This window comes from Streptomyces sp. NPDC005496, assembly GCF_042872045.1.
In the GTDB taxonomy this organism is placed as follows: domain Bacteria; phylum Actinomycetota; class Actinomycetes; order Streptomycetales; family Streptomycetaceae; genus Streptomyces.
On the sequence record NZ_JBIAJQ010000001.1, the window covers coordinates 654,348 to 710,763 of the forward strand.

The following is a 56,416-nucleotide window of genomic DNA, read 5'->3' on the forward strand; positions in this document are numbered from 1 at the left end:
GGGGACATCACGGGCGGCGGACGCCTCCGGAGCGGCGCAGGCGGCGTACGGCCGCGAGCGGTGCCGTGCCCCGCAGGGGCGGACGCGGCCCGGGTTCCGGTGCCGGGGCCGCCGCCGCGCGCGCGGACTCCGCCTGCCAGAGCCGCATCTCGTGGTCGCGCGGGCCGTGCAGCAGCCCCGGCTCGGTGCCGAACATCCGCACCGGGTGCGAGGCGTCCCAGGCGGGCCAGCCCGGGTCGCCGTCCACCGCGAAGCGCACCCACGCCGCGTGCATCACGTCGGCGAGCTCCTGCGGCGCGCCGGGTCCCGCCAGTTTCGCCGACTCGGGCACGTCGGCGGTGTCGAAGACGAAGCCCAGCTCCAGGGCGTGGCAGGCGCCGAGCCCCGGCACGTTGGACGGCCAGGCGAACTCGTAGACGTAGGCGGGCGCGTGGCCGGTGCGGGCGTCGGCGAGCCGGTGCAGGGGCACCCGCAGCAGGTGGTCGGTGACCAGCTGGCCGACCAGTTCGGCGGTGCCCGCGTCGGGGTGGGCGGCGCGGTAGCCGCGGGGCACCTCGGGTCCGCAGTGGCAGCGGGCCATCGCGCCGGCCAGGGCCACCGGGCCGAGCCGGTCGATGCGTTCGAGCAGTCCGGTGGGCGCGAGCCACAGCCGGTACTCCTCACTGGTCCAGCCGAGCAGCAGGCCGATGTCCGGGGCGGCTCCGTCGAGCAGCGCGGCCAGTGGGTCGCGCGGCACCAGGTCGCCGTCGACGACGATGCCGAAGGCCGGTCCGCCGAGGACCGGGCTGGCGCGCCGGCCGACCTCGGCCTGCACCTCGGCCAGCAGGGTCCGGTCGACGGCGGCGAAGGCGGTGGCGGTCGCCGGGATCTTCAGCCGCGCCGCCATCCGGCGCACCAGGCGGCGCACCTTCTCCCGGTCCGTGGCCTCCGGGGGCCCGCTCTGCAGGACCGCCCGCCGGAAGAGGCCGGCGGCGCGCGGACTGGCGAGCAGCGCGCCGATGCTGATGGCGCCCGCGGACTCGCCGAACAGCGTGACCCGGTCCGGATCGCCGCCGAAGCCGGTGACGGCGTCGCGCACCCACTCCAAGGCGGCGAGCTGGTCCCGCAGCCCCAGGTTCGGCGGCGCGTCCGGGAAGAGGCCGTAACCCTCCACTCCCAGGCGGTAGTTGAGGGAGACGAAGACGACGCCGTCGCGGGCGAAGGCGCTGCCGTCGTACACGGGGACGGCGGACGAGCCCCGGGTGAGGGCGCCGCCGTGGATCCACACCATGACCGGGAGCCGGGCCGCCGGGTCGGGGTCCGGGGTCCACACGTTCAGGTTCAGGCAGTCGTCGCCGGGGATCACCGGGTCGGACAGCAGCCGGGCGAACGCCTCGGAGTACGCCGGTTTCGGCGGGGTCGGCCCGAACGCGCCCGCGTCACGCACGCCGTCCCACGGCTCGGGCGGGACGGGGGGACGGAAGCGGTGCGGGCCGAACGGGGGTGCGGCGAAGGGGATGCCGCGGAAGACGGCGGCGCCCTTCTCGTACCGGCCGCGCACGGCTCCGTACGGGGTGGTGACCACCGGGTCCTCGGACTTGCCGGCCGTACGTCCCATACATCCCTCTCCTCACCGTGGTGCGGGGCTGCGGTTTCACCGCATCACATCACCCGGCGCCCCCGCAGCCCGGACGTGCCGGGACCGGACTCCAGCGTGTCCCTCCCCGGTTGCGCGCCGGTGGGGTCCGGGTCGCGAGCGCGGCGGCCGCGAGGAAGCCTCGCCGCTCGTCGGGGCGGACGGCGGGCACGGCCGGTGTGGTTCCCGTCCGGCGCACCCGGTCGCGGGGCCGGTGGAGGACGCCGGGGCATTGAACGGAACGCGCCGAACAGCCGTACGGAGTAGCGGCGGGCGCGGGAGTCCCGGCCGCCGACTGGTCCGCGGTGCCGTCAGCGGCTCTGCACGGAAGGAACACCGGGTTGTCCCGTTTCACGCGTTCACGGCGGTCTCCGCACCCGGACGGGGCGACCGGGCGGGAGCAGCCGCTCACTGACGACACCGCCACCGAGACCGACGCCGCCTCCTCCGACCCGGCCGCGGCCCCGCCGGGCGCCGACCACCGGGACCCCGGTGACTCCGGTGACTCCGGTGACTCCGGTGACTCCGAGGAGCCGAGCGCGGGCGGGCGGGACGGCGGTCCTCGGAGTGGCCGGGTCGCCGGGGGCGTCCGGCGGCTCCGGGCGGCGCGGGGCGTCGGCCGGGCCGTCGACGTGCTGGCGTTCCTGCTCGTCGCCGCTGCGCTCGTGCTGCCGAACAGGCTCGCCGACCTCCGTCCCGCCGGGTTCGCGCGCCTTCCCGTCGAGGCGATCCTCGGTGCCGCCGTGCTGATCGTCCTGCCGCGCCGGCCGCGGACCGTCGTGGCCGCGGTGGCGGGGCTGGGCCTCGGCGCGCTCACCGTGCTGAACCTCCTCGACCTCGGCTTCGAGGAGTTCCTGGGCCGGGGCTTCAACCTCGTCCTCGACTGGACGCTCCTCGGCGACGCCCACGCGTACCTGAAGGACTCGGCGGGGCCTACGGGCGCGACCGCGGCCCTGGTCGCGGCGGTGGTCCTCGTCCTCGCCGTGCTGGTCCTCACCGCGCACGCGGTGGTGCGGCTCGCCGGGGTCCTGGCCCGGCACGGCTCCGCAACGACGCGCTCGACGCTGGCCCTCGGCACGGCCTGGGTGCTGTGCACCGCGACCGGTGTCCAGGTCGCGGGCGTGCCCGTCGCCGCCGAGCACACCGCCGCGAGCGTCCAGGACCGGGTGCAGCGGGTACGGGCGACCCTGCGGGACGAGGCCGCATTCGCGAAGGTGGCCCGGCAGGACGCCTTCGGCGACACCCCGCCGGACCGGCTGCTGACCGGTCTGCGCGGCAAGGACGTGATGATCACGTTCATCGAGAGCTACGGCCGCAGCGCGATCGACGACCCGGCCACGGCGCCGGGAGTGGACGCGACGCTCGCCGCCGCGACCGAGCGGCTGGACAGGGCCGGGTATGCCGCGAAGAGCGGGTGGCTCACCTCGGCGACGTACGGCGGCAGCAGCTGGCTGGGCCACTCCACGTTCCTGACGGGCCTGTGGATCGACAGCCAGCAGCGCTACCGCACCGTCACCGCGGGCGACCACCTCACCCTCACCGGCGCCTTCCGGAAGACGGGGGCCTGGCGGACGGTCGGGATCATGCCGGGCGTGCAGAAGGCCTGGCCGGAGGCGAAGTTCTACGGTCTCGACCACGTCTACGACTCACGGGACCTCGGCTACCGGGGCCCGAAGTTCAGCTGGTCGACCATGCCGGACCAGTACACCCTCACCGCCTTCGAGCGCCTCGAACACGGCCGGAAGCACGACAAGCCCCTGATGTCGGAGATCATCCTGACCTCCAGCCACCAGCCCTGGGCCCCCATCCCGAAGACGATCCCCCAGGACCGGGTGGGCGACGGCTCGGTCTACGAGGACATCCAGCGGGCCGGCAGGAAGCCGGCGGACGTCTTCTACGACTCGGCCGAGGTGAAGCGCGAGTACGGCAAATCCGTCCAGTACTCGGTGAACAGCCTCGTCGACCACCTGGCCCGGTACGGCGGCAAGGACACCGTCCTCGTCTTCCTGGGCGACCACCAGCCCATGGCCCGGGTCAGCGGCGCCGACGCGAGCCGGGACGTGCCGTGCACGATCGTCGCCCACGACCCCGAGGTGCTGAAGAAGATCGCCGACTGGGGCTGGACGGACGGACTGCGGCCCGCGCACGACGCCCCGGTCTGGAAGATGAGCTCGTTCCGCGACCGCTTCCTCACCGCGTACGGTTCGACCCCGTCATCCTGAGACGCCGGCCGCCCAGCCGATGCCGCCGAGCAGATGGGCGCGGAAGGCGGGGTCCGCGTAGGCCTGCGAGGCGTGTCCGAGCGCGGTGTAGAAGACCCGGCCCGCGCCCTGCTCCCGGCACCACGCCAGCGGGTGGTCCGCCCCCATCCCGCCGCCCTCGTAGGACGTCTCGTCGGCGCGGACCAGGACGCGCGCCGAACTCCGGGGATTCGCGCGGAAGTCGTACCACTCGTCCGTGAACTCCCAGACGGGCGGCAGGTGTCCGGTCGCCGGATGCCCGTGGTCCTCCACCACGGCCCGGCCCGGCTGGTACGCGGGGTGCCGGTCGAACCACGTGCCGAGCAGCTCGCCGTAGTAGGGCCAGCCGTACTCGGTACAGGCCGCCGCGTGCACGCCCGCGAACCCGCCGCCCGACTCGACGTGGGTCCGCAGCCCCTCGCGCCCCCGGGGAGTCAGCACCTCCCCGCTCGTCGACAGGAAGACGACCGCCGCGTACGCGTCCAGCGGCCCCTCGAAGTCGGCGGGGTCCTCGGTCGCGTCCACGCCGAAGCCGTGCGCACGGCCGAGTTCGCGCATGGCGGCGACGGCGTCCGGGATGGAGTCGTGCCGGTAGTCGGTGGTGCGGGTGTACACGAGAACGCGGAAGGCCATGCCCCGACCCTATTTCCCCGCCCTCGCGAGCGGTCGCCCCGGAAATGATGTGCGTGCGGCGGCCGGCGCTGTCAGGCTGCGCCGATGAACCGTGAACAGTTGTCCGAGATCGCTCACGCCGGTCACCCCATCAAGGCACCCCTGGACGACGGCTCGGTGCGCGAGCTGCTGGAGCACGGGATCGCCCGGCCGGACGCGCGCGTGCTCGACCTCGGCTGCGGTGGCGGCGAGTGGCTGCTGCGCGCCCTGGGCACCGGGCCCCTGCTGCGGGCCGAGGGCGTCGACATCTCGCGGGACGCGCTGGCACGGGCCGAGGAGTCCGCGGACCGTCTCGGCGTCGGGTCGCGCCTGACCCTGCATCACCAGTCGGCCGCCGACTTCACCTCCCCGCACCCCTTCGACCTGGTGCTCAGCGTCGGGGCGACGCACGCCTTCGGAGGCCTGCTGCCCACGCTCGCGGCGGCGCGCCGCCACCTGGCGCCCGGCGGACGCGTGCTGGTCGGTGACGGGTTCTGGGAGAGCGAGCCCTCCCCGGAGGCCGTCGAGATGCTCGGCGAGCTGACCGACCTGGCCACCACCGTGGAGCGGGTGACCGCCGACGGGTGGACGCCCGTCCACGGCCACATCAGCACCCGGGGGGAGCTCGACGCCTACGAGTGGGCGTGCTGGGGGTCGATGGCCGCGTGGGCCCTGGACCGGCCCGATCACCCGGACAGCGCCGAGGTGCTCTCGACGTCCGCCGTACGCCGCTCGGAGTGGCTGACGTCCTACCGGGACAGCTTCGGCTTCGTCTGCCTGGTCCTGCGCCCGACCCCCGCCTGACGGACAGCGACCGGGCCGGCGCCGGCCCGGATCCGCTCCCCCGACCACTCCGGGGGCCAGGTAGCGATCGAACGCCGGCGGTGGCGTACGCGCGCTCCGGCACTCGGCCCGGTGCCGGGAGCGTCGTCGTGCGGCAGGCACCGGGCGCGCGTCCCCGTACGGCCGCGTCGTCGTGCGACCGGGTCGCCCGCCCGTACCCTCGCCCGACGGCGTACCCGCCGAACCCCCTGGGCCCGGCCGCGCGTTCCTCGCCCGACGGCGTACCAGGTCGGGGCCTCTCAGCCCGAGGTCCCCACCTCGTTGTTCGGGGCCCCGTCGCCCTCGGAGGGCAGGTCGCCCCGCTCGACGGGTTCCGTGGCCGCGCCGGACCGTTCGGGCGGCAGCGCGGCAGCCAGCTCGGCGTCGTCGGGGCGGTGCACGGCCTTCGCGGCGGCCCGCAGGACCCGGCGGTCCACGGCGGCGACGTCCGCGGTCACCTTCACCACGATCCCCTTGCCGGCCAGTGCGTACTCGTGCTGCGCGGGCCCCTTGCGGTACCAGGCGGCTCCGTCGCGCGCGCAGGTGACCGGCTCGTCCGCGACGTCGCCGACCGGCTGCCGCGCGCAGTCGGCGGCGGTCACGGTGCCCCGGTCGACGGACAGGCGGATCTGCGCCCCGGTCTTCTCGGACCAGTAGACGGCGGAGAACCCGTCGTCGCCGTACACACCGACCGACTGCCGGGCGAGCGTGAAGCCGGGGACCTCGGTGACCCGGACGAGTTCGGGTGCGCTGCCCGTCGACCGTACCCGGGCGTCCAGTTCGGCCCGGTCGTAGGCGGCGGACGTCGAGGGCCGCGTGCCGGGTCCCGCCTTCTCGGTGCCGCAGCCGGCGAGCAGGGCGGGCAGCAGCGGCAGCGCGGGCAGCAGCAGGCGCGCGGTTCGGGTCATGCGCCCATCCTGCCGCACAGGTGTTCCCCCGCGGGGCAGGTCACGGAGGCGTCCGATTCCTTCAAGACCGGCCGCCGCCCGTCCGCCTACGGTGATCGCATGACTCCACGTTTCGATGTGATCGGCGTCGCCGTCTCCGACATGGCGGCCGCACTCGCCTTCTACCGCCGGCTCGGGCTCGTCTTCCCCGACGGCTCCGAGAGCCTGCCGCACACCGAGGCCGAACTCCCCGGCGGCCTGCGGCTGGCGCTCGACACCGAGGAGACCATCCGCTCCTTCCACGCCGGATGGCGGCCGCCCGCCGGGGGCGGCGGCCGGGTCTCCCTCGCCTTCCTGTGCGACAGCCCGGCGGAGGTCGACTCCCTCTACCAGGAGCTGGTCGACGCGGGCCACCACGGCGAACTGAAGCCTTGGGACGCCTTCTGGGGCATGCGCTACGCCGTCGTCCACGACCCCGACGGCAACGGGGTGGACCTCTTCGCCCACCTCCCCGCCACGGAGTGAGCCCGCGAGACCCCCGCGGGGCGACGACGCACAAGGCCGTACGGGAGCTAAGGGGCGCCGGCCAGCAGCTCGCTCAGCGGCATGCCCGCCAACTCGCGTACGTCCCGAGCCAGATGGGCCTGGTCGGCGAAACCGGACCGGGCCGCCGTCTCCGCGAACGGCACGCCGTCGCGGGCGAGCGCGAGCGCCCGCTGAAGCCGCAGCACCCGGGCCAGCGTCTTGGGCCCGTACCCGAAGGCGGCCAGCGAACGGCGGTGCAACTGGCGGGCGCCGAGACCGAGTCCGTCCGCCGCCGCGGCGACCGAGCGCCCCGCCCGCAGGGCCGCCACGACCTCCCGGACGCGCGGGTCGGGCGGCCCGGCTCCGGCCGCCCGCTCCAGGGCGACCTCTTCCAGCGCGGTCACCGGGTCGGCGGCGGCGTCGATCCGGCCGGTGAGGCGCCGCACCTCGACGGCGGGCCACAGGTCGGCCAACTCCACCCGCCGGTCCCTGAGTTCGTGCGCGGGGACGCCCAGGTAGGCGGGCGCCGTACCGGGGAAGAACCGCACGCCCGCCCAGCGGCCCGCCGCGCCCTCGGGGACGTACGCGCGGGTGTCGGGTCCGGCGACCAGCAGCCGCCCCCCGTTCCACAGCAGGTCCATGCAGCCGTCGGGCAGCACGGGCCGCGCCGCGTCGCCGGTCCCGCCGTGCGACCAGACGACGGCGCCCGCCAGCCGGGACGCCCGCTCCTCGTACACCCGGCCAGGCTACGCCGCCCCGGTCCGGTGCTCCTGGGGACTGACGCCGTAGACCCGCTTGAAGGCGCTGGACAGGGCGAACGCGCTGCCGTACCCGACCTGGCGGGCGATAGCGCCGATCGTCTCCCCGCCGTCGCGCAGCAGGTCGGCGGCGAGGGCGAGACGCCAGCCGGTCAGGTACGTCATCGGGGGCTCGCCGACGAGGTCGCTGAAGCGCCGGGCCAGCGCGGCGCGCGACACCCCGGCCTCGGCGGCGAGCGAGGCCACCGTCCAGGGGTGGGCCGGGTCGTCCTGGACCAGCCGCAGCACCCGGCCCACGACCGGGTCGGCGAGCGCCCGGTACCAGGCGGGTGTCCCGGCGTCCGGGCGGGAGAACCAGGCGCGCAGGGCGGCGATGACGAGCAGGTCGAGGAGCCGGTCGAGGACGACCTCCTGGCCGGGTCCGTCGCGCACGATCTCCGCGGCGAGGATCGGGGTCAGGGGGCACTCCCAGACGTCGGAGGTGAGCGACAGCAGCGGCGGCAGGGCGTCCAGCAGCCGTCCGCTGATCTCGCCCCGCATCATGTAGGTGCCGATCAGCAGCACGGTCGAGCCGTCCGCCCGGTCTCCCCAGCTGCGCACCCCGAGATCCCATTGCCCGCGCAGGGAGCGCCCGTCGGGGTAGGTGCAGACGCCGCCCGGCAGGATCACGGCCTGCGGCGGGGTGTCCGGGTCGTCGGCGCAGACGTACGGGTCGGGTCCGCGCGCGATGGCGAGGTCGCCGGCCCGCAGCACCACCCCTTCTCCCCCGTCCGGCACGACCCTGGCCTCGCCGCGGACCACGAGCACGACCGTGAGCGGGGCGCCGTCCTCGACGCGCACGCACCAGGGCGGGTCGAAGCTCGCCCGGATCATGAAGGCGCCACGCGCGCGTGGACCGTCGAGCAGGCCTGCGAGAGCGTCCATGGCGTCAGCGTAGAGGGCGCGGAAGCCGCCGTGGACGTCCGCTTATGGGGACGAGCCGCTCGGCCATGGTCCCCTTCCCGGTCCGGCGGTTGACTGACGGCATGACGGAGAACAGGGCACGGGCGAAGGACATGACGGTGCTGGTCACCGGGGCCTCGGGGCGTACCGGCCGCCGGGTCGCGGAGGCGGCGCGGGCCGCGGGCCTCGGGGTGCGGGAGGCGTCGCGGGCGCACGGCTTCGACTGGGACGACCGGTCGACGTGGGCCGGGGCGCTACGGGGCGCGGACGCGGCCTATCTCGTCCACCCCTCGGACGTGGGCGCCCCGTCGGCGGCGGAGACGATCGGCGCGTTCGCCCGGGAGGCGGTCGGGCTCGGGGTACGGCGGCTGGTGCTGCTGTCCTCACGGGGCGAGGAGCGGGCGCTGCCGACCGAGGAGGCGGTGAGGGAGTCGGGCGCCGCGTGGACGATCGTCCGGGCGGCGTGGTTCGCGCAGAACTTCAGCGAGGGGCCGCTCGTGGAGGAGCTGCGGCACGGCGGGCTGGTGTTCCCGGCGGGCGAGGTGCGGGAGCCGTTCGTGGACGTGCGGGACATCGCGGAGGTGGTGGTGACCGCGCTGACGGCGGGCGAGCGGTACGCGGGCCGGGAGATCGCCGTTTCGGGGCCGCGGCTGCTGGGCTTCGGCGAGGCGGTGGCGGAGATCGCGGCGTCGACGGGCGGCGAGCTGACGTACACGCCGGTCACGGCGCGCGCCTACGGTGAGCGGCTCGCGGGGTTCGGGGTGCCGCCGGAGGAGGCCGAGTTCCTCGTCGAGCTGTTCGGGAGTCTGCTGGACGGCCGCAACGCCCAGCTGTCGGACGGGGTCCGGGAGGTGCTGGGCCGCGAGCCGCGGGACTTCGCGGACTTCGCGCGGGAGGCCGCGGCGGCGGGCGTCTGGAAGACCTGACCGCGGCGGGCGCGCTCGCCTCCGGCGGCGGCGCGGCTCCGCACCTCCCGCCGGGGGCTCACTCCTCGGGGGGTGTCTCGTCCTCGTGCTTGTGCGGGTGGTGGTGCGTGTTCCTGACGTGCGCCCGCAGCCGCGAGGTCACGTCCTCCGGGGGCAGGAAGCGGGACCAGCGCTCGGGGAACTCGGAGGGCATGTCCGGGTCGTCCGGGTCCGGGTCGGCGTCGCCGTGGCGGGCCGCGGACGCGCGGGCGACGTACTCCGCGGCCTGGGCCTCGCGCAGGCGCTCGTTGGCGGCGCGGGCGGCGGCCGTGGCTGCTGCGGGCCAGACCCGGTCGATGGCGGCGTTGACGGCGGCGCCCACGAGCACCGCGAAGGCGGACACGCCGATCCACAGCAGAACGGCGACGGGCGCGGCGAGCGAACCGTAGATCGTGGGGCCCTCGACCGTGTTCGTCAGATAGATGCGGAGCAGGAAACTGCCCAGCACCCACATGGCGAGGGCCACCAGGGCGCCCGGCACGTCCTCGATCCAGGGCGAGCGGACCGGCACGGACACGTGGTAGAGCGTCGTCAGGAAGACGATGGACAGCACGATGACGACGGGCCAGTACAGGATCTGCACGACGGTCGTCGACCAGGGCACGATCTGCACCACGGCATCGGGGCCCGCGACCATCAGCGGCAGCGCGATCGAGCCGATCAGCAGCGCCACGATGAACAGCAGGAACGACATCACGCGGGTTGCCACGATGCCGCGGGTGCCGTCGAGGCCGTACATGACGGTGATGGTGTCGATGAAGACGTTCACCGCGCGGGAGCCCGACCACAGGGCGAACAGGAAGCCGAGGGAGATGACGTCGGGCCGGCCGCCCTTCATCACGTCGTCGAGGATCGGCTGGGCGATCTGGGTGACACCCTTGTCGGAGAGGACTGTGCGGGACGCCTCCAACAGGTTGTTCTCCAGGCCGGCGATGCTGTCGGCGCCGGTCCAGTCGTCCACGTAGCCGAGCAGTCCGATCATGCTCAGCAGCAGCGGCGGCACGGACAGCAGCGTGAAGAACGCCGCCTCCGCCGCCAGTCCCAGGATCCGGTACTCCATGCACGAGTTGACGGTGTCCTTGAGCAGCAGCCAGGCGGTCCTGCGCTTCGACACGTTCCGGTACAGCGCCTTGGCGCGGTGAAGACGGCCGGAGGGTGGCCGTTCAGGTGTTTCTTTTGCCTGGTGCACGTCCTTACCGTATCCGTATGGCAGCCACCACCCACACCGTGACCAACCAGGCTCCGCCCCTGGTCGGATATGACGTCTTTGCCGCCGACCGGGCCCTCGTGGAGGGGGTCGAACGGCACCTCGATCCGAGCCTCCTCGACGAGGCGCGGGAGGAGCTCTCGGGCCTCGGGCGCTCGTCCGGTTCCGCGCAGGTACTGGAGTGGGGTGCGCTGGCCAACGAGCATCCGCCCAAGCTGCGCACCCACGACCGCTACGGCAACCGCGTCGACGAGGTCGAGTTCCATCCGTCCTGGCACCGGCTCCTCGGCAAGGGCGTGTCGGCCGGTCTGACCGCGGCCTGGTCCCGTCCCGGCGGGCACGTCCGGCGCGCGGCCGGGTTCATGATCTGGACGCAGGTCGAGGCGGGCAACGGCTGCCCGCTGTCGATGACCCACGCCGCGGTGCCCGCGCTGCGCACGGACCCGGCGCTCGCCGCCGAATGGGAGCCGCGGCTGACGTCCACCGTCTACGACCAGGGGCTGCGCCCCGCCGACCAGAAGGCCGGCGTCCTCTTCGGGATGGGGATGACGGAGAAGCAGGGCGGCAGCGACGTCCGCGCCAACACGACGGCCGCCCGGCCGCTCGCCGAGGACGGGACGTACGAGCTGACCGGCCACAAGTGGTTCTGCTCGGCGCCGATGTCCGACGGCTTCCTGGTGCTGGCCCAGGCCCCCGGCGGTCTGACCTGCTTCCTCGTCCCGCGCGTGCTCCAGGACGGCACGCGCAACGTGTTCCGCATCCAGCGGCTCAAGGACAAGCTGGGCAACCGGTCGAACGCGTCGAGCGAGGTCGAGTTCGACGGGACCTGGGCGCGCCGGGTCGGGGACGAGGGCCGCGGGGTGCGCACGATCATCGAGATGGTCGCCGCCACCCGGCTGGACTGCGTGCTGGGCTCGGCGTCGCTGATGCGGCAGGCCGTGGCGCAGGCCGTGCACCACTCGGCCCACCGCGAGGCGTTCGGCGGCGCCCTGATCGACAAGCCGCTGATGCGCAACGTCCTGGCGGACCTGGCACTGGAGTCCGAGGCGGCGACCACGCTGGCGCTGCGGCTGGCCGCGGCCTACGACGACGGCGGGGACCAGGAGCGGGCGTTCCTGCGGCTCGCGGTGCCGGCCGCGAAGTACTGGGTGACCAAGCGGTGTACGCCGGTTGCGGTCGAGGCGCTGGAGTGCCTGGGCGGGAACGGCTACGTCGAGGAGTCCGGGATGCCCCGGCTGCTGCGCGAGTCGCCGCTGAACTCGATCTGGGAGGGCGCGGGCAACGTGCAGGCGCTGGACGTGCTGCGCGCCCTCCAGCGGGAGCCCGGCGCGCTGGACGCCTTCCTGCGCGAGGTGGGGCAGGCCCGAGGCGCCGACCACCGGCTGGACGGCGCGATCAAGAACCTGCTGACGGAGCTCGCCGATCTGGAGGGGGTCGAGGCCCGCGCCCGCCGGGTCGTGGAGCGCATCGCCCTGGTGCTCCAGGGATCGCTGCTGGTCAGGTACGCGCCGCCGGAGGTCGCCGACGCGTTCTGCGCCTCGCGGCTGGGCGGCGACTGGGGTTCGGCGTTCGGCACGCTGCCGCACAGCCTGGACCTGGCCTCGGTGGTGGAGCGGGCGCGGCCGGTGAGCTGACCGCCCGTCCGTACGCCGGGGGCGGCTCCCCCGGGGTGCGGTACGAGGGGCGGGGGTGGTGCTGCGCCGACACGGCACCACCCCCGCTCCGCGGGCCCCGTTGGAGGAGCACGGCGCCGCACGGGCGGCGCCGCTCAAGTTTCGGACACGGTACGACGGTTCGCCAGAGTTGCAGGGGGTTGCAACCGGGGGTTGCTTGTGGGCGGATCGTGTCCCTCCGGGGCGGCTGGGCTGCACTATGAGAGCGGCAGCCGGCGCGGCTCCGCCCCTGGTCGAAAAGGGGTTCGGAAGCCGGCTGCCGCAAGGCTCATGCAGGAGGATCCGGTGGCGCACTCGACGATGGACATGACACGGCTCGCCGCCCGGGACGCAGCGCGGGCGGCACGTGTACTCAGCGAGGTGCACAGTGCCGCTCTGTCGGGGCAACGCGCGCGGGTGGCGCCCCGACGGGTCATCGAGGAGTCCTGGGAGCGGATGCTGCGCAGCGGCGTCGATCCCGACCACGACTTCCGGGCCGGGCTGCTCAGCAGGGAGGAGATCGAGCACCGGCGGCAGAACTCGCCGCTGCGGCACGTGCTGCCGGTCCTGCGCGAGGGTCTGCTCTCGGTCGCGGACACGGCGCACCACATCATGGTCGTCGCGGACGCGGAGGGCCGGGTGCTGTGGCGGGAGGGCAGTCCGTCGGTGCTGCGCAAGGCCGACGGGCACGGCTTCGAGGTGGGCGCCGACTGGCGCGAGGACGTCGTCGGTACGAACGGCGTGGGCACCCCGCTGGTCACCCGTGCCCCCGTACAGGTGTTCTCCGCCGAGCACTTCGTGCGTACCCATCACTCGTGGACGTGCACCGGCGCCCCGATCACCGATCCGCGCGACGGCCGCCTGGTCGGCGCGGTGGACGTGAGCGGGCCGCTGGAGACGATGCATCCGGCCACACTCGCGCTGGTCGACGCGGTGGCCAAGCTGGCCCAGGCGCGGCTGCGGGAGCTGCACCAGAGCTCGCTGGAGCGGCTGCGCGCGGTGGCGGCGCCGATGCTGGCGCGGCTCGACGGACGTGCCGTGGTGGTGGACCGGGACGGCTGGACGGCGGCGGTGACCGGGATGCCGTACACGAGCCGGGTGGCGCTGCCCGCCTCGCTCGGCGGGGACGGCCCCCGCCGGCTGCCGGCGCTCGGCCTGTGCGCGATGGAGTCCCTGCCGGGCGGCTGGCTGATCCGGGTCGAGGACGAGCCGGTGCCGCGCGAGGCCACCCGGATCGTGCTCGACCTCGCGCACCCGCGCCGCCGGAGGGTGACGGTGTCGGGTGACGCGGGCTCCTGGACGCACGAGCTGAGCCCTCGTCACGCGGAGCTGCTGTACCTCCTGGCGCTGCACCCGGCCGGCAGCAGCGCCGCCGGGCTGGCCGACGACATGTTCGGCGACCCGGCCCGCACGGTGACGGTACGTGCCGAGATGTCCCGCGTCAGGAGGTATCTCGGGGCGTTCCTGGAACACCAGCCGTATCGTTTTTGCGACGTCGCCGGGGTCGAACTCCTCCTCCCGGAGGACCCGCTCGACCTGCTGCCCCACTCGACCGCTCCGGCGATCGTCGAGGCGCGTACGGCCCGGCAGCGCTGAGAGTCCGGGCGGGTACGGCGGCCGCAGGACGCGCGGCCGCCGTGCCTTCGCGCTCAGACCCCCGGGATCTCCCGGGCCTGGAAGGCGGCCCGCACCGCGGCCGCGGCCGAGCTGCCGTACATCTTCCGCGCCGTGGCGACCGTGGTCAGCGCCGCGTCGTGGAAGCTGGTGTCCGGGGCGAACCCGAACTGCGCGTTCACGATGATCCGGTCGGCCGTCCGGGCGCCGAGGGCCTTGCGGATGTCGAGGAGGGCCCGGGACCAGATCTCCCCGTCCGCGTGGACCTCGCCCACCTTGTCGCCGTACACCTTGTCGCCGTCGATCCGGCGCAGGCAGTGCGGCGCCGCGGAGGTGTACGAGACCGAGTCCCAGTCGGCGACGCAGGCGAGGCCGGCCCGGCGGGGCCAGCCGTACCGGGCGTCCGCGTGCTCGCCGACGGCCACCGCGAGGTAGTCGCCGAAGGCCTCGCCGATGGAGCCGGCCTCCTCCGACGCGCCGAAGCCGGGGACCTGGGCGTTGTGCACGGCGTGACCGTACTCGTGCACGATCACCTCGCCGTCCTCCGCGTCGTCGACGCCGCCCTTGCCGAAGCGGATCTCGGCCTTCTTGTCGGTGAAGAAGGAGTTGTCGGCGCCCCATTGGTTGATGCGGACCGGCTGGGCGCGGTCGTTGGCTCCGGGGAACTCGCTGCCGAAGCCGAGGCTCTGCAGGTACTCCTGGGCCTCGTTGACCCAGAAGTACGCCATCACCTGTTCGAACTGGTCGTCCTTGCGGGTGTACGAGCCGACGTCGGCGATCCTCGCCGAAGTGCCGGTGTCCGAGCGGACGTAGGCCCACCGGCCGGACAGGCCGCCGGACGCGTCGAGGTTGCGCAGCGCGGCCCGGGCGTACGCGGAGGATGGCACCGCGGACGCCGAGTCCTTGGCGTCGGCGAGCGTCTGGTCACCGGACGACTGGACCGGGTTGACCATGAAGACACGGGCCTCGGGATCGGCCGACGCCGAGGCCGGGGCCGAGGCGAGGGCCGTGACGCTGGTGAGGGCCAGCGCGGCCGTGGTGGCGGCGAGCAGGCCGCGGGGTGTGCGGCGGGAGAGCCGGCGATTCATGCACATCCTCCGGGTCAGGAGTGGGTGCGGGGGGTGGCGTCGCGCTGCGGATCTTCTCGTATTCCCCCGTCTTTGACCAGGCTCGGTGCTCTCTGCCGTAGCATCCCTCTCACGGGCCACCCCGCACGCCCCTCGCTCAATGTCTGGACCATGAGGGGCAGTTGGCCTTCCCGGGAGGATGCATGAAGCAGCGCGGCAGGCACCGTCGAAAGAGAAGGGGCCAGGCGCTGCGCGCCACCCTGGCCGGGACCGCGCTCGCCCTGACCGCCGCGGCCACACTGATCAGCACCTCGCAGGCCACCGGCGGCGACGATCCGGGCGCGCTCACCCCGCTCACCTCGTCCGCCGAGATAGGCAAGCTCCAGCTGCACGAGAACCTGGTCTCCGAGAAGACTCTGGACACCCTCACCGCGAACATGGGCGGCAACGTCGGCGTCCACGGCGTGCTGCAGAGCGCCAACCACCCGATGCGCGACAGGGATCAGTGCGCCGGCACCGAGACCGGCGCCCTGCCCGTGGAGCCCGAGGCCTCCCGCGCGTACTGCTGGGACAGCGGGGACGCCACGACCCAGAAGTGGCTGCCGCAGTCGGTGACCACCTCCGGTGACGCGGACGACGACGGCAGGTGGGGCGAGGACCGCGTCATTCTGGCCGGCTGGACGCACAACGACCACAAGGCGGGCGAGCTGCCCGAGGACACCGGGCTGGCCCGGATCGCCTTCATCGACGCGAACGACCCGGACGACCTCAAGTACCGCTGGGTGCTGCTGGTCGCTCCGCTGAGCGGCGGCGCGGACTTCGGAGCCGTCCGCTCCCACCTCGGCGGCATGGTCTGGTACCAGGACAAGCTGATCGTCACCGCGAAGAACGGCGCCGAGCACGACAACGCCCTGTTCGTCTTCGACATGCGCCGCATCCTCCGGGCGAGCGTCGACAGCAGCGCGATCGGCAAGGTGAGCGGCGGCTACTCGGCCAAGGGCTACCAGTACGTGCTGCCGGCCATCGGCTCGTACAACCTGACGGGCGGCGCCTGCACCGCGAGCCACAACGACGCGGTCCCCTGTCTCGCCTCCGTCTCGCTGGACCGCACCTCCACCCCGGACAGCCTGGTCGCCAACGAGTGGTTCAGCTCCGGCGGCACCCAGCCGGCCCGCCTGTGGCGCTACCACTACAGCACCGCGAGCGACCGCACCGGCCTGCTGGGCACCGGCGCGGGCGGCCTGGTGGACGCCGACGAGGCCTACGAGACCAAGGCGGTCGGGGTGCAGGGCGCGCTCTCCCACCGGGCGGACGGCGCGAGCACACCGGACTGGTACCTGGGTCAGGCGCCGGGCAGCCGCGGTACCCACGGCACCCTGTGGCGGCAGAACACGAGCGGGGCCGCCGCGGCCCGCTGCACCGCCGACCAGTCGCACGCCTGCTGGGGCCAGCACACGGAGTCGCTGTCCTACTGGACGGAGACCGGTGAGCTGTGGACGCTCACCGAGTGGGCGGCGAACAAGGACAACGCCTGGGAGCCGACCGCCATCCCGGAACGCGTGCTGTACGCCGTCCCCCTGTCGTCGGTGAACGGCTCCCTGGACTAGCGGACGGGGTCGTCCGTCGTCGCTGAACGGCTCCCTGGACCAGCGGCCGGGCTCGCCGGTGAGCGGCTCTCTCGACCGGGGGACGGCGGGCCTCGTACCGGGTGGCGGGTGCCGTCCGGGGTCCCGTGCCGGCTTTTGGAGGCGGGGGGCGCTCCATGGTTCCCTGGCCGGCATGAGCAACGTCACCGTGACCACCTGGTCCCTGGAGCAGACGGCCCCCGCCGACCTGCTGCCCGCGGCCGCGCCCGGCGCCGACGTGAGCATCGTCCGCTCCGAGGTGCCCTCACCCGAGTTCAGCCGCTTCCTGTACGCCTCCGTCGGCGGGGACATCCGCTGGACCGACCGGCTCGGCTGGACGTACGCGCGGTGGCGGGAGTTCCTGGACCGGCCGGGCGTGGAGACCTGGGTCGCCTACGACCGCGGGACGCCCGCCGGATACGTGGAGCTGGACCCGCAGGACGACGGGGTCGTGGAGATCGCCTACTTCGGGCTGATCCCCGCCTTCCGGGGCCGCCGGATCGGCGGCCACCTGCTCTCGTACGGGACCGCCCGTGCCTGGGACCTGGCGCGGCGCTGGCCGGGGCGCGCCGAGACCAAGCGGGTCTGGCTGCACACCTGCAGCAAGGACGGCGAGCACGCCATGGACAACTATCTGAAGCGCGGCTTCACGCTCTTCGACACCAAGGTGGAGGAGGAGCCGGAGGTGCCCGCGCCCGGACCCTGGCCCGGGGCGCGGGTGGAGTGACCTGCCGGAACCCGGGGCCACGGCCTCCCGTCGCGGGGGCGCGGAGGCCCCGGATGTGATCGACGACACCCTTGTCTCGCGATTCGGGACAAGGGTGTCCACATGACGGACGATGGTGGACTCCCCCGAGACCCCCGTGACACGCTTCCGTCATGTCTGGAACTGGGATTGCCTTGGTGAGTCGGCGACACGTCGATCTCTGCCGCATGTCCAGCGCCATCTGTCCGGCGAGCTGATCAGTCCAGCGCTGCCGAGATCTCCCCTTGTGTGACCTTTGCGCAATGACGCGCCCATACTTCGGTATGTGCCCATATGTGCAGGTCAGAGCCGCTCTCCTGCCTGTCCCGTAGTCCCGAAGGACGTATCAGCCATGGCCGCCACCCCGCAGAATCCCGCCGCGCCCCGCCGCAAGGTGAGCCGTCACCGCGGCGAGGGTCAGTGGGCCGTGGGTCACTTCACCCCGCTCAACGGCAACGAACAGTTCAAGAAGGACGACGACGGTCTCAATGTGCGGACACGCATTGAGACGATCTACTCCAAGCGCGGCTTCGACTCGATCGACCCCAACGACCTGCGCGGGCGCATGCGCTGGTGGGGGCTCTACACCCAGCGCAAGCCCGGGATCGACGGCGGCAAGACCGCGATCCTGGAGCCCGAGGAGCTGGACGACAAGTACTTCATGCTGCGCGTGCGCATCGACGGCGGCCGGCTGACCACCGCTCAGCTCCGCGTGATCGGCGAGATCTCGCAGGAGTTCGCGCGCGGCACCGCCGACATCACCGACCGGCAGAACATCCAGCTCCACTGGGTCCGCATCGAGGACGTGCCCGAGATCTGGAACCGCCTGGAGGCCGTCGGCCTGTCGACCACCGAGGCCTGCGGTGACACGCCCCGCACGATCCTCGGCTCGCCGGTCGCCGGCATCGCGGAGGACGAGATCATCGACGGCACCCCGGCCGTCGAGGAGATCCACCGCCGCTTCATCGGCGACAAGGCGTTCTCCAACCTGCCGCGCAAGTTCAAGACCGCGATCTCCGGCTCGCCGCTGCTGGACGTGGCCCACGAGATCAACGACGTCGCCTTCGTCGGGGTGGAACACCCCGAGCACGGACCCGGCTTCGACCTCTGGGTCGGCGGCGGCCTCTCCACCAACCCGAAGATCGGCCAGCGCCTCGGCGCCTGGGTCCCGCTGGACGAGGTCGCGGACGCCTGGGAGGGCGTCATCTCGATCTTCCGCGACTACGGCTACCGGCGGCTGCGCAACCGCGCCCGGCTGAAGTTCCTGCTCGCCGACTGGGGCGTCGAGAAGTTCCGCCAGGTCCTTGAGGACGAGTACCTGAAGCGCAAGCTCGTCGACGGCCCGGCGCCCGCCGAGCCGGTCGCCCGCTGGCGCGACCACATCGGCGTGCACCGGCAGCGGGACGGCCGCCACTACGTCGGCTTCGCGCCGAGGGTCGGCCGCGTGGACGGCGCCACCCTCACGAAGATCGCCGAACTGGCCGAGGCCCACGGCTCGGGCCGCCTGCGCACCACCGTCGAGCAGAAGATGATCGTGCTCGACGTCGAGCAGGACCAGCTCGACTCGCTCACGGCGGGCCTCGAGGCCCTCGACCTCACCGTCCGGCCCTCCGCCTTCCGGCGCGGCACGATGGCCTGCACCGGCATCGAGTACTGCAAGCTCGCCATCGTCGAGACCAAGGCACGCGGCGCCGCCCTGATCGACGAACTGGAGCGCCGCATCCCCGAGTTCGACGAGCCGATCACCATCAACCTCAACGGCTGCCCGAACGCCTGCGCCCGCATCCAGGTCGCCGACATCGGCCTCAAGGGCCAGCTGGTCCTCGACGAGCACGGCGAGCAGGTCGAGGGCTACCAGGTGCACCTCGGCGGCGCGCTCGGACTGGAGGCCGGCTTCGGCCGCAAGGTCCGCGGCCTGAAGGTCACCTCGGACGAACTGCCCGACTACGTCGAGCGGGTCCTCAAGCGCTTCCAGGCGGAGCGCGAGGACGGCGAGCGGTTCGCCACCTGGGCGGCCCGCGCCTCCGAGGAGGCCCTGTCGTGAACCGGACCGGAGACCACCGGAAGGACGGCGCATGAGCGAGCGTGCGGCGCCCTTCTACTGCCCCTACTGCGGTGACGAGGACCTGCGGCCCGGCGAGCAAGGCCACGGGGCGTGGGAATGCGGGGCCTGCAATCGAGCCTTCCAGCTGAAGTTCCTCGGGCTGCTGTCCCGGGGCTTCCAGCACAACGACGTTGGAGGGGACGGGATATGACGACGCTTCAGGACGATCGCACGGCCGAGGACCTCAAGAGCCTCGCCGAGCGGGCGGGACGCGACCTGGAGGACGCGTCCGCGCTGGACATCCTCCGGTGGGCCGCGGACACCTTCGGCACGAAGTTCTGCGTGACCTCCTCCATGGAGGACGCCGTGGTAGCGCACCTCGCCTCCCGCGCCCGCCCCGGGGTCGACGTCGTGTTCCTCGACACCGGCTACCACTTCCCCGAGACCATCGGCACCCGGGACGCGGTCGAGGCCGTGATGGACGTCAACGTCATCACGCTCACCCCGCGGCAGACGGTCGCCGAACAGGACGCCGAGTACGGCCCGAAGCTGCACGACCGCGACCCGGACCTGTGCTGCAAGCTGCGCAAGGTGCAGCCGCTTGAGCAGGGCCTGGCGGCGTACGACGCGTGGGCGACCGGACTGCGCCGCGACGAGTCCCCGACCCGCGCGGACACCCCGGTCGTCGGCTGGGACGAGAAGCGCCGCAAGGTCAAGGTCTCGCCGATCGCCCGCTGGACACAGGACGACGTGGACGCCTACGTCGCCGAGCACGGAGTCCTCACCAACCCCCTGCTGACGGACGGCTACCCGTCCGTGGGCTGCGCGCCCTGCACCCGCCGGGTGCTGGAGGGCGAGGACGCGCGCGCCGGCCGCTGGGCGGGCCGCAACAAGACCGAGTGCGGGCTGCACGGATGACCACGACCACGCCCGACTCCCGGGAAACGCAGGAGAAGCAAGTGACGACCGGAGCCACCGTCTGGCTCACGGGTCTGCCGAGTGCCGGCAAGACCACCATCGCGAACGAGCTGGCCGTGCGTCTTCGCACGGAGGGACACCGCGTCGAGGTCCTCGACGGCGACGAGATCCGCGAGTTCCTCTCGTCGGGCCTCGGCTTCTCGCGCGAGGACCGCGACACGAACGTGCGGCGCATCGGCTTCCTGGCCGACCTGCTCGCCCGCAACGGCGTCAAGGCGCTGGTGCCGGTGATCGCGCCGTTCGCCGACAGCCGCGAGGCGGTCCGCGAGCGCCACCGGGCGAGCGGCGCCCCGTACCTGGAGGTGCACGTGGCGACCCCGGTCGAGGTGTGCTCCGTACGCGACGTGAAGGGGCTGTACGCCAAGCAGGCGGCGGGCGAGATATCCGGGCTCACCGGGGTCGACGACCCCTACGAGGAGCCCGCCTCGCCCGACCTGCGCATCGAGTCCCACACCCAGACCGTGCAGGAGTCCGCGGCGGCGCTGTACTCGCTGCTCACCGAAAGGGGTCTCGCATGACGACCGCAGCCACTGTCTCCGAGGAGACGGACAGCCCGTACGCGCTGTCGCACCTGGACGCGCTGGAGTCCGAGGCCGTCCACATCTTCCGCGAGGTGGCGGGTGAGTTCGAGCGGCCGGTGATCCTCTTCTCCGGCGGCAAGGACTCCATCGTCATGCTGCACCTGGCCCTGAAGGCCTTCGCCCCCGCGCCCGTGCCGTTCTCCCTCCTGCACGTGGACACCGGCCACAACTTCCCCGAGGTGCTGGACTACCGCGACCGCACCGTGGCCCGCCACGGCCTGCGCCTGCACGTCGCCTCCGTGCAGGACTACATCGACGCGGGCAAGCTCCGTGAGCGGCCCGACGGCACCCGCAACCCGCTGCAGACCGTCCCGCTCACCGAGAAGATCCAGGCCGAGCGCTTCGACGCCGTCTTCGGCGGCGGACGCCGCGACGAGGAGAAGGCCCGCGCCAAGGAGCGCGTCTTCTCCCTGCGCGACGAGTTCTCCCAGTGGGACCCGAGGCGCCAGCGCCCCGAACTGTGGCAGCTCTACAACGGCCGCCACGCGCCCGGCGAGCACGTCCGCGTCTTCCCCCTCAGCAACTGGACCGAGCTCGACGTCTGGCAGTACATCGCCCGCGAGGGCATCGAACTGCCCGGCATCTACTTCGCCCACGAGCGCGAGGTGTTCCAGCGGGCCGGCATGTGGCTGACCCCCGGCGAGTGGGGCGGGCCCAAGGAAGGCGAGACGGTCGAGAAGCGCCTCGTGCGCTACCGCACCGTCGGCGACATGTCCTGCACCGGTGCCGTCGACTCCGACGCCACCGACCTGGACGCCGTCATCGCCGAGATCGCCGCCTCCCGGCTCACCGAACGCGGCGCCACCCGAGCCGACGACAAGATGTCCGAGGCCGCCATGGAAGACCGCAAGCGCGAGGGGTACTTCTAGAGATGTCCAGCACCACCGAGCCCGCCCAGCCGCTGTCGGTCGAGCAGTTGTCGGCGACGACCCTGCTGCGCTTCGCCACCGCCGGTTCCGTCGACGACGGCAAGTCCACCCTGGTCGGGCGCCTGCTGCACGACTCCAAGTCGGTCCTCACCGACCAGCTCGAAGCCGTCGAGCGGGTCTCCGCGAGCCGCGGCCAGGACACCCCCGACCTCGCCCTGCTCACCGACGGCCTGCGCGCCGAGCGCGAGCAGGGCATCACGATCGACGTCGCCTACCGTTACTTCGCCACGGCCCGCCGCCGCTTCATCCTCGCGGACACCCCGGGCCACGTGCAGTACACCCGCAACATGGTCACCGGCGCCTCCACCGCCGACCTCGCCGTCGTCCTCGTCGACGCCCGCAACGGCGTCATCGAGCAGACCCGCCGGCACGCCGCCGTCGCCGCGCTGCTGCGCGTGCCCCACGTGGTCCTCGCCGTGAACAAGATGGACCTGGTCGCGTACCGGGAGTCCGTCTTCGCCGCGATCGCCGAGGAGTTCACGGCATACGCGTCCGAGCTGGGCGTCCCCGAGATCACCGCGATCCCGATCTCGGCGCTCGCCGGGGACAACGTGGTGGAACCGTCGGCGAACATGGACTGGTACGGCGGCCCCACGGTCCTGGAGCACCTGGAGACCGTGCCGGTCACCCACGACCTGGCGCACTGCCACGCCCGGCTGCCCGTGCAGTACGTGATCCGGCCGCAGACCGCCGAGCACCCCGACTACCGGGGCTACGCGGGGCAGATCGCGGCCGGCACCTTCCGCGTCGGCGAGAGCGTGACCGTGCTGCCGTCGGGCCGCACGACGCGGCTCGCCGGGATCGACGTGCTGGGCACGCCGGTCGACGTCGCCTGGACCCCGCAGTCGGTGACCCTCCTGCTGGAGGACGACATCGACATCTCGCGCGGCGACCTGATCGTGCCGAGCAAGGACGCGCCGCCGACCACCCAGGACGTCGAGGCGACCGTCTGCCACGTCGCCGACGAACCGCTCACCGTCGGCCACCGCGTGCTGCTCAAGCACGGCACCCGCACGGTCAAGGCGATCGTCAAGGACATCCCGTCGCGGCTGACGCTGGACGACCTCTCGCTGCACCCGCACCCGGGCCGACTGGTCGCCAACGACATCGGCCGCGTCAAGATCCGTACCGCTGAGCCGCTGCCGCTGGACTCGTACGCCGACTCGCGCCGCACCGGTTCCTTCATCCTGATCGACCCCGCCGACGGCACCACCCTCACCGCGGGCATGGTCGGCGAGTCCTTCGCCGCGCCCGAGCCGGTCAGGGACGAGACGGACGACGACGGGTGGGACTTCTGACATGACGTCCACCGATTTCTTCTCCACGTTCGCGAAGGAGGGCGGCCGCGTCGGCAGCGGCGCCCTCGGCAGCGGGCAGGGCGGGGTCGCGCGATGTGCGCGATGACGTACGCGCACTGCCTGCGCGCCCCGTCCCCCCACCTGCCGTCCCAGCTGAGACGAAGACCTGCCGACCTCCCGGCCACGACCTGAGAACGTGACCGCCGGGCCAACGAGAGGAACACCTCCCGTGCCTGCCAACCGCTCCACCGTCCTGCGACGCACCTTCGCGGCCGTCGCCGCCCTTCCGCTCCTGACCCTGGCCGCCTGCGGTTACGGCTCGGACTCCGACGACAAGGACACCGCGAAGGTCGCCGCCGGCGCCGAGAAGATCGAGGGTCTCGACACCGTCAAGATCGGCTACTTCGGCAACCTGACCCACGCCACCGCGCTGGTGGGCCGTCAGCAGGGCCTCTTCCAGAAGGAACTGGGCGCCACGAAGGCCGAGTACGCCACCTTCAACGCGGGCCCGTCCGAGATCGAGGCGCTGAACTCCGGCTCGATCGACATCGGCTGGATCGGCCCCTCCCCGGCGATCAACGGCTACAGCAAGTCCGACGGCAAGAGCCTGCGCATCATCGGCGGTTCGGCCTCCGGCGGCGTGAAGCTCGTGGTGAACCCGAAGAAGATCAAGTCCCTGAAGGACGTCAAGGGCAAGAAGATCGCCACCCCGCAGCTGGGCAACACCCAGGACGTGGCGTTCCTCAACTGGATCGCGGAGCAGGGCTGGAAGGTCGACGCGGAGAGCGGCAAGGGCGACGTCTCCGTGATCCGCACGGACAACAAGATCACTCCGGACGCCTACAAGTCCGGCTCCATCGACGGCGCCTGGGTGCCGGAGCCGACGGCGTCCAAGCTGGTCGCCGAGGGCGGCAAGGTGCTGCTCGACGAGGCCGACCTGTGGCCCGACAAGAAGTTCGTGATCACGAACATCATCGTGTCGCAGAAGTTCCTCAAGGCGCACCCGAAGGTGGTCGAGGCCGTCCTGACGGGCGCGGTGAAGACCAACAAGTGGATCGGCGCCAACCCGGACGAGGCGAAGAAGGCGGCGAACGCCCGGCTCAAGGAGGACTCCGGCAAGGAGCTCCCGGCCGACGTCCTCGACCCGGCGTGGAAGTCCATCCAGATCACCAACGACCCGCTGGCGGCCACCCTCGACACCGAGGCGGCCCACGCGGTCAAGGCCGGTCTGCTGGAGGCGCCCGACCTCAAGGGCATCTACGACCTCACGCTGCTGAACAAGGTCCTGAAGGCGGAGGGCGAGAGCACCGTCGACGACGCCGGTCTCGGCGTCAAGTAGATCCGCATCCGACACTGATCAGTTCCCAGGAGGTGACGACCATGGCAACCGCTCTCGTCAAGGCCGCCGACGCCGGTACGTCGGTGGAGCAGGCCGTGCGGATCGAGCACGTCTCGAAGTCCTTCGCAGGACCCGCCGGACAGCAGCTCGTCCTCGACGACATCTCGCTCGATGTCGCACCGGGCGAGTTCGTCACCCTCCTGGGGGCCTCGGGCTGCGGCAAGTCCACTCTGCTCAACCTGGTGGCGGGGCTCGACGCCCCGTCCGCCGGCAGCATCACGACGGCGGGGCGGCCCGCCCTGATGTTCCAGGAGCACGCGCTGTTCCCCTGGCTGACCGCCGGCAAGAACATCGAACTCGCCCTGAAACTCAGGGGGATCGCGAAGGCCGACCGCCGCGGCAGGGCGGAGGAGCTGCTGGAGCTCGTCCGGCTGAAGGGCGCGTACGGCAAGCGGGTGCACGAGCTGTCCGGCGGCATGCGGCAGCGTGTCGCGCTGGCCCGCGCGCTCGCCCAGGACAGCCCGCTGCTGCTGATGGACGAGCCGTTCGCCGCGCTCGACGCCATCACGCGGGACGTGCTGCACGACGAACTGACCCGCATCTGGAGCGAGACGAACGTCTCCGTGCTGTTCGTGACGCACAACGTGCGCGAGGCCGTCCGGCTCGCCGAGCGGGTCGTCCTGCTGTCCTCCCGCCCGGGGCGCGTCGCGCACGAATGGACGGTCGGCATTCCGCAGCCGCGCCGCATCGAGGACTCCGCCGTGGCGGAGCTGTCCGTCGAGATCACCGAACAACTGCGTGGGGAGATCCGCCGCCATGGCCAGCACTGAGACCAAGGCCGGCCCGGACGCCGGGAACCACGGCGACCTCGCCGGACTGGAAGCGGGCCTCGACGCACTGGAGACGGTCCAGACCGGGCGTACGCCCCTGCGGCAGACCCTCGTGCAGAAGGTGCTGCCGCCGCTCATCGCCATCGCGCTGGTGCTGGTGGTGTGGCAGGCGCTCATCTCGTTCAAGGTCGTCGACGACCCGACCAAGCTGCCCTCGCCCGGCGACGTGTGGGCCGAGGTCGAGGACGCCTGGCTCGAGGGCAAGCTGCTCGGCTACATCTGGACGAGCGTCTCGCGGGGCCTGCTCGGCTTCCTGATGGCGCTGGCCATCGGCACTCCGCTGGGCCTGCTGGTGGCGCGCGTGCGGTTCGTGCGCGCGGCCATCGGCCCGGTCCTGTCGGGCCTGCAGTCGCTGCCGTCGGTGGCGTGGGTGCCGCCCGCGGTGATCTGGCTGGGGCTGGAGCCGTCGATGATGTACGCGGTGATCCTGCTCGGCGCCGTCCCCTCCATCGCCAACGGCCTGGTGTCGGGCGTCGACCAGGTGCCCCCGCTGTACCTGCGGGCGGGACGGACCCTGGGCGCCAAGGGACTGCTGCACACCTGGCACATCGTCATGCCGGCGGCGCTGCCCGGCTACCTGGCGGGCCTGAAGCAGGGCTGGGCGTTCTCCTGGCGCTCGCTGATGGCCGCGGAGATCATCGCCTCCTCGCCCGAACTGGGCGTGGGTCTCGGCCAGTTGCTGGAGAACGGCCGCACGGTCAGCTCCATGTCCATGGTCTTCCTCGCCATCCTCCTCATCCTGATCGTCGGTATCGCCATCGACCTGCTGATCTTCAGTCCGCTGGAGCGGTGGGTGCTGCGCAGCCGCGGTCTCCTCGTGAAGAGCTGATCCACCATGCCCGTAGCCGCCCGCCCCGTCCTGCTGGTCGTCGCCCACGGCAGCCGTGATCCACGGCATGCCGCGACGGTGCACGCCCTGGTGCGGCGGCTGCGGGCGGCGCGGCCCGGGCTGCGGGTGGAGACGGGCTTCCTCGACTTCACCGTCCCGTCCGTCCACGGGGTGCTGGAGTCCCTGGCGGCGGAGGGCGTACGGGACGTGGTGGCGCTGCCGCTGCTGCTGACCCGCGCCTTCCACGCCAAGGCGGACATCCCGGCGGTGCTGCGGGACGCGCCGGCCCGGCTGCGCATCCGCCAGGCCGAGGTGCTCGGCCCGTCGCCGCTGCTGACGCGGGCGCTCGAACGGCGGCTGTACGAGGCGGGCCTCGGGCCCGCCGACAAGTCCTCGACCGGGGTCGTCCTGGCCTCGGCGGGGTCGACGGACCCGGAGGCGATCGCAGTGATCGCTGACATCGCGCGGGAGTGGCGGCGCACCGGTTGGTGCGCTGTGCGGCCTGCGTTCGCCTCCGCGTCCCTTCCGCGCACGCAGGACGCCGTGCGCGAACTGCGGGCGCTCGGGTGCGCCCGGGTGGCGGTGGCGCCGTACGTCCTCGCCCCCGGCTTCCTGCCCGACCGGATCGCGCGGGGCGCCGCCGAGGCGGACGTCCTGGCCGAGGTGCTCGGCACGGCGCCGGAGGTGGTACGGGTCCTGCTGGACAGGTACGACGAGGCACGGCGCCCGGCCCTGGCGGCGCTCGGCGCGTAGCCCCGCGACGGCGCGCGCCGCGGGGCTCCGGGCGGTTACGGCGTGGACCCGGCCTAGGGCCTGTCGTTTGGATCAGGTCGGCCGTGACAGACGGTTCGTCCCGGCCGACCCGAGCGGGGTCTGGTGCGTGCAGCTGCAAGGCGGAGGAGGGAGTCGAAGCGGAGCTTCGGCGACCGACGACGACGCCGCAGATGTGCGTGTCAGACCCCGCGACACCGGCCTGATCCAAACGACAGGCCCTAAGTCGTATCCACGAAGTCCCGTCTGTTCCGCGACGCCTGGCACGCACTCTCGCCGCACCGGGCGAAGCCCCGAGTACGTCCAGTACGAGGGACTCCGCCCGGCACTCCCCCAGCCTCCGGCCGGGGGGATCCCCAGAGCACGCACCAGACGCCGCGGAACCCGCCCTCCGGGCGGACGACGGGACTTCGCGGACACGACCTGGCGCCCTCCCCCACGCAGGCGCACTCGCCGGATGCCGCGGGCTCACAGTCGGGTCACGCCGGCGGTCTCAGCCGTCGGTCACGCCCTGTCGCGGGTCCCGCCCGCTCGCGGCCAGCGCGCGGTCGAAGACGGGTGCGCCGTCGGGCACGGCGACCGGGTCGGCGAAGCCGTCGTAGCGGCGGTAGAGCTCGCCGTGCTTCTCGACCACGTCCAGGACGAGTCGGGCCGCGCCCTCCGAGACGTGGAACTCCTGGCCCGTGGAGACGGCCACGTCCCAGCCGTGGACCGCCATCTCCTTCACGATCATCTGCGCCACGTCGGCGGCCGGCATCGACGCCGAACCGAGGTCGACCTCCCCCTCCCACACCGCGGGGTCGTCCCAGGCGGCCACGGCGCGGTCGAGTTGCCCGGCGTACGCCTCGGCCCAGCCGGGGTCCGCCGTGAAGTCGCGGCCGGTCAGCTCGTCGGGCAGCGGCGTGCGCAACGCCCGGTGCTCCAGCCCGTGCGAGGTGTAGAGCACCCAGTGGTTCACCAGGGTGCGGACGTCCCAGCCGGCGCAGTGGGTGGGCCGGTCGAGCGGTGCCGTCGCGGCGCCGCGGGCCACCCGGGCGGCCTCGGTGGCGCACTCCCTCATGTACGGATGCGTGTTCTTGTGTGCGTCGGTCATGCGCCCCACGCTAGGAGCCGCGCCCGTGCCGCTTCTTGAAGAAACGCGACAGCCTCAGACGCCGTACGGGGACGGCTCGCCGCCCGCGGCGAGGACCGCCTGCTCGGCCAGGCGCACGAGTTCCGGCACCGGCATCGACCCCGGCTCCCTGCGTTCGCGCGCGAAGGTGTTCGCGAGCCGCTGGAGCAGGTCGTTCAGCGGGGTCGGCACCCCGTGCAGCCGGCCCAGGAGGGCGATCTCGCCGTTCAGGTAGTCCGCCTCGACGGTGCCGGTGCCACGGCTGAGGGACTGCCAGGAGGAGCCGCCGCCACGCGGTGCGTCGGCGAGGGGCCGCAGGCTGATCTTGTCGGCGCGTGCAGCGCGCTGTTCCTCGTCCCCCCCTGTACGCGATGCCCGCCGCCGCGAGGACCGCCTCCCCCTCGGCGCGCACCCGGCCCCGGAGTTCCTGGGCCGCCTCGCCGGTGATCTCCCCGGTCAGCGCCTCGACGGCGTTGGCGAGGTTGGCGAGCAGCTTGGCGTACTGCCAGCGCGTCACGTCCGGCACGACCGGCACCTCGAACCGGCTCCGCTCCAGGTCGGCGGCGATCCGGTGGGCGGTGTCGTCCGTGCCGTGCGGGTAGCGGCCGAGGTGCAGGATGCCGGTGAGCGGGGCGCCGGCTGCGGAGACGGCGCCCGGCTCCAGGAAGGTGGCGGGCAGCCAGACGCAGACGCCGTACACCCGCCGGAACGTGCGCAGCGCCTGCCGCTGGCCCTCGACGCCGTTCTGGGCGCACACCAGCGGCAGCCGTTCGGCGGCCGTCCCGCCGCCCGCCACGGGTGCCGGGCCCCACGCGCGGAGGGCCGCCGGCCCGTCCTGCGTCTTGACGGCGAGGACCAGCACGTCGTCCGCGCGCAACTCGCCGAGGGTGCCGGGGCCGTCGGCCACCGGCAGCCGGTGGACGTAGGTCCCGTCCGGCGTGGTGAGCCGCAGTCCGTCCGCGCGCAGTGCCTCGTGATGGGCGCCCCGCGCGACCAGCACCACGTCGTGTCCCGCTCCGGCCAGCCGCCCGCCGACGGCTCCGCCGACCGCTCCCGCCCCGATGATGATGTAGCGCATGGGACGAGCCTCGCACGGGGTGAGCGTCCGCCGCGCCGACCGCGGCAGGAAGCGGTCACGGACCGGGGCTCGACCTTGCCCCTGGGGCAGGCCCGATGGTCCCGGCATGGACCCCTACCTGACGCAGAGCGTCTACAGCGATCCCGGCGACCTCGACCTCTCAGCGCTGCCTCACGACGCCGCCCAACTTGCGCTCTCGGTACGCAATGTGATGATCCATCGGGGAGAGGGCGAGCTCTTCGGTCATGCCGTCGACGGATCGCGGCTGCGCGAGGACGCGGAGTCCCGGCGGGTGGCGACCATGCTGCGTCTCCTGCGGGAGCGCTCGGACCTGCCGCTCACCGAACGGCGGGAGCCCGCCGAGCGGTTCGTCGGGACCTGCCGCGACTTCTCGCTGCTGCTGTGTTCGCTGCTCCGGGCGACCGGGACCCCGGCCCGGGCCCGCTGCGGCTTCGCCGACTACTTCACCGCCGGCTGGTACGAGGACCACTGGGTCACCGAGTACCGCCTGCCGGACGGCGGTTGGCGTCTGGTGGACGCGCAGATCGCGTACGGCCCCTACGACGTGTCCTTCGATCCGCTGGACGTACCGCGGGACCGGTTCGTCGTGGCCGGGCGGGCCTGGCGGGAGTGCCGGGCCGGACGGGCGGATCCCCGCTCCTTCGGCCTCAGCTGGGCCGAGGGCCTGAGGGGCCTGTGGTTCGTCCGCGGCAACGTGCTCCGCGACCTGGCGGCGCTGAACGGCGTCGAGGTGCTGCCGTGGGACTGCTGGGGCCCGGAGATCCTCGACGACGCGGCCCTCACGGAGAGCGAACTCTCGTCGGTGGACACCGTCGCCGCCGCCGAGACGGACGAGGAGGCGCGACGGCTGTACCGGGACCCGCGCCTCGCCGTCCCGGACGAGGTCGTCTCGTACACCGCCTACAAGGGGGTACGGAAGGTCCGGCTGCCAGGCCCCTGACGGCACGCTCACAGGGGCCGCGGGGCGGTCAGGCCCGGGTGAGCTCCTCCAGCTTGACGACGGTGTTCCAGTTCCGGGTGGTGGCCGTCAGGCCCTTCAGCAGGCGGGGCTTCGACAGGGCGTCCGCGAGCTTCGAGCGGCCGAGGCCGTCGGGCGCGTACAGGTACAGGGCCCGGTCGCCGAGGCGGAACTCCTCGGGCAGGAAGGCCCCCGGATCGACGGCGGCGAAACGCTCGGCGCCCACGGGCTCGGAGAAGTACGTGACGTGCAGCTGCTTGCCCTCCAGTTCGGCGGCGGGGAACGGGCAGGCCTCGCGCACCGCCGCGAGGTAGGCGTGGTCGCGTACCAGCACGCCGACGGGGAACCCGAAGTGCTCCTCGACGGCCCCCTCCAGCTCGGTGGCGAGGGACCGCTCGTCGCCGTGGTCGCTGCCGAACACGGCGTTGCCGCTCTGCAGGTAGGTGGCGACCTCGGTGTACCCGAGCCGCTGCATCAGGGTGCGCAGCTCGGCCATCGGCACCTTCTTGCTGCCGCCCACGTTGATCCCGCGCAGCAGCGCCGCATACATCGTCATCCGCACACCTTAGAGCGGTGGCCGGTGCGCACGGGGGTGACGCGGCGGCCGGCTACGGGGGCCGCCGGCGGGCGGTCCCGGGCTCGCGCGGAGGCGCACCCTGATCCACATCCCCGACAACTTCCTTTACGTGTAAGGGGCTTACATCATCCCCAGTGCGGAGGGGCCGGGGGTCATGGGGAGGACCCGGGCCCGGGGCGGGTCACCGGGAAGCACGACGAGACTCGCTTATCCGGCCCATACCTTCGTAGTGCGAGGTGGCGGCAGGGGGTTGTCACCGCGGACGAGGGGGCTAGCCCGTCATGGGGAACGGAGACACGAGAGTGCGGGGCATCGCCGCCAGAGCGGGCGGCTGGAGCGCCCGGCACCGATGGGCGGCCGTCGGGATCTGGGTGCTGTTCGTGGTCCTGGCCATGGGGCTCGGCTCGGCCGCGGGCCGCGTCGACGTCAAGGACAGCGAGCAGCTCAAGGGTGAGACCAGCACCGCCGCGCACATCATCGAGGACGCGGGCATCGAGGAGCCGGCCGGCGAGAGCGTCCTGGTCCAGGCGAAGGACGCGGGCACCAAGGCGACCGACGCCGGATTCCGCAGCGCCGTCGCCGCCGTCGTCGAGGCGGTCGAGGGGACGGGCCGGGTCTCCGACGTGACCTCGCCGTACGAGACCAAGACCCTCTCCAAGGACGGCCGCAGCGCGCTCGTGCAGTTCGACGTGCGAGGCGACTCGGACACCGCGGGCGAGCGCATCGAGCCGGTGCTGAAGGCCGTCGAGGGGGTGCAGAAGGAGCACTCGGAGCTGCGGATCGAGGAGATCGGCGGCGCCAGCATGATGAAGACGTTCGACGACGCGTTCGGCGACGACTTCAAGAAGGCCGAGCTGTCCGCCGTGCCCGTGGCGCTCGGCATCCTGCTCATCGCGTTCGGCGCGCTGGTGGCCGCGCTGCTGCCGGTGGCGCTCGCGGTGACCGCGATCATGGCGACCATGGGCCTGATGGGCATCGTCAGCCATGTGATGCCGATGAGCGACACCGCCAACTCCGTGATGCTGCTCGTGGGACTCGCGGTCGGCGTCGACTACTGCCTGTTCTACCTGCGGCGTGAACGCGAGGAGCGCGAGGCGGGCCGGGACGCGCAGACCGCGCTGCGGATCGCCGCCGCGACCAGCGGCCGAGCGATCATCGTCTCCGGTGTCACGGTGTGCGTCGCCATGGCCGGCATGCTCTTCACGGGGTTGGCCGAGTTCGAGGCGATGGGCCTGGCCTCGCTGATGGTCGTGGCGGTCGCCATGGTCGGTTCCGTGACGGTGCTGCCCGCGCTGCTCTCGCTCCTCGGCGAGCGGGTGGAGAAGGGCCGTCTGCCGTTCCTGCACCGGGACAAGCGGCGCCGGAAGAACCAGCAGGCGCCGGCGCGTCCGGGCCGGGGCGAGAGCCGCTTCTGGAGTGCCGTGCTGCGGGTCGTGCTCGCCAAGCCGGGCATCTCACTCGTCGTCGCGGCGGGCGCGCTGCTGGCGATCGCCGCACCGGCGCTCGGTATGAAGACCGAACAGCTCACGCTGGACAAGGAGTTCGGGGACTCGCTGCCCATCGTGGCGACCTACAACCGGGTCAACGAGGCGTTCCCCGGCGGCACGGAGCCCGCCGAGGTGATCGTCAAGGCGCGGGACATCAACTCCCCCGAGGTCAAGTCCGCGCTGGCCGACTTCCGTAGCAAGGCGATCAGTTCGGGCGCCACCCGCGGCCCGGTCGACATCAAGGTGCACGACGCGCAGAACGTCGCCTTCGTGTACGTCCCGCTGGTCGGCGGTTCCGACCAGGAGAAGGCGGGCCGGAGCCTGGACCTGCTGCGCGACGGAGTGCGGCCCGCCACGTTGGGCAAGGTGGACGGGGTCGAGGCGCCGATCACCGGACAGGTCGCCGGTTCGCGGGACTTCAACGACCAGCTGGTCGGCTCGGTGGTCCCGGTCTTCGCGTTCGTCGTGGTGTTCGCCTTCCTGCTGATGCTCCTGTCGTTCCGCTCGCTGACCGTCGCCATCACCTCGATCGTCCTCAACCTGCTGTCGGTGGGCGCCGCCTACGGCATCCTGGTCGGGGTCTTCCAGCACGGCTGGGGCGCCTCGCTGGTCGGCGCGGAGGGCGTGGGCGCCATCATCACCTGGCTGCCGCTGTTCCTCTTCGTGATCCTGTTCGGGCTCTCCATGGACTACCACGTGTTCGTGGTCTCGCGGATCCGGGAGGCGCGGCTGCGGGGGCTGGAGACCAAGGAGGCCATCCGGCACGGTGTGGTCACCACCGCCGGTGTCGTCACCAGCGCCGCCGTCATCATGGTCGCCGTCTTCGCGATCTTCGGCACGCTGTCCATGCAGTCGATGAAGCAGATGGGCGTGGGCCTGGCGGCCGCCGTCCTGATCGACGCGACGATCATCCGCGGGGTGCTGCTCCCGGCGGTGATGGCGCTGCTCGGGGAGCGCAACTGGTACTTCCCGAAGTGGCTGCACCGGCTGCCCGACCTCACGCACGACGAGGCTCCGGAGCAGGTCTCCGGGCCGCCGCAGCCGCCGGCGGTCGAGGGCGAGCGGGTCGGCGTCTGACCGCTCACGAGAGGGACGTACGTGGCCGGGGCGCACGCGCCCCGGCCACGTCGTCGTACGGTCAGGCGGCCGCCGCGACGTCCTCGCGCTCGAAGGAGTCGATGGTGCGGGTGAAGTCGCGGGTCGACAGCAACAGCTTGTAGATGATGGCGAGTTCGAAGACGAGGAGCAGGGCCCCGGAGACGATCGTCGCCTCGATCACGGAGTCGAGGAGCGGTCCGAGGATGAACACCCCCATCTGGAACTCGATGCCGCTGATCAGGTGGGTGCGGATGCGGTGGCGCAGCAGGAAGGACCGGGCGCGCAGGTACGACGGGAAGCGGTGCCGGAACTCCTGGTGCAGGTCGATGACCCGGGCCGACGGCTGCGCGGCCGAACCGCCCGAGCCGTCGCCGGCGGTCTCCTCGTCCCCGGCCTCACGCGCCGTCGCCGCAGCGTTCACGGGGAGCGGACCGCCCACGGGAGCCGGACCGTCCGCGGCGGCCGTGTCGGCACCGGTCGCGCCACCGGCGGACGCCGACGCCGCGCGGAGGTCCTGCTCGATGTCCGCCTCGGGGTTGTCGCGCAGCAGGTCCTCCATGAAGGCCAGCTCCGCCTGGTTCTCCGCGCGACGCGCCGCCCGCAGGCGGGCCTTGATCTGCTTGCGCATCGAGTGCCGGATCTTGAAGATCTCCAGCGAGTTGATGTAACGCAGTGTGTCCAGGCCGACGACCGCGAGGGCCAGCCAGATGTACACGGTCTCGCCGGTGCGCTGGTACTGGCCCGCCATCAGCGCCACCGCGCACACCATCACGCGGATGCGGTCGAAGACGAAGTCGAGCCAGGCCCCGAAGACCGAGCCCTGGCCGGTGAGCCGGGCGACCTTGCCGTCCATGCAGTCGAGGATGAAGCTCAGGTGGTAGAGAAAGGCACCGGCCACGAGCCAGCGCCAGTCGCCGAGGGCGAAGAACACGGACGACGCGAGGCCCAGCAGGAAGGCGCCCCAGGTGATCTGGTTGGGCGTGATCCGGGTGCGCAGCGCGACCTGTCTCACCAGGGGTGTGGCGACCGGGTCGACGAGCAGCACGGTCCACCACGCGTCGCGCTTCTTCTCCGTGATGCGTCGGACCTCGGGCAGGGGCGGTATGTCTCGTCGTGGGGATCGCATGGGTCAACTTCCTGGCGTTCGACTGGAATTCATCTCACGCTAGGTAGCCGTTGTCCCAAGGAACAAGATCCGGCCCGTGCAACCTTCCCAGGGGGGTAACGGTCTCCCTTTCCGGACAAGTCCGTGGCTTCTCCAGGCAGTGCCCGCGTTATCCGAGCGTTACCGAATGACCTGTCCGTTACCCAACGTGCGCCAGGACTTCACCGTTGCCGTGCAACCGTGACGCATGGGGTGGACGAGGTACCTGGACGGTGACGCTCCGGCCCATACGGGGTGCTTATACGGGACGAACCGGTGCGCCCGATCCGCACTGCCGCTCCGAAAAATTCTGCCGCTCAGGGCCGGCCGTGACGTCTCGCGGGGCCTGTGCGGCCCGCATCCCGGGCTCGACGACTGAGGTCACCGCTGGTAGCGCGCGAGCACCAGGTTCCCGTCCGTCTCCAGCCGCTCGCGCAGCTCCGCCAGAGTGATCGCCCCGCTGTAATACTCCTGGAAGGCGGGGGTGGCCACCTTGTCCTTCCACTCGGGATAGCCCCGGACGGACTGGGCGGGCGCGGAACGCAGGTGCGCCGCCAGCGCGGTGCCCGTCGCCCAGTCGTGCTTCCCGGTGTGCAGGGCCGGGTCCCGGAGCGCCTCGGTGCCGGTGGGGAGCATCCAGTCGCCGAGCGCGAGCCTGACCATGTTCGCGGGCCGGAGCAGGTAGGCGACGAACTCGGCGGCCGCCTTCTTGTGCGGGCTGTCCTCGGCCACGGACAGGGTCTGCGGGCTGACGCCCTGGGTGAGGCCGTCGGCGCCCGCGGGGGCGGGCAGCACCTGCCAGTCGAAGCCCTTCGGTGCCTGCTGGACGAGCTGCTGCCGGTAGGAGAAGCCGAGCGGCACCATCGCGTACCGGCCGCCGAAGAACCCGGGCAGCGTGTCCGAACCGCCCATGCCGAGCGTCGTGCCCGAGGCGCTGCCGTCCGTGTTCACCCCGTCGTGGACGATCCGCGGCACCACCGCGTCGGCCGCCTCGAACCGCACCTCCACCCGGCCGTCCGCATCCCGGTGGAACAGCCGCCCGCCGGCCGACAGCGAGAGGTTGAGGGTCGCCGAGACCGGCTCCTTCAGCGGCCAGGCGACACCGTACCGGCCCTTGCCGGTCAGCCGTTTCGCGACGGACCTGAACTCTTCCCAGCTCCAGGGGTCGTCCGGGGTCGGCACCCGCACCCCCGACTCGCGCAGGAGAGCGGCATTGGCGACCAGCACGCGCGGCTCCTGGAGGAAGGGCACCCCGTAGATTCCGCCGCCGAACGTCACCGACTCCCAACTGCGCCGCGGGATGTCGGACTTGAGGCGCTCGGGGAGGAGGTCCCGCAGATCGGCGAGGTAGCCGCCGTACGCGAAGTCCGCGAGGTCGTCGGAGGCGTCGTGGATGACGTCCGGCGCCTCACCGCCCTCGAAGGAGGTGAGGAGCTGGTCGTGGACGCTGTCCCAACTGCCCTGGACGTACTCGACCTTGACGTCCCGGTGGGTGGCGTTCCACTCCTTGACCAGTTCCTTGTTGGCCGTGACGGACTCCTCCTGCCAGGCCAGGGACTGGAAGCGCAGGACGACCGGTCCCCCGCCGTCAGTCCCGCCGTCGCCCGAGCAGCCGGCCAGCAGCAGCACGGACACCGCGAGGAACAGAACCCACCGACTGCGCCGCATCAGCTCTTCACCGCCCCGGCGAGCATGCCGCCCGTGATCCGTTTCTGGATGATCGCGAAGATGACCAGGGACGGCAGCGTCGCGAGGAACGCCGCCGCCGCCAGCGGGCCGAGGTCCGCGACCCCCTCGGCCCCGATGAAGTGCGTGAGGACCACCGGCAGCGTCTGCTTCTCCGGGGTCTTGAGCAGCACGAGCGCGAAGAAGAACTCGTTCCACGCGCTGATGAACGCGAACAGCGCCGTCGCCACGATGCCGGGCGCCAGCAGCGGCGCCGTGATCGACACCAGCGTCCGCGCCCGGCCCGCCCCGTCCACCGCCGCGGCCTCCTCCAGCTCGGCGGGCACCGCGCGTACGTAACCCACCAGCATCCACAGGGCGAACGGCAGTGCCCACACCACGTAGACCATGACCAGCCCGGGCACCGAGTCGATCATCCGCAGGTTCTTCAGCACCAGGAACAGCGGGATGATCACCAGCACGAACGGGAACGCCTGGCTGACGACCACCCACCCGGTGGCCGCCTTGGACAGGGCGGTGCGGTGCCGCGCCATGACGTACGCCATCGGGGTCGCGATCACCACGGCGATCAGGGCCGCCGCGAGCGCCGCGACCAGGGAGTTGAGGGCCGCGTGCAGCAGCGGCTGCTCGTCGAACGCCTGCCGGAAGTTGGCGAGGGTCGGGTCCTTCGGGATCCACGTCGGGTGCAGACTGCCCAGCTCGCGCGGCGGTTTGAAGGCCGTGGAGACCAGCCAGAGGAACGGGAAGGCGAGGAAGACGAGGTACGCCAGCAGCGCGGCGTACTGCCCGGCCCGGCCCGCTCTGCCGGTCCGCAGGCCCGACGCGCCCCTGCCGTCACGCGGCGCGCTCACCGGTCGTCACCTCCCCGCAGCCGGCCCGCCAGGTGGAACGCGAGAATCACCGAGATCACCGCGACCATCACGCATCCCATCGCCGCCGCATACCCGAACTGCCCGTACCGGAACGCCTCTTCGTACGCGAACAGCATCGGCAGCCGCGTACGCCCGCCCGGCCCTCCGTTGGTGAGCACGTAGACCAGGGCGAAGGAGTTGAAGTTCCAGATGAAGTTGAGCGCGGTGATGGCGAGGGCCACCGGTCTGAGGGCGGGCCAGGTGACCGTCAGGAAGCGCCGCCAAGCGCCCGCGCCGTCCATCGCCGCCGCCTCGTGCAGTTCGCGCGGGGTGTTCTGCAGCCCGGCGAGCAGGGCGACGGTGGTCTGCGGCATTCCGGCCCAGACGCCGACGACGATCACCGCGGGCAGCGCCGTGCCGAGGCCCGAGAGCCAGTCCCGGCCCTCGCCGAGGCCCAGGTCGCGCAGGGTCTCGTTGAGGATGCCCGCGTCCGGGTTGTAGACCAGCCGCCACATGATGCCGACGACCACCTCCGGCATCGCCCACGGGACGATCGCCAGCGCCCGGGCCAGCCAGCGCAGCCGCAGCTCCTGGTTCAGCAGCAGCGCCAGTCCGAGGGCCAGCAGGAACTGCGGAACGGTCACGCCGACCGCCCACAGCAGGCCGATCCGGAACGAGTCCCAGAACAGCGTGTCGTGCAGCAGATCCCGGAAGTTCAGCGCGCCGATCCACCGCGTGGGCGCCGTCCGGCCCGACTGGGAGTCGGTGAACGCCAGCGCGACGCCGTAGAGCAGGGGTCCGACGCTCAGCACGAGGATCGGGATCAGCGCGGGCAGCACCAGGAACCAGGCGCCGAGACCGGCGGGCCGGGGAGTCCCGGCGCTCTCGCCCGCACGCTTGCCTGACCGCCTCGTCGCGGTCGCCTGTGTCACGGATTCGGCTCCTTCGGGCGGCTCGTACGGATCTCGGTCTCGTCGTCGCGGCGCCGTCCGTCCAGGGACAGGGCCTCGTCATGGTCCTGACACCCTGACGTGGCGTCAAGGCCGGGCGTCAGCCCTTGTGACCGCTGCGACCAGTACCGATGCGACACTGACGGACGGATGGCCGGAACTCGCCGCCGGACAGGGATCCACGGCGGGCGCGAGCCGGGAACAGGGCGTGGCCGGGACGCCGTACACGCGGGAACACGGAGGCGGACGATGGACGAGGCACGGGCGCGGGACGTGCTGGCCGCGGCGGGTGTGCTGCCCGGGGCCGCGGGGGACGCACGGCTTCTCGCACTGGGCGAGAACGCGGTGTTCGCCGCCGGTGACCTGGTGGTCAAGGTGGGGCGCGACACGGAACTCCTCGGCCGGGCACGGCGGGAGCTGGACATCGCGGCCTGGCTCGCCGAGGTGGACGTCCCGGCGGTGCGCGCGGCCTCGCCGGAAGCGCTGCTGGTGGACGGCTGCCCGGTGACCGTCTGGCACCGGCTCCCCGATCCCGTACGTCCCGCGGAGCCCGCGGACCTGGCCGCGCTGCTGCGCACGGTGCACGCGCTGCCCGCCCCGCCCTTCGTGCTGCCGCCCCGGGAACTGCTGGGCGGGGTGGAGCGCTGGCTGCGGCTGGCCGGCGACGCGATCGACCCCGCGGACGCGGCGTACCTGCGCGAACGCCGCGACGGTTTCGCGGCGGCGGCCGCCGCCCTCACCCCGCACCTGCCGCGGGGCCCGATCCACGGCGACGCCCTGCCGCGCAACGTCCACGTCGGACCGGACGGTCCCGTCCTCGTCGACCTGGAGACCTTCTCCGCCGACCTGCGCGAGCACGACCTGGTGGTGATGGCACTCTCCCGTGACCGCTACGGGCTGCCCGCCGAGGCGTACGACTCCTTCACGCGGACGTACGGCTGGGACGTACGGGCGTGGGACGGCTGCGCTGTGCTGCGCGGGGCGCGGGAGACGGCCAGCTGCGCGTGGGTGGCCCAGCACGCGCCGGTCGATCCGAAGGCGCTGGCCGAGTTCGAGCGGCGGGTGGCGTCCCTGCGGGACGGCGACGAGACCGTGCGCTGGTATCCCTTCTGACGCCCGGCCGCGGGGGCCCGGCGCTCAGGTCCGCCCCTGGATCGTCCCGGCGGCCCGGTGCAGTTCGGCGAGGACGGTGCGCACGGCGCGGCGCGCGGTGCGTTCGGGCCGGTGGAGGGCGTCGATGTGCCGCCGGGCGCGGACGCCGCTCAGCGGCTTGAGCACCAGCGCGGCGTGCGCGCGGGTGGTCCAGCGCGGCATCAGGGCGAGCCCGCCTCCGGCGGCCACAGCCTCGGCGACCACGGCGAACTCGTTGATGCGGTGGGCGAGATGGAGACGGCGGCCCGCCGCGGTGGCGATGGCGTCGATGGTCGCCATGAGCGGGAAACCGTCGTGCACGGTGATCCACGGCTGGTCGGCGACATCGCGCGGGGTAAGCCTGCGCTTGGCTGCGAGCGGGTGGTCGGCGGGCATGGCGACGTCGAGCGGTTCCCGCAGCAGGGTGCTCGCGGTCACCGTCCCCGGCCACTCGGGGGCGTGTTCGAGGCGGTGGGCGAGTACGAGGTCGTACTCCCTGGTCAGCGGCGGGAAGTCGTCCTGGGGCACGTCCTCGTCGGCGAGTGAGAGACGGGGCCCGCCGGGCGCCGCCAGTCCGCGCAGCAGCAGCGGGAAGAACGCCGAGCCCGCGCTGTGGAAGGCCGCGACCGACACCTCGCCGTCCGGCCGGTCCACGAACTCCGCGACGGTGTGCCGCGCCCGCTCCAGCGCGGTCTCCACCTCGATGGCGGCCCCGGCCAGGACCTGGCCCGCGTCCGTGAGCACCAGCCGGCGCCCCTGGCGCTCGGTGAGCGGGACGGGGATCGCCCGCTGGAGCAGCCGCAGTTGCTGGGAGATCGCCGACGGCGTCACCAGCAGGGCCTCGGCCACCGCGGTCACGCTGCCCAGTTCGCCGAGTTCCCGCAGGATCCGCAGCTGCCGTTCGTCCATGTCCTCAGTGTAGGGAAACTGAAAGGTCCTTTAAGAGGTTGGCCCTGGGCTTCATGGAGCGGGCCGGGCAGGGTGGGCGCGTGCCTGATGCCCGCCGTACCGATGCGGTACTCCTGCTGGTCGCGCTCGTCTGGGGTTCGAGTTATCTCTCCGCCCAGACGGCCACGGCCGTCCTGCCCGTCCTCGTGGTGCTGTTCGCCCGGTACGCGCTGTCCGCGCTCGCCTGTCTCGGCCTGGTCGCCGTCGACCGCCGGTCCGGGGGGTGGACCCGCGACGAGCTCCGCGTCGGCGTGCCGCTGGGGATCACCCAGGCCGCCGTCCTGGTCGTGGAGACGTACGGTGTCGCGCACACGAGCGCCGCCAACGCGGGGCTGATCATCAGCCTCACGATCGTGCTCACCCCGCTGCTGGACCGCGCCGGCCGGCGCGGCGGACTGCCGCCGTCCTTCTACGCCGCCGCCGGGGTCTGCCTGGTGGCCGTCGCCCTCCTCATGTCCGGCAACGGCTTCCACGCTCCGCGCCTCGGTGACCTGCTGATGCTCGCCGCCGCGCTGGTGCGGGCGGTGCACGTCGCCCTGGTCGGACGGCTGACCGCGCACCGGGCGATCCGGCCGCTGCGGCTGACCACCGTGCAGACCCTCGTCGGCACGGCGGTGTTCCTGGTGCCCGCCGCGAGCGGTCTGCCGGACCTCGCCCGGGTGGGCGCCGGGGGCTGGGCGCAACTGCTGTATCTCGCCCTGTTCTGCAGTGTGTTCGCCTTCCTGGCGCAGACGTGGGCCGTGCAGCGGACCTCGGCGAGCCGGGCCAGCCTGCTGCTGGGCACCGAGCCGGTCTGGGCCGCCGCGGTGGGCATCGGCCTCGCCGGTGAGCACTTCACCCCGCTGACCGGTCTAGGCGCGGCCCTGCTCATCGCGGGCACGTACTGGGGTCAGGCGGTGGAACGCGCCCACCGGGCCCACCCGGAGCCCAAGGACCACGACACACCGCGCACGTCCCCGCCGTCGGTACGGGAGACAACGGCCGGCGGCCCACCCGTCACGTCGTCCGCGCCGGGGTGACGGGGGCGGGGGGAGTGAACGCCCGCCAGACGTCGGGCCGGGTGCGGTGGATGCCCGTCAGGAAGACGGGCCGTGTGGATGCCCGCCGGGATGACGGGCCGCGCGCAATGGACGCCCGCGGAGTGACGGGCCGGGGGCCGTGGACGCCCGCCCGTATGCGGCCGGGCGCGTCAGGCGCTCGCCGAAGCGACGGACCGGGCGCGATGAACACCCGCCAGGATGACGAGCCGAGCGCGGTGGACGCCCGGTCAGACCCGTTCGTCCGCGAGGTCCCGTAGTGGCCACATGCCGTCGACCACGGCCGCCGTGTCGCCCTTGCGCCGCAGGAAGCTCTGGAAGTCCGCCGCCCACTCGGCGTACCACTCGATCTGCCGGCGGTGCAGCTCCGCCGGGCCGAGGGACGCGACCTTGGGGTGGCGGACGGCTATCGCGGAGGCGAGGCGGGCCGCGGCGAGGGCGTCCGCCAGCGCGTCGTGGGCGGAGCCGAGCGCGATGCCGTACTCCGTGCACACCGCCTCCAGATTCCGCTTGCCGCGGCGGTAGCGGTCCACGGAGCGGTCGATGGTGTACGGGTCGATGACCGGAGCCGGGTCGGTGCCCAGCCGGTCGCGCAGGGACGGCAGTCCGTGGCGCCGCAGCTCGGCGGAGAGCAGCGTCAGATCGAAGGTGGCGTTGTACGCGACGACGGGCACGCCCGTCTGCCAGTAGCCGACAAGGACGGCGGCGATGGAGTCGGCGACCTGGTCGGCGGGGCGGCCCTCGGCGGCCGCCCGTTCATTGCTGATCCCGTGCACGGCCACGGCGTCCGCCGGGATCTCGACGCCCGGGTCGGCCAGCCACTCGCGGCGTCCGACCGGCTCGCCGCCCCTGACCTCGATCACCGCCCCGGTGACGATGCGCGCCTCGCGCGGGTCCGTCCCGGTCGTCTCCAGGTCGAAGCCGATCAGCAGCTCCCGGTGCCAGCCCATGGGCGGCCCCCCTTCTTCATGGTGCGTTCCCCCAGTGGTCCCCACGATCGCATGGGCCACTGACAACGCGAGGACCGCGTTCCGCTTGTCCGGTCCGCCGGCCCGCCGGGCGCCGGCGCGAAGGCCGCTCACGGACCGGACCACCGACGGCCGGAGACCCGTTGTCAGGACACCGGACGCGAGTCCGACCAGGCGACTTCGAACTCCTCGCGATACGTGGGGAAAAGACCCTCTTCGGTGGCGTCGTCCGGTTTGACCACCCGGCCTCCGCCGCGCAGCACCAGGACCGGCGCCTCCATGCCGCGGGTCCGGCGCAGATACGACTGCACGACGGCGACACCGTCCGATCCGTCGCCGTCGACGAGGTACGCGGTGAAGCGGGGGGTCTCGTCGAAGACCTGGATCTCGAAGGCTCCCGGGTCGCGCAGCCGCGAGCGGACCCGTCGCATGTGCAGGATGTTGGTCTCGACGGTGCGGCTCAGCTCGCCCCGCTTGATGCCGAGTTCACGCTCACGGCGCTTGACCGCGCTGGAGGCGGGGTTGAGGAACAGCAGCCGCACCCGGCAGCCCGACTCGGCAAGCCGCACGAGGCGCCGCCCGGAGAAGTTCTGCACCAGCAGGTTCAGGCCGATGCCGATGGCGTCGAGGCGCCGGGCGCCGCCGAAGAGGTCCTCGGCGGGGAACTGCCGCAGCAGCCTGACCCGGTCGGAGTGCACGCCGACCACGTCCGCGTACCGGTCGCCGACCAGGTGCTCCACCGCGTCGACGGGGAGGCGGCGCGCCGACGGCACGTCGCCGCCGGCGCCGAGGATCTCCAGGAGCCGGGCCGAGGCGCGCTCGGCCTGGGCCAGCACGGCCTCCGAGAGCGCCCGGTTGCGCGAGACCACGTTCCGGGTGACTTCCAGCTCGTCCAGGGCCAGTTCGACGTCCCGGCGCTCGTCGAAGTACGGCTCGAAGCACGGCCAGTGCTGCACCATCAGCTCGCGCAGCTGCGGCAGCGTGAGGAAGCTGAGGACGTTGTCGTCGGCGGGGTCGAGCAGATAGCCCTTGCGGCGGCTCACCTCGCGTACGGCGACGGCGCGCTGCACCCATTCCTGGCCGGCCGGCCCGGCCGCGGCGACCACCCACTCGTCGCCGTGGACGGGTTCGTAGATCGGCCGCAGTACGGCGGCCACGACCGCGCGCAGCCGCTGCTCGACCAGATTCAGCCAGATGTAGGCCCGGCCGGCCCGCTGGGCGCGCGTACGCACCTCGCGCCAGGCGTCGGCGCCCCAGTCCAGTTCCGGGCCGATGGAGCCCATCTCCATCGGCCGTGCCAGGGACACCGCGCCGGGCGGGACATCTGTGGAGTTCCCCTCGTGACCCTCGTCACCAGGAGGCAACTCCAGCCCTCCCGAGCCCACCCGTGCACCGCCTTCCGCTCCCCCGAGCTCTCCCCTAGTCAACGATCAAGGAAGGGTACTCCGGGACCGGTCGGCGGTGCAGCCCGATGGACAGGTCGCTTCTCAACTGCCTTCGCGGGGACGCCCGTTCTGGTCGGCGAGGTCCGCGGGAGTGAGCGGATTCATAGCGGTGACGTCACGCGGGGCGATGGAGAAGCCCTGCCAGTGGACCGGCATGGGCTGCTGGTCCTCGTCCCGGGCGACGTGGTGGAAGCCGACATTCATCCACACGACGGGGTGGGTGAGCGTCTGTCCGTTGACCCACTTGTCGACGGACTTGCCGCCGCCGGTACCGCAGTTGCGCAGGTTGTCGCTGGCGAACTGCTCGCACTTCTTGTACTCGGTGAAGTAGACGTCGCTCTTGGTGTACGGGCGGCCCAGGTACTTGGTGCTCGCGCCGGGGACGATCTCGTACGAACGCGCGTGATTGTCCTTGTTCTTGCCCGAGTTGCTGACGACCCGCCACCAGCGCATGTTCTTGGCGTTGCCCGCGAGTTCCTTGGTGATTTTGGTGCGGGTGGTCTTGTTGGTCGGGCCCTCGTTGCCCCGCGACGGCGGGCTCACCACGGAGTCGTACTGCTCGATCTTGCTCTTGGGGGAGCCGTCCAGACCGAAGTTGAGCCGCCAGAAGACGTTGTGGCTGTGGCTCGTGGCGTACGAGGTGGCGTTCTTGCCGATCGGCCAGCCGCGGCCGTCACCGGCGTCGTAGTCACCCGGGGAGAGGCTGCCGGTGGCGCCGACGTTCATGTGGAGGGTGCCGTCGTCCTGGAAACGCCACTCGGTGATGTACTCGTACCAGCCGACCTGGTTCACCGTGTAGACGAGCAGATCCTTGCCCTGGGTCTGCCAGACCTTGCTCGGGGTGTCGCCCTGCATGCGGTAGGCGTGTCCCCGTGAACGGGTCGTGGTGCACAGGCCGTTGACGTCGGCGTGCTCCGGGTCCCAGGCGTCGGGGACCTTGACGGACTTGATGGTGCCGCCGGGGCACTCGCCGGGCGCCATGTTCATCAGGCCCTGGCCGAAGCCTGCGCCCGTGAGGTCGCTGTACTCGGCCTGCCCGTCGTCGTAGGGCACGTGGATCTGGGCGAGCTTGGCGCTGGTGAGGACCTTGATCGGCTGGGCCTCGCCCTTGGGCTGGTAGGAGATGTTCTCCAGGACCAGGCCGGCCTCGCTCTCGTAGTGCCAGCACATCCGCCAGGTGGTGCCGGTGGCGAGCTGCTGTTCGATCTTGTAGGCCTCGCTGCAGTCGGCTGCCGCGGGAGCGGCCTTGGGCTGGGCGACGGCCGGCCCCCCGGCCGTCGTCACACCGACGGCGAGCAGGCCCGCCGTGAGGCCCACCGCCGCCCGGCTGCGGGCACGGCTGATTCTGTTGACGCGCATGAAGAAGTGACTCCCTTGCGAAAGAGCACGAAAGACGGGAAGAGCCGCCGAGGCGACCGGACGGTGGTCGGCCGTCGGCCTGGCCGGGCGGCTCGGCGGCGGTCGGCCGCCCGGCTCAGCCGAGCTTGCCGACCTTGCGGGTGCTCAGGTCGATCACCAGGTCACGGCTGTCGATCCAGGGCCCGTTCCTGACCTTCGGGAAGAGCCGCACGCAGCGGTGCTCGCCGCAGTCGGCGAGCACGGCGGGCTGCGCCCCCGGTGCCGCGCGGTAGACCATGCTGTTGAGCAGCAGCTGGTCGGGCGAGGTGAGTTCCTTGCCGGTGGCGTCCTTGTAGTCGGCCTTCAGTCCCGCGCCGAGCGGGTCGGCGATGAGCAGCCGGGCCGCCTCGGCCATCTCGTCGCGGGCGATCGGCGGCTGGACACCGTGCTGCGTGCCCGTCTGCTCGACCTTCCCGGTGTCGAGGTTGACGGTCCTGGTGACGAGCGTGTCGTCCTTGTAGTCGTAGAACGTCACGTCGGCGCGGCGGGGCGCCCCCGGGTCGTCCAGCTCCTCGACCTCGGGCTCGGCGAGGTTCACACCGATGCGCTGCGGGCCGCGCTTCCCCTCGACGTTCTCGCCGGAGGAGAGCAGCTGACGGTTCAGCGCGATCTGTTCGACGCGCCGCATCTCGTCGTCGGTGAGCGGGTCGCGCCCCTTGCCCTTGTCGCCCTCCGCCGGTGCCTGCTCGACGGTGCCGGGCTGCGCCGCCCCCTGCGCCGCCGCCCCGCCCTGCTGGGCGGACGTGCCCGTCCCCTTGGTGCCGTCCGCGTCGTCGGCCCCCGCCGAGCCCGGCAGGGTGACCGCGACCATCGCCGCCGTACCGGCCACCGCGACGGCCGCACCCGCCACCACCTTGCCCAGATGGCGGCGCACTATCTTGCGCACATTTTCCCCCTACTCCCCCTGCGTCGCTGAGAGTTCATCGAGCCCCACTGTTGGGCATAGTGCGTATGCCCTGGTCACCCGGTAAGAGGGAGGTAAGTCCTAGGAGGTTCCATCACTTTCGGGGAGACTCGGCCGCGAGTCGCCCTCAGGGGCACAGCACTACTGGAAGAGTCGTATCCATGCAGGTCTGGCCTGGAGAGGCGTATCCACTCGGCGCGACGTACGACGGCGCCGGCACCAATTTCGCGGTCTTCTCGGAGGCCGCCGACCGGATCGAGCTGTGTCTGCTGCACGACGACGGCTCGGAGACAGCGGTGGAGCTGCGGGAGACCGACGCGTTCGTGCGGCACGCGTACCTGCCCGGCATCATGCCGGGACAGCGCTACGGCTTCCGCGTGCACGGCCCGTACGCGCCGGGGCGCGGGCTGCGCTGCAACTCCGCGAAGCTGCTGCTCGACCCGTACGCGAAGGCGATCAGCGGCGACATCAAGTGGGGCGAGGAGGTCTACGGCTATCACTTCGGGGCGCCCGACAAGAGGAACGATCTCGACTCGGCGCCGCACACGATGGCGTCCGTCGTCGTGAACCCCTACTTCGACTGGGGGGACGACCGCCGCCCCCGTACGGAGTACCACCACACGGTGCTCTACGAGGCCCACGTGAAGGGCCTCACGATGAAGCACCCGGCGCTGCCCGACGAACTGCGCGGCACCTACGCGGCGCTGGCCCACCCGGCCATCATCGAACACCTGACCGGGCTGGGGGTGACGGCTCTCGAACTGATGCCCGTGCACCAGTTCGTGAACGACCACCGGCTGGTGGAGATGGGCCTCAACAACTACTGGGGCTACAACACCATCGGCTTCTTCGCCCCGCACAACGCGTACGCGTCCTGGGGCGACCGCGGACAGCAGGTCCTGGAGTTCAAGTCGGCCGTCCGGGCCCTGCACGAGGCGGGCATCGAGGTCATCCTCGACGTGGTCTACAACCACACGGCCGAGGGCAACCACCTGGGCCCCACGCTGTCCTTCAAGGGGCTCGACAACCCGTCGTACTACCGGCTCACCGACGACCCGCGCTACTACATGGACACCACGGGGACGGGCAACTCGCTGCTCATGCGCTCCCCGCACGTCCTGCAGCTGATCATGGACTCGCTGCGGTACTGGGTGACCGACATGCACGTCGACGGCTTCCGCTTCGACCTGGCGGCGACACTGGCCCGGCAGTTCCACGAGGTGGACCGGCTGTCGTCGTTCTTCGACCTGGTGCAGCAGGACCCGGTCGTCTCCCAGGTGAAGCTGATCGCCGAGCCGTGGGACGTCGGCGAGGGCGGCTACCAGGTGGGCAACTTCCCGCCGCTGTGGACCGAGTGGAACGGCAAGTACCGGGACACGGTGCGGGACATGTGGCGGGGGGAGCCGCGCACCCTCGCGGAGTTCGCCTCCCGGCTGACGGGCTCCTCGGACCTCTACCAGGACGACGGCCGCCGGCCCCTGGCCTCGATCAACTTCGTCACCTGTCACGACGGCTTCACGCTGCACGACCTCGTCTCGTACAACGAGAAGCACAACGACGCCAACGGAGAGGAGAACCGCGACGGCGAGAGCCACAACCGGTCCTGGAACTGCGGGGCCGAGGGCGAGACCGACGACCCGGCCGTCCTGGAACTGCGGGCCCGGCAGATGCGCAACTTCCTGGCGACGCTGATGCTCTCCCAGGGTGTGCCGATGCTCAGCCACGGCGACGAGTTCGCGCGCACCCAGCACGGCAACAACAACGGCTACTGCCAGGACAGCGAGCTGTCCTGGGTGCCGTGGCCGGAGGACGGCAGTCCGCTGCTGGACTTCACGCGCGCGATGGTGTGGCTGCGGCGCGACCACCCGGTCTTCCGGCGGCGCCGCTTCTTCCACGGGCGGCCGGTGGAGGGCACGCACGACGACCTGTCGGACATCGCGTGGTTCACCCCCTCGGGCAAGGAGATGACCCAGCGCGACTGGGACTCGGCGCACGCGCGGGCGCTCACCGTGTTCCTCAACGGGCACGCGATCTCGGAACCGGGCCCGCGCGGGGAGCGGATCTCCGACGACTCGTTCCTGCTGATGTTCAACGCCTCGCCCAAGACGCTGGAGTTCGTGGTCCCGGTCGATCACGGACGGCAGTGGGAGGTGATCGTCGACACGGCACGCGCCGACGGGGTGCCACCGGGAACCGGCGAGAAGGTCCAGGCCGGCGACCGGCTGACCCTGGTCGACCGGAGCATGGCGGTGCTGCAGCGGCCCGCGTGACGCGGAGCCGGTGAGCGAGGGGCACACGCGCGTGGAGGGCGTTCCGCGAAGGACGCCGCCCACGCGTGGCGTGCCCCTTCGTCACGCCGGACGCGGGCGCGGGGCACCTCCGGACGGGGTGACGCGCTGCCCCGGTCGCCGGAAATCGGCCACCCGCGCGCGTGCGTCCGCAGGAGCCGATGACACGAAGGGCGGCGGGGCGGGTACGTAGCTCTGCATGACATCTGAGCGTCCTGACCCCGTGACGGTGCCCACGGCACCCACCGCAACGTATCGGCTCCAGTTGCAACCGGAGTTCCCTTTCGCGGCGGCCGAGGCGGCCGTGCCGTACGTGGCCTCGCTCGGCGTCTCCCACCTGCACCTGTCCCCCGTCCTGGAGGCCGTCCCCGGCTCGCTGCACGGCTACGACGTGACGGACCACGGGCGCGTGCGGGCCGAACTGGGCGGCGAGGAGGGTCTGCGCTCGCTGTCCCGCACCGCGCGCGAGCACGGCCTGGGGCTGGTGGTCGACATCGTGCCGAACCACATGGCGATGTCCCCGCGCCACAACCGCCCCCTGTGGGAGGTCCTGCGGGAGGGGCCCGAGTCGCCCTACGCGCGCTGGTTCGACATCGACTGGCAGGCCCAGGACGGCCAGCTGCTGCTCCCGGTGCTCGGACACCCGTTCGGCGCGGAGGTCGGCCGGCTCAAGGTCGACGGCGACGTGCTGCGCTACTACGACCACGTGTTCCCCCTGCGCGAGGGCACCGAGGACCTGCCGCTGCCGCAGCTCCTCGACGCGCAGTGGTACCGCCCGGTGTGGTGGCGGCTGGCCCGGACCGAGCTCAACTACCGGCGGTTCTTCAGTATCTCGGAGCTCATCGGGGTGCGGGTCGAGGACCCGGAGGTGTTCACGGCGACCCACGAGACCGTCCTGCGGCTGCTCGGCGAGGGCGTCGTCGACGGACTGCGCGTCGACCACCCCGACGGCCTCGCGGACCCGGACACCTACCTGCGCCGCCTGCACGAGGCGACCGGCGGGCGCTGGACGGTGGTCGAGAAGATCCTGGCCGACGGCGAACCGCTGCCGGCGTCCTGGCCCGTCGCCGGCACGACGGGATACGACGCCCTGCGGCACGTGGACGGCCTCTTCGAGGACCCGGCGGGCGCGGACGAACTCCTGGGCCGCTACCGCCGTTTCGCGGCCCCCGAGGCCGACGAGGGCGGCGACTGGGCGGCCACCGTGCGGCGCGCCGCCCACGAGGTCGTCACCCACGAGCTGGCCACCGAGGTCGAGCGCCTCGTGCGCGCGGCGAGCCGTCTGTGCGCGAGCTCCCCCCTGCCGGAGCTGCGCGACCGCACCCCCTGGGCGCTGCGCACCGCGCTGCGGGAACTCCTCGTCCGCATGGAGGTCTACCGGCCGTACGCCTCCGGGGACGCCTCCTCCGTCGTCACCGAGGAGGCCGCGGCCGAGGCACGGCGGGCCTTCACGGTGCCCGAGGAGGCCGAGGCCGTGGACGTCGTACGCGACCTGGTGCTCGGGCGGGCCGGCGACGGGCCGGGACACGCGGAGTTCCGGGCGAGGTTCGCCCAGACCTCGTCCGCGTTGCGCGCCAAGTCCATGGAGGACACCGCGTTCTACCGCTACGTGCCGCTCCTCTCGGCGAACGAGGTCGGCGGGAACCCGGGCAGCCCGTCGGTGTCCCCGGAGCGGTTCCACGCCTACTGCGCGCGCGTGCAGCGCGACTGGCCCACCACGGGCACCGTGCTGTCGACGCACGACACGAAGCGCAGCGCCGACGTGCGCGCGGCCGTCTCGGTGCTCACCGAGTGCCCCGAGCGGTGGGACGCCGTCCTGGCCGAGGCGACCGCCCTCCGCGTGTCCGGCGTGCCCGATCCGGCGCTGGCCTGGGCCGCCTGGCAGACGGTCTTCGGGCTCGGCCCGGCCGACGAGGAGCGGGTCCAGGGGGCGCTGGCCAAGCACGTCAGGGAGGCCGGGCTGCGGACCACGTGGACCGAACAGGACCCCGCGTACGAGGAGGCGGTGGCGGCGTTCGTCGAGGAGGGCCCCTGCGGCGCCCCCGGACGGCTCGTGCACGACTTCCGGGACACCGTCGAGCCGCATGTGCGGGCGAACGTCCTGGGGGCGGCCCTGGTCCAGCTGACGATGCCGGGCGTGCCGGACGTCTACCAGGGCACCGAAGGCGAGTACCGGGCCCTGGTCGACCCGGACAACCGCCGTCCGTTCGCGCCGCAGGAACGCCCCTCGGCCAAGGCCGCGCTGACCACGGCCGCCCTGCGGCTGCGGCGGCGGCGCCCCGACGTCTTCGGCGAGGCGGCGACGTACACGCCCTTGGACGCCGTGGGCCCGGCCGCGGACCACTGTGTCGCGTTCGCGCGCTCCGGAGAGGTGCTCACGGCGGTGACGCGGCTGTCGCTGCGGCTGGCGGAGGCGGGCGGCTGGCGGGACACCCGGCTGGAGCTGCCGCCGGGCCGGTGGGCCGACGTGCTGACCCCCGGGCGGGAGTTCTCGGGGCACGCGCGCGTGGCGGAGCTGTTCGCGGAGCTGCCGGTGACGTTGCTGGAGCGGGTGCCGGAGACCGGCGGCGGCGCTGTCAGCTGAACCGCACCAGAAGGGACCGCGGAGAACGGCCGAGCAGACCCGTCGGGACGGGGCGGAAGCCCGGCGCCCAGCGCAGGTGCGGCAGCGCGTCCAGCAGGGCGCGCAGGCCGTGCTCCGCCGTTCGGCAGGCCAGTCGGGCGCCCGGGCACCCCACGTCGTCCCCGGGCCGCTCCTGGGCCGCCTCCCCGATGCCGTACGCCTGCTCCCCCGGGTCGGCCCGGAAGGCGTCGTAGCGGTCGGGGTCGGTGAAGCGGGCCGGGTCCCGTCCCGCCGCTCCCGGCAGGCAGGCCACGGTGGCGCCCGCGGGTACGACGCCGATCCGCTCGGTGGCCCGGCGCAGGACGACGTGCAGCGGCGGATCGCGGCGCAGGGACTCCGCCCAGGCTCCCGGCACGAGCTCGGGACGCGCCCGGATCAGCTCCAACTGGCCCGGGTGGTCGAGCAGGTTGGCGAGGAACGAGGCGAGGGCGTGCCCGGTCCGCACGGCCGTGTCCAGCAGGGTGCCCGCGAGGGCCGTCACGGTCTCGTCGGGCAGCGGGCCCCCGTCGACCCGGGCGGTGCACAGCACCGAGAGCAGGTCGGCGCGCGGGTGGGTGCGACGGCGGACCACGTGAGGGCGCAGCAGCGCGTCCCAGTGCCCCGCGCCCGTCCGGCCCCGCTCCCGCACCAGCCGGGTGTCCCCGCGGGGCAGGCCGAGGACGACGACGGCCGCGGCGGCGGGCAGCCAGTGGCAGAACTCGCCCACCAGATCGGCCTCTTGGCGTCCGGAGAGCCGACGGGCCAGCACATGGGCGACCCGCTCGATCCCGGCGGTGAACGCGTCCTCCCGCAGGGCCGAGTGCAGGAGGGTCCGCGCGCCCCCGGCCCGGGGCGGCGCCGGCTCCGGCGAGGCGAGCAGCCTCGGGTCGGCGAGGGCGGCGCGCACATCGGCGTACCGGCTGATCAGCCAGGCCCCGACCGGCTCGTCGTACACGACCGGGAAGCCCTCGCGCAGCGCGCGGTACAGCGGGAAGGGGTCGCGTGCGGTCCCGGGAGCGCCCAGACTCGGCGGCACAGGCCGCGGCGGCCGGGCCGGCGTGCCCGGCCCGCCCGGCGAAGGGGCCAGGGCCGTGGTGCCGCCGGGAAGCCCGTGAGGACACAGCACCACCGGCCTCCCGCCGCTGGGTGCGCGCGGCGGACTCGCGCGCAACTGCACCCAGCGGACCACCGGCGCTCCGGCCCCGCAGTCCCGGTACACCCGGACGGGTGAACTCCCCGGGCGGCGAGCGTGGACGGCCGGCGGGGTCCTGGCCGGCGACGGGCGGGGTGAGGCGCGGGTTTGGGGCGAGGGACGTGCCGGTGGACCCTGTCGCCGGGAACCTGGCGGGCGTCGGCGGGCGTTGATGGCTCGCACGGCGGACTTCGTCGGCGGGCACGGGCGGCCCGTCCGGCCTCCGCCGGCCGGGATCGGTGACACGCACGGCGGTCTCCCTCGGCGGGTGCCGCCGGCTCGCACAGGAGCCGGCCTCGGCTCGCGGGGTGCCGCCGACCCGCACGGGAGCCGGCCTCGGCTCGCGGGGTGCCGCCGGCCCGCACAGGAGCCGGCCTCGGCTCGCGGGGTGCCGCCGACCCGCACGGGAGCCGGCCTCGGCTCGCGGGGTGCCGCCGGCCCGCACGGGAGCCGGCCTCGGCTCGCGGGGTGCCGCCGGCCCGCACGGGAGCCGGCCTCGGCTCGCGGGGTGCCGGTGGTCCACGGGTCCCGACCTGGGCGTGAGTGGTGGTGCCGGGTGCCCGCCGGGTCGCCTCAGCGACCGGCTCCCGCGTCCGTACGCTCCCGGGGCCCGGGGCGGCCCGGCGGCGCACGGTGGTGAACAGGGCCGCCTCGTGCGCGCCCGTGGCCGCCCTCGCGGGACCCATGTACGTAGCGGGGGCGTCCGACCCCGCTGGGGGCCGGGCGGGGTCCGGCAGGCCCGTGCCGGTCCGTGCGCGCCGCCCTCGGGCCTCCGGCCGCCCTCCGAGGGCGGGACGGCAGGCGGGGGCCGTCGCCCCGAGGGCCGTGAATGCCTCCGGGCGCCCCTCGGAGCCGCCCCGGCGTTTCCTTGACAGTTCACCGAGTCCGTGGAGTACTGCGGAATGCGATGGCCGGGCGGACACGTCGGGGGTGAGTCCACTGCCGGAGCTGCGCTACCTCAGTGTGTCCGAACTCTTCTCGTCCGCACGGGCGCTGGCCGATCACCGGCCGGGACTGTGCACGCTCAGAAAGGTCGGCACCTCCCGCGCGGGCCGGGCCATGCACCTGCTGTCCGTCGGCCACGCCTCCCGCGCCGTCCTGGTCGTCGCCGGGGCCCACGCCAACGAGCAGACCGGCGGTTCGACCCTGCTCGCCCTGGCCGAACGCTTGCTCTACGAAAGGGAGTTGAGGGCCGACACCTCCTGGCACTTCCTGCTCTGCGCGGACCCGGACGGCGCGAGCCTGCACGTGACGCCGGCGCCGCGCACGCTGTTCGACTACCACCTCGGCTTCTTCCGCCCGGCCGGTCCCGAGCAGCCCGAGTGGTCGCCGTCGGTGCTGCCGCCGGACCGGCTGCCGCCCGAGACACGGACCCTCCTCGGTGTCATCGACGAGGTGCGGCCCTACCTCCAGGTGACCCTGCACGGGACCGATCTCGGGGGCAGCTGGGTGCAGTTGACGAAGGACGTCCCCGGGCTGGCCGAACCGTTCGCCAAGTCCGCGGCCGAGTTGCACATCCCGGTGGAGACGGGCCCCTCGGACGCCGCCGGCTGGCCGGCCTCGGGCCCCGGGGTGCACGTGATGCCGGGACCGGACTCGCCCACTGCGTACCCGAGCATGCCGGACGACGCCCGGCACAGCACCTGGTACCACGCCCACCGGTACGGCGGCCTGACGGCGGTCGTGGAGGTGCCGATGTGGGCCGGCGACCTGGTCGACGATCCGGCGCCCCACCCCGCCCCCGCGGCGGCCCTGCGGCACCTGGCCCGGCGGCTGGTGCGGGACGCGCTCCAGGTGGAACGCGTTCTCGCGGACGCCCTGCCGAGGCTGCCGGGTCCCGAGGGGCCAATGCTGCGGGCCGCCCGGTGGGCCCTGGACCTCGTACCGGGTCTCGCGGGTGACTGGGCCGCGGCACCGCCGCCGGGAGCCACGGTGGCGTACGTGGGCAGCGTCGACGCGTTCGGGCGCCGGCTGCCGTTGCGGGCGGCGGCGATGCTGCTGCGGGTCCTGCGGGAGACCGACGACCGTGCGGCCCCTCATCTCGAACGGCTCGTCGCCGCCTGGAGCGAGGCCTTCACCGAGCACTTCCGCGCCCGCTGGGTCCCGCTGGAACACCAGGTCGAGCACCAGACCCGCACGGTCGTCGCGGCGGCCCGCCACGCCCGCGACCGGGCGGCGTGAACGGTCCGGCGGCACAGACGGCACGAACGAGGGCGTACGGGGGTGGTGCCGCCTCGTGGGCGACGGGCGGCACCCCCGTCCGACCGCCGGCCTGTCAACTTCGTTGAGGCGTCCGGGCATTCGTGCTTCCGGGCATCGGATGTCAATCCGTCAGGGCGAACACCGTCCTCGTCTCGGCGGCCATCACGCAGGAGTTCGAGAAGGTGCGGCTGTACTCGGTGGGCTGCCCGGCCCACTCGCCGCGCGCGGTCACGGTCACCGGCGCGTAGACCATGGGGCAGATCGCGTCAGCCCTCGGCTGGATGCGGGCGATGTCACCCCGCACCGCCCGGAGCTCGTCGCAGGCCTGCGCCGCCCGCACGTGTCCGCGCGGCGGATCGCACAGCAGGAGCGTGCCGCGGGTGGCCCCGGTGGCGGCCTCGCCCGTGGTCACGGTGAGGTAGAGCCAGTCCCCGGGGACCGCCGCCGCGCGGGCCGGTGCGGGACCCAGCGCGAGGAGCGCGATCGCCGCCAGCAGACCACCACGTACCGCTCGAGAGGTTTTCGTCATTCCCGGTGCATCGGCACGGCGGCCTGACTTCCCCAGCCGGGCTCACCCGAACGGGAGGGGCCGGGTTCGCCCCGCCGGGCCAGTCCGAACGCGGCGAGGACCACGCGCGCCTGGAACTCCACCTGCCGTGCGACCGGCACCCAGCGGGCTCCGTAGCCGTCGTGGTAGTCGGCGCACCACACGTCGATGAGCCGGTCCAGCTCCGGCAGCACACCGGCCGCGGCGGCGCCGGCGCCGGTCGCCAGCTGGTGCAGCAGTCCCGCCGTGCGCAGCGCGACCCGGCGCCCGGAGATGCCGAGAGCGGCCAGGCGGGCGGTGTCGAGGGGCGGCAGCGGACGTGACCCGCCGTCGTCGGTGTCGGGGTCCCAGGAGTCGGCGAGACCGGGGCCCACCAGTAAATAGTCGTCGACCGGCGCGAGGAGGTGGGCCGCGTCCGGGACGGCGGACAGCGCGGGCCGCAACCGCCGGAGCATCGCCTCCAGCAGCTCCGTGTCGCGGCGCAGGGACCGGCTCACCGCCCGGAGGACCGCGTCGGCGTCCCGGGGCGGCCGGGCGTCCTCCACGGCCGCCACCCCCCACATGGGCGCCTCGACCACGGCCGTCACCGTGCCGTACGCGTGCGGGTGGAACCACGTCGACTCCACCGCCGCCTCCGTGATGGCGGCGGCCAGGTCGCCCCGGCGCGGCGGCGGGATGCGGTACACGGCGGGGCCGAGCGTGGGCCAGTACAGGGTGTCGTACGGACCCAGCTCGCGCGGGATGCCCAGTCGCGCCGCGGTGTGCGCGACGCGCTGGGCGAGGCCCGGCAGCTCGCGGGTCAGCTCGACGAATCCGCCGCCGACGTCGACGCCGTGCAGGGACGCCTGGAAGAAGGGCCGCAGCTCGTCCTGGAGGTCGAGGAGGGTGCGGGTCTCGGGCAGGGCCGCGTCCGCCGCGCCGTCGGGCAGCCACTCGGGCTGCTCCAGGAAGCCCGGGCGAAAGAAGTTCCGGAAGTAGCGGCCCAGGGTGTACGGGCCCGGCAGCCAGCGTTCATTGCGGCGCGCGCCGTCGGGGTCGAGGCAGAGCAGCAGGTTCCAGGTGACGTCCGCGTCCTCGCACAGCCTCGGGTCGGCGAGGACGCGCTCCGCGAGCCTGAGGACGGTGGCGCCACCCACGGGCTCGTTGGCGTGCGGGCCGGCGACGATCAGGGTGTGGCGTACGCCGTGTCCCACGGACAGCAGCCACATCGGGGTGCCCGCCCGTGACGTCCCCGCGCGGCGCAGCCGGGCGTCCCGCGGGTGGCGGGCGACGAGGGCCGCCGCGCGGGCGCTCAGCTCGTCCACGGTCGGATAGCGGAGGAGTGGCGGCAGGGCGCACCTCCACTGGACGGTGCCGTCGTTTCACCCGATGTGCGGGGAAGAGGACAGTCAGCCACGGCTCATGGGGTACGTCAACACCCCGGAGGTGACGGGGAGTTGGGTGACCTCACTGCGTAAAACCCAGGCCAGAGCTTTGCGGGGCGGGGTCAGCTCTTGGGCACGGGGACGCAGGGGTGGGCCGCGCGCCGGGTGGTGCTCACTCCGACGCGAGCCGGAACGACATCCTCCCGAAGCCGACCTGATCGCCGTCGCGGACCACGGCGGCGCCGATGACCCGGCGTCCGTTCACCGTGGTGCCGTTGGTCGAACCGAGGTCGCGCAGCACCCACATCCCGCCCTGGCGGCTCAGTTCGGCGTGCACACGGGAGACCGTCTCGTGGTTGAGCCGCAGTCCGCTGGCGGGGTCCCGCCCTATGCGCAGCGGATAGCCGTTGCCCGCGTGGGGCAGCTGGAGCTTGGGAAGCCGCTCGGCCCGCCAC

General features: G+C 72.9%; 48 protein-coding genes and 1 pseudogene (1 of these 49 running past the window's edge). 26 read left to right on the forward strand and 23 right to left on the reverse strand.

Annotation, left to right across the window (positions count from 1 at the left end; genetic code table 11):
* Positions 1–7 precede the first annotated feature (7 nt).
* Positions 8–1,597 carry a carboxylesterase family protein gene (locus tag ACFYQQ_RS03045; protein ID WP_356166939.1) on the reverse strand — a complete coding sequence of 530 codons (1,590 nt, stop codon included), beginning with the start codon at positions 1,595–1,597 and terminating at the stop codon, positions 8–10.
* Between the two features lie 359 nt (positions 1,598–1,956).
* Between ACFYQQ_RS03045 and ACFYQQ_RS03050 the strand changes: the two genes are divergently transcribed.
* Positions 1,957–3,837 carry a sulfatase gene (locus ACFYQQ_RS03050; RefSeq protein ID WP_356166942.1) on the forward strand — a complete coding sequence of 627 codons (1,881 nt, stop codon included), beginning with the start codon at positions 1,957–1,959 and terminating at the stop codon, positions 3,835–3,837.
* Here the strand turns inward: ACFYQQ_RS03050 and ACFYQQ_RS03055 are convergent.
* A complete protein-coding gene (locus tag ACFYQQ_RS03055; RefSeq protein WP_355786421.1) occupies positions 3,829–4,488 on the reverse strand; it encodes a ThuA domain-containing protein in 660 nt (219 codons plus the stop codon). The two genes, ACFYQQ_RS03050 and ACFYQQ_RS03055, sit on opposite strands and share 9 nt — an antisense overlap.
* Positions 4,489–4,572: 84 nt before the next feature.
* Between ACFYQQ_RS03055 and ACFYQQ_RS03060 the strand changes: the two genes are divergently transcribed.
* The gene (locus ACFYQQ_RS03060) at positions 4,573–5,310 is read left to right on the forward strand and encodes a class I SAM-dependent methyltransferase (RefSeq protein ID WP_355786423.1); all 738 of its coding nucleotides are present in this window, start codon (positions 4,573–4,575) and stop codon (positions 5,308–5,310) included.
* Positions 5,311–5,588: 278 nt separating this feature from the next.
* Here ACFYQQ_RS03060 and ACFYQQ_RS03065 read toward each other — a convergent pair whose 3' ends face one another.
* Positions 5,589–6,236 carry a hypothetical protein gene (locus ACFYQQ_RS03065; protein WP_355786426.1) on the reverse strand — a complete coding sequence of 216 codons (648 nt, stop codon included), beginning with the start codon at positions 6,234–6,236 and terminating at the stop codon, positions 5,589–5,591.
* A 99-nt stretch (positions 6,237–6,335) separates the two neighbouring features.
* Here ACFYQQ_RS03065 and ACFYQQ_RS03070 point away from each other — a divergent pair, with 99 nt between their 5' ends.
* Entirely contained in the window at positions 6,336–6,740 is a 405-nt protein-coding gene (locus tag ACFYQQ_RS03070; protein WP_355786428.1) for a VOC family protein, read from the forward strand.
* A gap of 47 nt (positions 6,741–6,787) precedes the next feature.
* Here ACFYQQ_RS03070 and ACFYQQ_RS03075 read toward each other — a convergent pair whose 3' ends face one another.
* Both ACFYQQ_RS03075 and ACFYQQ_RS03080 read right to left on the reverse strand, forming a co-directional pair.
* The gene (locus ACFYQQ_RS03075) at positions 6,788–7,477 is read right to left on the reverse strand and encodes a helix-turn-helix transcriptional regulator (RefSeq protein WP_355786431.1); all 690 of its coding nucleotides are present in this window, start codon (positions 7,475–7,477) and stop codon (positions 6,788–6,790) included.
* Between the two features lie 9 nt (positions 7,478–7,486).
* Complete coding sequence (locus tag ACFYQQ_RS03080; RefSeq protein WP_355786434.1) at positions 7,487–8,422, reverse strand: AraC family transcriptional regulator; 936 nt, start codon at positions 8,420–8,422, stop codon at positions 7,487–7,489.
* Between the two features lie 101 nt (positions 8,423–8,523).
* On the opposite strand from ACFYQQ_RS03080, the gene ACFYQQ_RS03085 reads away from it, so the two are divergent.
* Entirely contained in the window at positions 8,524–9,366 is an 843-nt protein-coding gene (locus ACFYQQ_RS03085) for an NmrA family transcriptional regulator (protein WP_356166958.1), read from the forward strand.
* A gap of 58 nt (positions 9,367–9,424) precedes the next feature.
* On the opposite strand, the gene ACFYQQ_RS03090 is transcribed toward ACFYQQ_RS03085, so the two are convergent.
* Positions 9,425–10,594, reverse strand: a complete 1,170-nt coding sequence (locus ACFYQQ_RS03090; RefSeq protein WP_356166961.1) for a YihY/virulence factor BrkB family protein — start codon at positions 10,592–10,594, stop codon at positions 9,425–9,427.
* A gap of 17 nt (positions 10,595–10,611) precedes the next feature.
* Here ACFYQQ_RS03090 and ACFYQQ_RS03095 point away from each other — a divergent pair, with 17 nt between their 5' ends.
* Together ACFYQQ_RS03095 and ACFYQQ_RS03100 are read left to right on the forward strand one after the other, a co-directional pair.
* On the forward strand, positions 10,612–12,246 hold the full coding sequence (locus tag ACFYQQ_RS03095) for an acyl-CoA dehydrogenase family protein (RefSeq protein WP_355780420.1): 1,635 nt from the start codon (positions 10,612–10,614) through the stop codon (positions 12,244–12,246).
* A 339-nt stretch (positions 12,247–12,585) separates the two neighbouring features.
* Entirely contained in the window at positions 12,586–13,860 is a 1,275-nt protein-coding gene (locus ACFYQQ_RS03100; protein ID WP_355780427.1) for a GAF domain-containing protein, read from the forward strand.
* Between the two features lie 53 nt (positions 13,861–13,913).
* Here ACFYQQ_RS03100 and ACFYQQ_RS03105 read toward each other — a convergent pair whose 3' ends face one another.
* The gene (locus tag ACFYQQ_RS03105) at positions 13,914–14,966 is read right to left on the reverse strand and encodes a M4 family metallopeptidase (protein ID WP_355780417.1); all 1,053 of its coding nucleotides are present in this window, start codon (positions 14,964–14,966) and stop codon (positions 13,914–13,916) included.
* Between the two features lie 182 nt (positions 14,967–15,148).
* On the opposite strand from ACFYQQ_RS03105, the gene ACFYQQ_RS03110 reads away from it, so the two are divergent.
* The 13 genes from ACFYQQ_RS03110 to ACFYQQ_RS03170 all read left to right on the forward strand — a co-directional run bounded on the left by ACFYQQ_RS03110 (position 15,149) and on the right by ACFYQQ_RS03170 (position 26,956).
* Entirely contained in the window at positions 15,149–16,552 is a 1,404-nt protein-coding gene (locus tag ACFYQQ_RS03110; RefSeq protein WP_355780414.1) for a hypothetical protein, read from the forward strand.
* 172 nt (positions 16,553–16,724) lie between these two features.
* Positions 16,725–17,297, forward strand: a complete 573-nt coding sequence (locus ACFYQQ_RS03115; protein ID WP_355780411.1) for a GNAT family N-acetyltransferase — start codon at positions 16,725–16,727, stop codon at positions 17,295–17,297.
* A gap of 152 nt (positions 17,298–17,449) precedes the next feature.
* Positions 17,450–17,533 carry a putative leader peptide gene (locus ACFYQQ_RS03120; RefSeq protein WP_316944184.1) on the forward strand — a complete coding sequence of 28 codons (84 nt, stop codon included), beginning with the start codon at positions 17,450–17,452 and terminating at the stop codon, positions 17,531–17,533.
* Positions 17,534–17,667: 134 nt separating this feature from the next.
* Entirely contained in the window at positions 17,668–19,359 is a 1,692-nt protein-coding gene (locus ACFYQQ_RS03125; RefSeq protein ID WP_355780408.1) for a nitrite/sulfite reductase, read from the forward strand.
* Between the two features lie 31 nt (positions 19,360–19,390).
* Positions 19,391–19,570 carry a hypothetical protein gene (locus tag ACFYQQ_RS03130; protein ID WP_355780405.1) on the forward strand — a complete coding sequence of 60 codons (180 nt, stop codon included), beginning with the start codon at positions 19,391–19,393 and terminating at the stop codon, positions 19,568–19,570.
* Complete coding sequence (locus ACFYQQ_RS03135; RefSeq protein WP_355780402.1) at positions 19,567–20,277, forward strand: phosphoadenylyl-sulfate reductase; 711 nt, start codon at positions 19,567–19,569, stop codon at positions 20,275–20,277. The genes ACFYQQ_RS03130 and ACFYQQ_RS03135 overlap by 4 nt, the downstream gene beginning before the upstream one ends.
* Positions 20,274–20,855, forward strand: a complete 582-nt coding sequence (gene cysC / locus ACFYQQ_RS03140; protein ID WP_355780399.1) for an adenylyl-sulfate kinase — start codon at positions 20,274–20,276, stop codon at positions 20,853–20,855. Before ACFYQQ_RS03135 ends, cysC begins: the two co-directional genes overlap by 4 nt.
* The gene (gene cysD, locus ACFYQQ_RS03145) at positions 20,852–21,787 is read left to right on the forward strand and encodes a sulfate adenylyltransferase subunit CysD (protein WP_355780396.1); all 936 of its coding nucleotides are present in this window, start codon (positions 20,852–20,854) and stop codon (positions 21,785–21,787) included. The genes cysC and cysD overlap by 4 nt, the downstream gene beginning before the upstream one ends.
* A gap of 2 nt (positions 21,788–21,789) precedes the next feature.
* A complete protein-coding gene (locus ACFYQQ_RS03150) occupies positions 21,790–23,145 on the forward strand; it encodes a GTP-binding protein (RefSeq protein WP_355780393.1) in 1,356 nt (451 codons plus the stop codon).
* A gap of 229 nt (positions 23,146–23,374) precedes the next feature.
* Positions 23,375–24,484 (forward strand): aliphatic sulfonate ABC transporter substrate-binding protein, encoded by a 1,110-nt coding sequence (locus ACFYQQ_RS03155; RefSeq protein WP_355780390.1) that lies wholly within the window; start codon positions 23,375–23,377, stop codon positions 24,482–24,484.
* A gap of 41 nt (positions 24,485–24,525) precedes the next feature.
* Positions 24,526–25,314 carry an ABC transporter ATP-binding protein gene (locus tag ACFYQQ_RS03160; RefSeq protein ID WP_355780387.1) on the forward strand — a complete coding sequence of 263 codons (789 nt, stop codon included), beginning with the start codon at positions 24,526–24,528 and terminating at the stop codon, positions 25,312–25,314.
* The gene (locus ACFYQQ_RS03165; RefSeq protein ID WP_355780384.1) at positions 25,301–26,203 is read left to right on the forward strand and encodes an ABC transporter permease; all 903 of its coding nucleotides are present in this window, start codon (positions 25,301–25,303) and stop codon (positions 26,201–26,203) included. The genes ACFYQQ_RS03160 and ACFYQQ_RS03165 overlap by 14 nt, the downstream gene beginning before the upstream one ends.
* 6 nt (positions 26,204–26,209) lie before the next feature.
* The gene (locus tag ACFYQQ_RS03170) at positions 26,210–26,956 is read left to right on the forward strand and encodes a sirohydrochlorin chelatase (RefSeq protein ID WP_388903131.1); all 747 of its coding nucleotides are present in this window, start codon (positions 26,210–26,212) and stop codon (positions 26,954–26,956) included.
* Between the two features lie 511 nt (positions 26,957–27,467).
* Here the strand turns inward: ACFYQQ_RS03170 and ACFYQQ_RS03175 are convergent.
* Positions 27,468–28,067 (reverse strand): TIGR03086 family metal-binding protein, encoded by a 600-nt coding sequence (locus ACFYQQ_RS03175; protein ID WP_355792542.1) that lies wholly within the window; start codon positions 28,065–28,067, stop codon positions 27,468–27,470.
* A gap of 54 nt (positions 28,068–28,121) precedes the next feature.
* Positions 28,122–29,163: pseudogene (locus ACFYQQ_RS03180) on the reverse strand (ketopantoate reductase family protein).
* Positions 29,164–29,269: 106 nt separating this feature from the next.
* On the opposite strand from ACFYQQ_RS03180, the gene ACFYQQ_RS03185 reads away from it, so the two are divergent.
* Positions 29,270–30,124 carry a transglutaminase-like domain-containing protein gene (locus ACFYQQ_RS03185; protein WP_355794782.1) on the forward strand — a complete coding sequence of 285 codons (855 nt, stop codon included), beginning with the start codon at positions 29,270–29,272 and terminating at the stop codon, positions 30,122–30,124.
* A gap of 28 nt (positions 30,125–30,152) precedes the next feature.
* On the opposite strand, the gene ACFYQQ_RS03190 is transcribed toward ACFYQQ_RS03185, so the two are convergent.
* A complete protein-coding gene (locus tag ACFYQQ_RS03190) occupies positions 30,153–30,698 on the reverse strand; it encodes a DUF1697 domain-containing protein (protein WP_355794780.1) in 546 nt (181 codons plus the stop codon).
* 302 nt (positions 30,699–31,000) lie between these two features.
* Here ACFYQQ_RS03190 and ACFYQQ_RS03195 point away from each other — a divergent pair, with 302 nt between their 5' ends.
* Positions 31,001–33,283 carry an MMPL family transporter gene (locus tag ACFYQQ_RS03195; RefSeq protein WP_388903136.1) on the forward strand — a complete coding sequence of 761 codons (2,283 nt, stop codon included), beginning with the start codon at positions 31,001–31,003 and terminating at the stop codon, positions 33,281–33,283.
* A gap of 61 nt (positions 33,284–33,344) precedes the next feature.
* On the opposite strand, the gene ACFYQQ_RS03200 is transcribed toward ACFYQQ_RS03195, so the two are convergent.
* From ACFYQQ_RS03200 to ACFYQQ_RS03215, 4 genes are all read right to left on the reverse strand, one after another.
* Positions 33,345–34,430 carry a CDP-alcohol phosphatidyltransferase family protein gene (locus tag ACFYQQ_RS03200; RefSeq protein WP_356175894.1) on the reverse strand — a complete coding sequence of 362 codons (1,086 nt, stop codon included), beginning with the start codon at positions 34,428–34,430 and terminating at the stop codon, positions 33,345–33,347.
* A 399-nt stretch (positions 34,431–34,829) separates the two neighbouring features.
* Positions 34,830–36,116 carry a sugar ABC transporter substrate-binding protein gene (locus ACFYQQ_RS03205; RefSeq protein WP_355790007.1) on the reverse strand — a complete coding sequence of 429 codons (1,287 nt, stop codon included), beginning with the start codon at positions 36,114–36,116 and terminating at the stop codon, positions 34,830–34,832.
* On the reverse strand, positions 36,116–36,949 hold the full coding sequence (locus ACFYQQ_RS03210; protein ID WP_355790013.1) for a carbohydrate ABC transporter permease: 834 nt from the start codon (positions 36,947–36,949) through the stop codon (positions 36,116–36,118). The genes ACFYQQ_RS03205 and ACFYQQ_RS03210 overlap by 1 nt, the downstream gene beginning before the upstream one ends.
* Positions 36,950–36,981: 32 nt before the next feature.
* Complete coding sequence (locus ACFYQQ_RS03215; protein WP_355790004.1) at positions 36,982–37,917, reverse strand: sugar ABC transporter permease; 936 nt, start codon at positions 37,915–37,917, stop codon at positions 36,982–36,984.
* A gap of 267 nt (positions 37,918–38,184) precedes the next feature.
* Here ACFYQQ_RS03215 and ACFYQQ_RS03220 point away from each other — a divergent pair, with 267 nt between their 5' ends.
* On the forward strand, positions 38,185–39,048 hold the full coding sequence (locus tag ACFYQQ_RS03220; protein ID WP_388903141.1) for a phosphotransferase enzyme family protein: 864 nt from the start codon (positions 38,185–38,187) through the stop codon (positions 39,046–39,048).
* Positions 39,049–39,072: 24 nt separating this feature from the next.
* On the opposite strand, the gene ACFYQQ_RS03225 is transcribed toward ACFYQQ_RS03220, so the two are convergent.
* Positions 39,073–39,975, reverse strand: a complete 903-nt coding sequence (locus ACFYQQ_RS03225; protein ID WP_388903144.1) for a LysR family transcriptional regulator — start codon at positions 39,973–39,975, stop codon at positions 39,073–39,075.
* Between the two features lie 80 nt (positions 39,976–40,055).
* Here ACFYQQ_RS03225 and ACFYQQ_RS03230 point away from each other — a divergent pair, with 80 nt between their 5' ends.
* Positions 40,056–41,033: a DMT family transporter gene (locus ACFYQQ_RS03230; protein WP_355788599.1), complete on the forward strand. Its 978-nt coding sequence runs from the start codon at positions 40,056–40,058 to the stop codon at positions 41,031–41,033.
* 248 nt (positions 41,034–41,281) lie between these two features.
* Here ACFYQQ_RS03230 and ACFYQQ_RS03235 read toward each other — a convergent pair whose 3' ends face one another.
* From ACFYQQ_RS03235 to ACFYQQ_RS03250, 4 genes are all read right to left on the reverse strand, one after another.
* Positions 41,282–42,001: a 3'-5' exonuclease gene (locus ACFYQQ_RS03235; RefSeq protein WP_355788602.1), complete on the reverse strand. Its 720-nt coding sequence runs from the start codon at positions 41,999–42,001 to the stop codon at positions 41,282–41,284.
* 164 nt (positions 42,002–42,165) lie between these two features.
* Positions 42,166–43,404 (reverse strand): SAV2148 family HEPN domain-containing protein, encoded by a 1,239-nt coding sequence (locus ACFYQQ_RS03240; protein WP_355788605.1) that lies wholly within the window; start codon positions 43,402–43,404, stop codon positions 42,166–42,168.
* Between the two features lie 102 nt (positions 43,405–43,506).
* Positions 43,507–44,823 carry a copper amine oxidase gene (locus tag ACFYQQ_RS03245; RefSeq protein WP_356175909.1) on the reverse strand — a complete coding sequence of 439 codons (1,317 nt, stop codon included), beginning with the start codon at positions 44,821–44,823 and terminating at the stop codon, positions 43,507–43,509.
* A gap of 115 nt (positions 44,824–44,938) precedes the next feature.
* Positions 44,939–45,748 carry a Tat pathway signal sequence domain protein gene (locus ACFYQQ_RS03250; protein WP_356175911.1) on the reverse strand — a complete coding sequence of 270 codons (810 nt, stop codon included), beginning with the start codon at positions 45,746–45,748 and terminating at the stop codon, positions 44,939–44,941.
* A 179-nt stretch (positions 45,749–45,927) separates the two neighbouring features.
* Between ACFYQQ_RS03250 and glgX the strand changes: the two genes are divergently transcribed.
* Together glgX and treY are read left to right on the forward strand one after the other, a co-directional pair.
* On the forward strand, positions 45,928–48,036 hold the full coding sequence (gene glgX / locus ACFYQQ_RS03255) for a glycogen debranching protein GlgX (RefSeq protein WP_356175914.1): 2,109 nt from the start codon (positions 45,928–45,930) through the stop codon (positions 48,034–48,036).
* 217 nt (positions 48,037–48,253) lie between these two features.
* On the forward strand, positions 48,254–50,638 hold the full coding sequence (gene treY, locus ACFYQQ_RS03260; protein ID WP_388903151.1) for a malto-oligosyltrehalose synthase: 2,385 nt from the start codon (positions 48,254–48,256) through the stop codon (positions 50,636–50,638).
* On the opposite strand, the gene ACFYQQ_RS03265 is transcribed toward treY, so the two are convergent.
* Positions 50,631–51,692, reverse strand: coding sequence for a cytochrome P450 (locus ACFYQQ_RS03265; RefSeq protein WP_356175920.1), 1,062 nt, complete (start codon positions 51,690–51,692; stop codon positions 50,631–50,633). The genes treY and ACFYQQ_RS03265 overlap by 8 nt on opposite strands.
* A 1,086-nt stretch (positions 51,693–52,778) precedes the next feature.
* On the opposite strand from ACFYQQ_RS03265, the gene ACFYQQ_RS03270 reads away from it, so the two are divergent.
* Positions 52,779–54,029 carry a M14 family zinc carboxypeptidase gene (locus ACFYQQ_RS03270; RefSeq protein ID WP_356175709.1) on the forward strand — a complete coding sequence of 417 codons (1,251 nt, stop codon included), beginning with the start codon at positions 52,779–52,781 and terminating at the stop codon, positions 54,027–54,029.
* A 142-nt stretch (positions 54,030–54,171) separates the two neighbouring features.
* Here ACFYQQ_RS03270 and ACFYQQ_RS03275 read toward each other — a convergent pair whose 3' ends face one another.
* From ACFYQQ_RS03275 to ACFYQQ_RS03285, 3 genes are all read right to left on the reverse strand, one after another.
* Positions 54,172–54,579, reverse strand: a complete 408-nt coding sequence (locus ACFYQQ_RS03275; protein ID WP_356237786.1) for an SSI family serine proteinase inhibitor — start codon at positions 54,577–54,579, stop codon at positions 54,172–54,174.
* A complete protein-coding gene (locus tag ACFYQQ_RS03280; protein ID WP_388903156.1) occupies positions 54,576–55,901 on the reverse strand; it encodes a M14 family zinc carboxypeptidase in 1,326 nt (441 codons plus the stop codon). Before ACFYQQ_RS03280 ends, ACFYQQ_RS03275 begins: the two co-directional genes overlap by 4 nt.
* A gap of 232 nt (positions 55,902–56,133) precedes the next feature.
* Positions 56,134–56,416: the 3' portion of a DUF1707 and FHA domain-containing protein gene (locus ACFYQQ_RS03285; protein ID WP_355791809.1), read on the reverse strand. Its footprint extends 269 nt past the window's final position; only the last 283 of its 552 coding nucleotides appear in the window; the start codon falls outside the window, past its right edge; it ends in the stop codon at positions 56,134–56,136.

Coding starts and splice junctions, on each gene's coding strand:
- ACFYQQ_RS03045 (WP_356166939.1), bottom strand. CDS start 1,597: ATGGGACGTACGGCCGGCAAGTCCGAGGACCCGGTGGTCACCACCCCG.
- ACFYQQ_RS03055 (WP_355786421.1), bottom strand. CDS start 4,488: ATGGCCTTCCGCGTTCTCGTGTACACCCGCACCACCGACTACCGGCAC.
- ACFYQQ_RS03060 (WP_355786423.1), top strand. CDS start 4,573: ATGAACCGTGAACAGTTGTCCGAGATCGCTCACGCCGGTCACCCCATC.
- ACFYQQ_RS03065 (WP_355786426.1), bottom strand. CDS start 6,236: ATGACCCGAACCGCGCGCCTGCTGCTGCCCGCGCTGCCGCTGCTGCCC.
- ACFYQQ_RS03070 (WP_355786428.1), top strand. CDS start 6,336: ATGACTCCACGTTTCGATGTGATCGGCGTCGCCGTCTCCGACATGGCG.
- ACFYQQ_RS03080 (WP_355786434.1), bottom strand. CDS start 8,422: ATGGACGCTCTCGCAGGCCTGCTCGACGGTCCACGCGCGCGTGGCGCC.
- ACFYQQ_RS03085 (WP_356166958.1), top strand. CDS start 8,524: ATGACGGAGAACAGGGCACGGGCGAAGGACATGACGGTGCTGGTCACC.
- ACFYQQ_RS03095 (WP_355780420.1), top strand. CDS start 10,612: ATGGCAGCCACCACCCACACCGTGACCAACCAGGCTCCGCCCCTGGTC.
- ACFYQQ_RS03100 (WP_355780427.1), top strand. CDS start 12,586: ATGGACATGACACGGCTCGCCGCCCGGGACGCAGCGCGGGCGGCACGT.
- ACFYQQ_RS03105 (WP_355780417.1), bottom strand. CDS start 14,966: ATGAATCGCCGGCTCTCCCGCCGCACACCCCGCGGCCTGCTCGCCGCC.
- ACFYQQ_RS03110 (WP_355780414.1), top strand. CDS start 15,149: ATGAAGCAGCGCGGCAGGCACCGTCGAAAGAGAAGGGGCCAGGCGCTG.
- ACFYQQ_RS03115 (WP_355780411.1), top strand. CDS start 16,725: ATGAGCAACGTCACCGTGACCACCTGGTCCCTGGAGCAGACGGCCCCC.
- ACFYQQ_RS03120 (WP_316944184.1), top strand. CDS start 17,450: ATGTCTGGAACTGGGATTGCCTTGGTGAGTCGGCGACACGTCGATCTC.
- ACFYQQ_RS03125 (WP_355780408.1), top strand. CDS start 17,668: ATGGCCGCCACCCCGCAGAATCCCGCCGCGCCCCGCCGCAAGGTGAGC.
- ACFYQQ_RS03130 (WP_355780405.1), top strand. CDS start 19,391: ATGAGCGAGCGTGCGGCGCCCTTCTACTGCCCCTACTGCGGTGACGAG.
- ACFYQQ_RS03135 (WP_355780402.1), top strand. CDS start 19,567: ATGACGACGCTTCAGGACGATCGCACGGCCGAGGACCTCAAGAGCCTC.
- cysC (WP_355780399.1), top strand. CDS start 20,274: ATGACCACGACCACGCCCGACTCCCGGGAAACGCAGGAGAAGCAAGTG.
- cysD (WP_355780396.1), top strand. CDS start 20,852: ATGACGACCGCAGCCACTGTCTCCGAGGAGACGGACAGCCCGTACGCG.
- ACFYQQ_RS03150 (WP_355780393.1), top strand. CDS start 21,790: ATGTCCAGCACCACCGAGCCCGCCCAGCCGCTGTCGGTCGAGCAGTTG.
- ACFYQQ_RS03160 (WP_355780387.1), top strand. CDS start 24,526: ATGGCAACCGCTCTCGTCAAGGCCGCCGACGCCGGTACGTCGGTGGAG.
- ACFYQQ_RS03165 (WP_355780384.1), top strand. CDS start 25,301: ATGGCCAGCACTGAGACCAAGGCCGGCCCGGACGCCGGGAACCACGGC.
- ACFYQQ_RS03170 (WP_388903131.1), top strand. CDS start 26,210: ATGCCCGTAGCCGCCCGCCCCGTCCTGCTGGTCGTCGCCCACGGCAGC.
- ACFYQQ_RS03175 (WP_355792542.1), bottom strand. CDS start 28,067: ATGACCGACGCACACAAGAACACGCATCCGTACATGAGGGAGTGCGCC.
- ACFYQQ_RS03185 (WP_355794782.1), top strand. CDS start 29,270: ATGGACCCCTACCTGACGCAGAGCGTCTACAGCGATCCCGGCGACCTC.
- ACFYQQ_RS03190 (WP_355794780.1), bottom strand. CDS start 30,698: ATGACGATGTATGCGGCGCTGCTGCGCGGGATCAACGTGGGCGGCAGC.
- ACFYQQ_RS03195 (WP_388903136.1), top strand. CDS start 31,001: ATGGGGAACGGAGACACGAGAGTGCGGGGCATCGCCGCCAGAGCGGGC.
- ACFYQQ_RS03200 (WP_356175894.1), bottom strand. CDS start 34,430: ATGCGATCCCCACGACGAGACATACCGCCCCTGCCCGAGGTCCGACGC.
- ACFYQQ_RS03205 (WP_355790007.1), bottom strand. CDS start 36,116: ATGCGGCGCAGTCGGTGGGTTCTGTTCCTCGCGGTGTCCGTGCTGCTG.
- ACFYQQ_RS03220 (WP_388903141.1), top strand. CDS start 38,185: ATGGACGAGGCACGGGCGCGGGACGTGCTGGCCGCGGCGGGTGTGCTG.
- ACFYQQ_RS03225 (WP_388903144.1), bottom strand. CDS start 39,975: ATGGACGAACGGCAGCTGCGGATCCTGCGGGAACTCGGCGAACTGGGC.
- ACFYQQ_RS03235 (WP_355788602.1), bottom strand. CDS start 42,001: ATGGGCTGGCACCGGGAGCTGCTGATCGGCTTCGACCTGGAGACGACC.
- ACFYQQ_RS03245 (WP_356175909.1), bottom strand. CDS start 44,823: ATGCGCGTCAACAGAATCAGCCGTGCCCGCAGCCGGGCGGCGGTGGGC.
- glgX (WP_356175914.1), top strand. CDS start 45,928: ATGCAGGTCTGGCCTGGAGAGGCGTATCCACTCGGCGCGACGTACGAC.
- treY (WP_388903151.1), top strand. CDS start 48,254: ATGACATCTGAGCGTCCTGACCCCGTGACGGTGCCCACGGCACCCACC.
- ACFYQQ_RS03275 (WP_356237786.1), bottom strand. CDS start 54,579: ATGACGAAAACCTCTCGAGCGGTACGTGGTGGTCTGCTGGCGGCGATC.